The following is a 55,617-nucleotide window of genomic DNA, read 5'->3' on the forward strand; positions in this document are numbered from 1 at the left end:
ATTGCCGCCTACAACAACACCCCGCGCAAATGCCTTGACTTCAGAACCCCGGCAGAGGCCTTCTCCTCTCAACTGTTGCACTTCGAGTGTGAATCCACCGGACCCATTGCCCCAAAGAGAAGTTGCGGCACGAGGTCGGTAACCCCGAATCTTCGCCAAACCCAATCCGATGGTAATGGGTCCTGGATCGGCGCTGCGCTTGTCCAGGACGACGATCGCGTATGCCGCCTCTGCGGAGCGCCATCCTTCCCCAATCAGATTCCGTATCGTATGGTCGCAGCAAATATTCAGGGGTTCCGCCCCGCCATGCCCGATCCCATCGGGCCATCCGGAAACCTTTATGTCCGAACCCGCCTGGTCGCTGCACTCCCGCCTGAAAGAGGACACTATCGACATCGGCGATTTGCCGCTGTGCAAGGTCTTGGTCATCAAGGACGCGCATTATCCCTGGCTGCTGCTGGTGCCGCGACGCGCCGACGCGGTGGAGATCATCGACCTCGACGAGGTGCAGCAGGCGCAATTGATGACGGAGATCTCCCGCGTCTCGCGCGCGCTGAAGGAGATCACCCAATGCGACAAGCTCAACATCGCGGCACTCGGTAACCTCGTGCCGCAGCTTCACGTCCACATCATCGCGCGCCGCACCAGTGACGCCGCCTGGCCGCGGCCGGTCTGGGGCGTGATGCAGCCCTTGGCGCACGACGCCACCGAGGTGCAGAGTTTCATCAGCGCGCTTCGCCGCAAGATCTGGTTGGGTTGAAAGAACAAGAAATGTCAGCATTCGACTCGTTTCCACTGGGACAACCCGCCTTCGTCACCAACATTCTCGACCGCGCCGCGCATCTGCGCCGCGACGACGAAAAGCTGTTCGCGATGGAGCAGAAGCCGTCGTCGCGCGCCTATGTGGTCTATCGCGACTCACTGCTGGTGAAGCGCGAGGGCGACAAAGTGCGCGCGCTGCTCGGAATCGACGAGGCGTTGAAATGCGGCGCCAATCCCGGCACGATCTTCTTAGGCTTGCGCGGCGGCGCCGCGATGTTCGGGATGGGCCTGTCGCAGGCCGCGTCCGAGAAGCTGATCGGGCGCGAGGACTACGCCCTCAGCGAGCTGCGCGGCATGGCGATGCAGGGCGCGGTGCCGCCGCAGGAGCTGTCGGCGATCGCGATGGCGAAGTCGATGGTGAGCTGGCATCAGCGCCACGGCTATTGCGCCAATTGCGGCACGCGTACCGCGATGAAGGAAGGCGGCTGGAAGCGGGAGTGCCCGAGTTGCAAGGCCGAGCATTTCCCGCGCACCGACCCTGTCGTGATCATGCACGTCGCCGCCGGCGACAAATGCCTGCTCGGCCGCCAGAAGCAGTTTCCGCCGGGCATGTATTCCTGCCTCGCCGGCTTCGTCGAGGCCGCCGAAACCATCGAGGACGCGGTGCGCCGCGAGATTTTCGAAGAATCCGGCATTCGCTGCACCGAGGTGCAATATTACATGACCCAGCCCTGGCCCTATCCGTCGTCGCTGATGATCGGGTGCAGCGCGCGGGCGGTGAGCGAGGACATCGTCGTCGATCACTCCGAGTTGGAGGATGCGCGCTGGTTCACGCGCGAGGAGGCGGCCTTGATGCTGACGCGGACGCATCCTGACGGGCTCGCCGGCCCGCATCCGTTTGCGATTGCGCATCACCTGCTCGGCCGCTGGGTGCACGACAAGAGCTGAGACGGAGATGGCTGCACCAGGGATCGCGCCGCGCATCCTCTGCATCGGCATTCCCGTGCGCGACCTGACCTTTCGTGTCGAAACCGTGCCCGCGCGCGGCAGCAAGGCGAATGCCAGGCATCTCGCGGAGATTTGCGGCGGCAACGCACTCAATGCCGCGATCGCTATCGCTCGGCTTGGTGGCCGCGTCGCGTTCGCAGGTCCGATGGGCGATGCGCAGGAGACGTCGAGCGGCTTCATTCTCGACCGCATGACATCCGAAAATATCGACACAAGCCATATCGTGCGCATACCTGATGCGAGCACGCCCGTCTCTGCCATCATCATTGACGCGACGGGCGAGCGAACGCTCACGATCTATCGCGATCCGGCCCTGTGGACAGTCGAGCTGCCCGACGCCGACAAGCTGCTCGCCGATTGCCGGGCGGTTCTCGTCGAAAGCCGCTGCGCCGCGTTCGCAACTTCGCTCTGCACCGAGGCACGCCGGCGCGGCATTGCCGTCATCGTCGGCGTCGACCGCGCGATGTCGTTGCAGGACAGCCTGCTCACGGCCGCCTCACATCTGCTGTTCGCCAGTGACCAGTTGCAGGAGACAGCCGGCATCCCCGATGACGGCGCGGCATTGAAGCGCCTGGCCGCGCTCACGCCCGCCTTCCTCGCCGCCACCCGCGGTCCGTATGGCACGATCTGGCTGAACGAGACCGGCGCATTGGAGCAGACGCCGGCCTTCCCGGTTCAGGCCGTCGATACGCTCGGCGCCGGCGACGTCTTCCATGGCGCCTTCACGCTTCGCTTCGCCGAAGGTGGCGGCGTGCGGCAGGCGCTGCGATTCGCCGCGGCCGCCGCGGCGCTGAAATGCACCCGTCCTGGTGGCGGCCTGGCCGCCCCGCAACGCGTTGAAGTTGAAGAGCTTTTGAGCACGTCGCCGGCGGCGACGTTGGAGCGGGCGCCAAGATTATAGACTTGCTATAGAAAGATTTTCTCTATATCAGGGAAAACGTCCCTTGAAATGGAACAAAGTTCTTCAAATGACCGATCTCGCCGTCCCACTCCCCGAGACCAGCCGCCGCCTCGACGCCATCGACCGCAAGATTCTGATGGTGCTGCAGGACGATGCCTCCCTCTCCGTCGCCGAGATTGGCGACCGCGTCGGCCTGTCCTCGACCCCCTGCTGGAAGCGCATCCAGCGCTTGGAGGCCGACGGCGTGATTACCAAGCGGGTGGCGCTGGTCGACCAGAACAAGATCGGGCTCGGCATCTCCGTGTTCGTGTCGGTCGAGAGCTCCGACCATTCCGACGCCTGGCTCAAGAGGTTCGCCGACGCCGTCAGCGCCATGCCTGAGGTGATGGAGTTCTATCGCATGGCCGGCGACGTCGATTACATGCTGCGCGTCGTCGTCGCGGACATGCAGGCCTATGACGTGTTCTACAAGAAACTGATCAGCGCCGTGCCGCTGAAGAACGTCACCTCGCGCTTCGCGATGGAGAAGATCAAGTCGGTCACCGCGCTGCCGATCCCGGCTGTGGTTGCGGCTTAAGGCTCACCACACGCAAACTGTCATCGCCCGGCTTGACCGGGCGATCCAGTATTCCAGAGACGATGATGGGGTTCGGATAAGCCGCGTACTGGATGCCCCGGTCAAGCCGGGGCATGACAGCAGGTGAGACTAGCCTCGCGCCTCAAATCTTCTGATTGTACTCGCCGACTTCGGGATGGGTGCGCAGCACGCTGTTCACCATCTCGAACATGTCGTGCATGCGCTGCTCGGAGACCGGGCTCTCGACCACGACAACGAGCTCGGGCTTGTTGGAGGAGGCACGCACCAGGCCCCAGCTGCCGTCCTCGACCGTGACGCGGACGCCGTTGACGGTGACGAGATCGCGGATCGACTGGCCGCCGATCTTGGCGCCCTTGGCCTGCAAGGCCTCGAAGTGCTTCACCACCTTGTCGATGACGCCGTATTTGGTCTCGTCGGCGCAATGCGGCGACATCGTCGGCGACGACCAGGTCTTCGGCAGCGCGTTCTTGAGATCGGCCATCGACTTGCCGGGGGCGCGGTCAAGCATATCGCAGATCGCCAGCGCCGAGACGAGACCGTCGTCATAGCCGCGTCCATACGGCTTGTTGAAGAAGAAGTGGCCGGACTTCTCGAAGCCGGCGAGCGCACCCGTCTCATGGGTGCGGCGCTTCATGTAGGAATGGCCGGTCTTCCAGTAGGTGGTTTTTGCACCCTGCTTCTGCAGCACCGGATCGGTGATGAACAGGCCGGTCGACTTCACGTCGACGATGAACTGCGCGTCCTTGTGGATCGCGGACATGTCGCGCGCCAGCATCACGCCGACCTTGTCGGCAAAGATCTCCTCGCCGGTGTTGTCGACGACGCCGCAGCGATCGCCGTCGCCGTCGAAGCCGAGACCCACATCGGCCTTGTGCTGCAGCACCGCGTCGCGGATCGCGTGCAGCATCTCCATGTCTTCGGGGTTCGGATTGTATTTCGGGAAGGTGTGGTCGAGCTCGGTGTCGAGCGGGATCACCTCGCAGCCGATCGCCTCCAGCACCTGCGGCGCGAATGCGCCGGCGGTACCGTTGCCGCAGGCCGCGACAACCTTGAGCTTGCGCTTGAGCTTCGGGCGGCTGGTGAGATCGGCGATGTAGCGCGCCGGATAATTCTCGTGGAATTGATAGGAGCCGCCGGCCTTGTTCTTGAACTCGGCGCCCAGCACGATCTCCTTCAGCCGCGTCATCTCGTCGGGACCGAAGGTCAGCGGGCGGTTGGCGCCCATCTTCACGCCGGTCCAGCCATTGTCGTTGTGCGAGGCCGTGACCATGGCGCAGCAGGGCACGTCGAGGTCGAACTGCGCGAAATAGGCCATCGGCGTCACCGCGAGCCCGATGTCGTGCACCTTGCAGCCTGCTGCCATCAGGCCGGAGATCAGCGCATATTTGATCGAGGCCGAATAGCCGCGGAAATCATGACCGGTGACGATCTCCTGGCTGACGCCGAGTTCTGCGATCAGCGCGCCCAGCCCCATGCCGAGCGCCTGGATTCCCATCAGGTTGATTTCCTTCTGGAACAGCCAGCGCGCGTCGTATTCGCGAAAGCCCGTGGCCTTCACCATCGGCTCGGATTCGAAGGCATAGGTGTTGGGCAGCAACACGGATTTCGGCTTGGGGAACATTGAGACGGTCTCGTGAAAAAAGAGCCAGGATTTGATGCAGCCTTAGCGAATGCCGGGCTGCAGCGGAAGGCGGGAATGGCAGCTTATGGATGATAATTGCGGCAGTTTGGTAACGGGGAAATCTGTCCGCGAGAGCGATCGAAATAGAGATTTTCTTGAAATATGTGTCGCCGTCGCCTTTGGGAGGACCTTTACTGCTCCAGCACCATCTGACCGTTGGCGTATTCGAAGCGCCTGAGGCGGGAGAGGAAGGAGAGACCGAGCAGGTTCTCGGACAGTGCTTCGTCGGGCAGCACCATGGCATCGACGTCGCGCACGATTAGGCCGCCGACATCGAGCATGGCGATGCGAGTGCGCGCGGCCTTGATGGTGCCGTTGGCGGTGGAGACGGTGGCGTTGTAATCGCTGCGCGAGGGACGCAGGCCGAAGCGGGCGGCCGAGGTCTCGTTCAGCGCGACCACGGAGGCGCCGGTGTCGACCATGAAGCCGATGCGCTGGCCTTCGATCCGGCCCTCGGTTTGGAAGTGGCCGCGGCCGTCGCGGGGGATGTTGAGGCTGCGGCCGCCGGCCGCCGCGGTGGACGCGACTGCGACCGTACGCGGCACCGACGTCGCCGAGGCGGAGCTCATCCTGTCCGCCATCTGCGCCATGAAGGTGCCGAGGCCGATCATGATCGCCGCGAAGATCATTATGTTACGCATCACACCACTCGAAGCCGAAGCTCGATTTCACCACGCGGAAGGCCGCTCCGCGAGCGACGCTGCGGCCAGAGCGGTGCTATTTTGACGAAAAGGATGAGCGGACGGTTAATGCGCCGGTGTCGCGGATACGACATATCCTCATCCTGAGGTGCCCGCGAAGCGCGGGTCTCGAAGGGCCCGGCCACCAGCGGGGCCGTCATCCTTCGAGACGCTTGCTACGCAAGCTCGTCAGGATGAGGAATTGGCAACGGCGCCTGGGACTAGAACGGGCTCACCGAGAAATACCGCAGCCACAGATCGGTGTAGCGGCCCTTCTCCCAGACGCGGAACATCGCCCAGTTCAGGGCCTGGCGCAGCACGTCGTTGCCCTTGCGTACGGCGATGCCAATGCCCTCGCCGAAGAAACGGCTCTCGACGAAGGGGCCGCCGGAGAAGGCGCAGCAATCGCCGGAATCCGTGCCGTTGATCCAGAACGCGAGCGCGATGGCGTCGCCGAAGATGAAATCGACCTCGCCCTTGCGCAAGGCGCCGCGCATAGCGTCGTCGTTGGGATAAGGGTGCAGCTCGGCGTCGGTGAACAGGGCCTTGAGATAGGCCTCATGCGCGGAGCCGGCGATGACGCCGACCTTCTTGCCTTCGAGATATTCGGGCCGGATCTCCGGCATCACCGCGTCCTTGCGCGAAGCAAAGCGCGCAGGCACGCGGTAATAGGGATCGGTGAAGTCGACCCGGGCGCGGAGCTGCGGACTCACCGCCATCGAGGCGATGATGGCATCGCCCCGGTTGGAGGCGAGCGCATCGACCAGCGTCTCGAAGCGCCGCATCTGCACCGTGCAAGTGACCTTGATCTCCTCGCACAGCGCGCGCGCGAAGTCGACGTTGAAGCCGGCCGGATTACCGTCGGCGCCGGTGTAGTTGAACGGCGGATAGTCGGTCTCGGTCAGGAAACGGATCACGGTCAGGCGCGACAGGTCCGGCCGCTCCGGCCGCCGCCGCGGGTCCCAGAAACCCGGCACCGCCTGCGGGGCGGCTTGCGGCGCGACCTGAGGTGAGGCTTGCGGCGCCGTTGGGGGCTGCTTGGCCGGGGCCTGCGCCTGCGCGGACGGCGCAGCAGCGAGCGCGCAGACGCCGACGATCAGCCCGGTCAGCAAGCCACGGGCGGATTTGGACGATTTCGCCTGTTGCGATGGAGCCATCGGCTGAAATGAACGATTTTCGTTGGGATCGGAGGGCCTTATAGCCCATCCGGCCGGGAACGCGAGCGCGGATTGCGGTCAATAGGGAAGCCTACAGATACCGCTTCAACTCCCCTGCGGCTTCTTCCGGCGTGCGCTTCAGGTTGAACGGCGAGACGAAGCGGCCGTCGCGATCCATCAGATAGATCAGCGCCGTGTGGTCCATGGTGTAGTCGCCGTCCTTGGTCGGGACCTTCTTGGCATAGACCCGGTAGGAGGTGATCACCTTGGCGGTCTCGGCAGGATCGCCGCTCAGCCCTTCGAGGTGCGGGTCGAAGCTCGACAGATAATCCTTCATCGCGGCCGGCGTATCGCGCTCGGGATCGACCGAGATGAAGACGGCATTGACCTTGTCGGCGTCCTTGCCCATCGCGCGCAGCACTTCCGAGATCTCGAACAGCGAGGTTGGGCAGACGTCGGGACAATGGGTGTAGCCGAAGAAGATCAGGGTCGGCTTGCCCTTGAGGTTCTTGTCGGTGACGGTCTTGCCGTTCTGGTCGGTGAGCTGGAACGGGCCGCCGATCGCGGCCGGCTGCGCCACCTTGCCGACCCCGCCCATGGCCCAGAATACGATCAGCAGCCCGAGGACGAGGCTTGCGGCGAAGGCGGTCGCGATCACCAGCGGACGGGCGGTAGGGCTCATGAGCGGAAAACTTCCTGTCGCGTGTCAGAAGCAGGCGGCAAGACCGGTCCTGATCATTTCGAAGAACACCTGGCTGCCGTAGTGGAACCAGAGCGCGAGCGCGCCGAGCACGACCAGGCCGCCGACGCCAGCACCTGCCAACAGCAGCACGACCGGCGTCCGGCCGGCAGTGGGCGAATTGTCCGATACAGGATGGGTAGGGTGCAGTGGTTGAGCCATGACAACGATCGGGGTGAAGGGTTCCCTGCCTTTCAAATAGGCGCTGGGACCGGGCCGGGCAAGCGCGGCGGGCGGGCTGGAGAACTTGTGATACGGAGGTTCTCCGTCATGCCGGGCTTGCGCGGCCGAAGCCGCTTCGGCGAGGCGAAGGCCCGGGCATCCACGGACTTTCCAGCCGGGCCCAAGAACGTGGATGGCCGGGACAAGCCCGGCCATGACGACAGATTAGTGAAAGGCGAATGACTGCCGCGGCCTACCGCGACGATGGCTTGTTGGCCGAGGCCTGCGCGTCGAGGTAGCAAGGCTTGTACATAGCCTGGAGCTGCCGGCCCTTCAGGAAGAGCATATGCGGGGTGAGGCCGCCGCGCTGATTGATCCAGCGCTTCACCTGCGAGGGATACATCGCATAGAGCATCTGGGTCGCTTCGGTATTGGTGACGGCGCGGCCGTTGCTGCCGAAATCCCACGCGGCGTGGAAGCCCAGTGTGGCGTGCGACGTCACGCAGATGCGGTCAGGCGGGATGGCGCCGAGGACGATGGTGCAGGCAGAGGCGCAGAGACCGTCGATGATGACGGTATCGCCCGACTGTCGCAGGTCCTGGTATTTGTCGACGTAGGTTCCGATCCGGCCGCCGCGGTCATCCGCGATCCGAACCACCGCGTGAGAAGCGCCCATGCTCGCGATCAGGAGAACCGCCGCAAGCAACCCCGTCAGAAACTTCATTGGCCCCCGCCCCAGTCGAATTCGAATCTGTGTGTCAGGTGGTGATGCCCTGCTAGGGTCCGTCGTAACCGCGGTTTTGTCTAGGCATGCCGGCTCGCTCAAAACAAATTCAAATCCAGTGTTGCGCCGGCGCTGCACTCAGCCGGTCTTTTTCCCGAAGTGGAACAAGTTAACGATGTCTTACGCGCCGTCCTCTTGATCTCAGTTGCAACCGCCGGCTTCAATCCGGGCAACTACAGGGAGGAACCTGTGGAGGGCGAAACACATGGAGGGGGAAACATATGGCCGAACAGATGGCTGAAGAGACTGACGTCATCGTTGTCGGCGCAGGACTGTCGGGCCTGGTGGCCGCAACCGAGATCGCGGACGCCGGCAAGCGCGTAATCGTGGTCGACCAGGAGGGCGAGCAGTCGCTCGGCGGCCAGGCGTTCTGGTCGTTCGGCGGATTATTCCTGGTCGATTCGCCGGAGCAGCGCCGGCTCGGCATCAAGGACTCCTTCGACCTCGCGATGCAGGACTGGCTCGGCACCGCCGGCTTCGACCGCGACGAGGATTTCTGGCCGCGGCAATGGGCCGACGCCTATGTGGCGTTCGCGGCCGGCGAGAAGCGTGCATGGCTGCGAGCGATGGGCCATCGCATTTTCCCCGTGGTCGGATGGGCCGAGCGCGGTGGTTATGACGCGATGGGCCACGGCAATTCGGTGCCGCGCTTTCATGTCACCTGGGGCACCGGGCCCGGCATCGTCGAGCCGTTCGAGCGCCGGGCGCGCGAGGCGGTCAGAAGCGGCCGGCTGAGCTTTCGGTTCCGCCATCGCGTCGATGCGCTCTCGATCACCAACGGTACGGTGGATGGCGTCGGCGGCGCCATTCTCGCCCCCGACAATGTCGAGCGCGGCAAGAGTTCGTCGCGCAATGTTGTCGGCGAGTTTGCGTTGAAGGCCCAAGCCGTGATCGTGGCGTCCGGCGGCATCGGCGGCAATCACGAGCTGGTGCGGCAGAACTGGCCGAAGCGACTCGGCGCGCCGCCGAAATTCATGATCTCCGGCGTGCCCGAGCATGTCGACGGCCGCATGATCGGCATCACCGAGAAAGCAGGCGCGCGGCTGATCAACCGCGACCGCATGTGGCATTATGTCGAAGGCATCCAGAACTGGTCACCGATCTGGCCGCGCCACGGCATCCGCATCCTGCCCGGCCCCTCCTCGATGTGGTTCGACGCCACCGGCACGCGCCTGCCGGCGCCGTTGTTTCCCGGCTCCGACACGCTCGGCCAGCTCCAATACATCATGTCCACCGGCTACGATTATTCCTGGTTCATCCTGACCCAGAGCATCATCAAGAAGGAGTTTGCGCTGTCGGGCTCGGAGCAGAATCCCGACCTCACCGGCAAGAGCTGGCGTATGACCATCAAGCGCGCCACCAACAAGGGCGCGCCGGCGCCGGTGGAAGCGTTCAAAAGCCATGGTGTCGACTTCATCGTGCGCGACAAGATCGAGGATCTCGTTGCGGCCATGAACAAGCTGGCCGGCAGCGACCTCCTCAAGCTCGAGCACATCAGGATGCAGATCGAGGCGCGCGACCGAGAGATCGCCAACCCTTACGTCAAGGATGCGCAGGTGATGAACATTCACAATGCGCGGCGCTATATCGGCGACAGACTGATCCGCACCGCCTCCCCTCACCGCATCCTCGATCCCGCGCAAGGGCCGCTGATCGCGGTCAAGCTCAACATCCTCACCCGCAAGACGCTCGGCGGTTTCGAGACCGACCTCTCTTCGCGCGTGTTCGGCGAGGAGGGCAGCGTCATCCCCGGCCTCTATGCAGCCGGCGAAGCCGCCGGCTTCGGCGGCGGCGGCGTGCACGGCTATCGTTCGCTGGAAGGCACGTTCCTCGGCGGCTGCCTGTTCTCGGGCCGCAATGCGGGCCGGGCCGCGGCGAAGGCCGTGGGCTAGATGATGCGGCCGCGGCTGCGCATCGGGGCGTTTGTTGCGGCATTAGCCGCTGCCTCGGCTGCGTCCGCGGATACGATCGATATTGACGGTGTGAAGCGGTCCTACACTGTGCAACTGCCGTCGAAGCGGCTCGTGCCGCTCGTCGTCGTGCTGCACGGCAAGACGCAGCGCGGAGCCGACATGATGACGCGGACAGCGTGGCCGCAGGTCGCAAAGCGCGAAGGGTTTGCGGTGGTCTTTCCTGATGGCCTCAACCACGCATGGGCCGATGCGAGGACCAAGGCGGGACCGGCGCTCCGTGGCCCGCCCGCGGGTACCGACGACGTCGCCTTCATCGCAAAGCTCGTCGAGAAGCTGGTGGCGAACGGCACCGCCGATCCTCGCCGCGTCTATGTCACCGGCATCTCCAATGGCGGCGCCATGGCAATGACGCTGGTCTGCGCCCGAGCCGATCTGTTTGCTGCCGGCGCGAGCGTGAGCATGAACCTCACTGATGAGACCGCTGTCACGTGCCATCCGTCGCGGCCGTTGCCGATGCTGCTGATGAACGGCACGGCCGATCCGCTGGTCCCCTACGAAGGCGGCCGCGGATCGAGCTATTATGCCGCAGACAGTTTTTGGTCCACCGACGAGACGCTTGCGTTCTGGCGCAAGCTCAACGGCTGCGAGACCGATAATGCCGACATGACCGATTTGCCCGACAGGGCGCCAGCAGACCAGTCCACGGTGACGCGGATCTCCTCGCGCTGTCCTGAAGGGCACGACGTCGTGCTTTATCGCATCAATCAAGGCGGTCATCGCATGCCCGGATTTTCTCCGGATGCCCGCTTCCCGAAGGTCGCCGCCAGCTTGCTCGGGTCGCAGAACGGCGACATCGACGCAGCCGAAACGATCTGGACGTTCTTCGGCCAGTTTCCCTGAAGTGCAACTCAGGCATCGCCGATGACGCATGCGTGCCTGGCAACGCATGCGTGCCCGGCAACGCATGCGTGCCTGGGGTGGCACAGGGCAAGCCGCTGCGCTAGACAGGGCCGCCATTCAAAGGAGACCCCCAATGAGCATTCAGCGTCTTGAAACCGGCCCGCGCATGAGCCAGGTCGTCGTGCACGGTAACACAGTCTATCTCGCCGGTGTCGTCGCCAACAACGCCGCCGGCGAAAGCGTGACGAAGCAGACCCAGGACATTCTGGCGACTATCGACAGCCATCTCGCCAAGGCCGGCACCGACAAGTCCAAACTTCTTTCGGCCACGATCTACATCACCGACATGAAGACGTTTGGCGAGATGAACGCGGTGTGGGACGCCTGGGTCTCGCCCGGCAACACGCCGGCACGCGCCACCGTCGAAGCCAAGCTCGCGGCGGCACAATACACCGTCGAAATCATGGTCACGGCGGCCAAGTAAGTTCGCGACAAACATTTGCGCGCGCTTGTCGGCGCATGATCCGATCGGGAAACCGCTTCACACTTTCCCGCATCATGCGCATGACCTCCGAGGTAATCGATCAGCGCGCGCAAACCTTCGATAATCATGTCAGCCGAACGACACGGCGCCATCGAAGGAGACGACAATGACCGATCCCATCACCATCGCTCGCCGCTACATCGATCTCTGGAACGAACGTGCAGCTGACCGCCGGCGCGAACTGCTGAGCCAGAACTGGACGGCGGATGCGAGCTATGTCGATCCCCTGATGAAGGGCGACGGCCATGACGGCGTCGATGCGCTGATCGCAGGCGTGCAGCAGCGCTTCCCCGATTTCAAATTCAAGCTGATCGGCGAGCCCAACGGCTACGGCGACCATGTCCGCTTCAGTTGGGGCCTTGGTCCTGACGGCATCGACAGCCCGATCAAGGGTACGGATTTCGCCGTGCTGAAGGACGGCCGTATCAGGAGCATCACGGGATTTCTGGACCAGGTGCCCGCCGGCACGTGAGCGCGCGCTGCTCGTTGCTGCGCCCTCTCCCCCGGTAAGGGAGAGGGCACACTTTCGTTCGTCGCACAGGCGCTAGTTATTCGCGCTCGCGGAATCGTCCATCGCCTTGAAGGCTTCCTCCAGCTGCAGCGAGATCGGCACGTTCAGCCGTTCGCCGGTCGGAAGCCGTGCGGTGAACCATTTGTTGTAGAGCGGAACGAGGTCGTGGTTGGAGCCGAGCTTGCGGAAAGTGCGATCGACCACCGCCGCCAGTTGCGGTTCGCCCTTGCGGAACATGATGCCGTAGGGGTCGTAGGACAGGTAATCGCCGGTGACGCGGAACTTGTCCTGTGCCTTGTGACGCACGATCAGGCTGGACAGCAGGATGTCGTCGGTCGCGAACGCATCGGCCTTGCCGTCGACGAGCATCTGGTATGACTGTTCGTGATCGGCACCGACAACGATGGTCAGTCCCAACGATGACTTCTTGTCGGCCGCCTGGATCGCCTGCTCGTTGGTGGTGCCCTTCGTCACCACGACGGTCTTGCCCTTCAGATCAGTCAGTGACTGGACGCTGGACGCCTTCGGCACCATCAGCTTGGTGCCGGCGACGAACATCAGCGGCGAGAAGGCGACGCGCTTGCCGCGCTCGGCATTGGCCGTGGTCGAGCCGCATTCCAGGTCGATCTTGTTCTGGAGCACGGCGTCGATGCGGTCATCGGAGGTGACCTTGACGTAGGCGATCTTCAGATTGGGATCGTCGACCTCGACGCCGATCTCCTCGACAATAGCCTCGCAAAGCTCGAGGCTGTAGCCGATCGGCCGGTTGGCCTGGTCGAGGAAGGAGAACGGCGGCGAGCTCTCGCGATAGCCGAGGCGCACGGTGTGCGCGGTCTTGATCGCCGACAGCGTCGGGCTAAGCCCTTCGCTGCCACCGGTCTGGGCGGAGGCACCCGTGGCCAGCAGGCACGCTGCCAGCAACAGGCCGCCCGATATCGCCATTGAAAGGCGCATGATGCACTCCGATCAATGGCCGGCCATCGCAGGCACTTCGCCGGGGATCATGTCCCCCGGCACGGCATCGCCAGGTTCAAGCTCGTGCTCGGGCCCGAGCTCGCCTTCCCACTTGGCCACGACCGAGGTCGCGAGCGTGTTGCCGATCACGTTGGTGGCGCTGCGGCCCATGTCGAGGAAGGTGTCGATGCCCATGATCATCAACAGCCCCGCCTCGGGGATGCCGAACTGCGAGAGCGTCGAGGCGATCACCACGAGGGAGGCGCGCGGCACGCCGGCCACGCCCTTCGAGGTGATCATCAGCGTTGCCAGCATCGCGAGCTGGGTGCCGAGCGGCATGTCGATGTGATAGCTCTGCGCGATGAAGACGCTCGCGAAGGTGCAGTACATCATCGTGCCGTCGAGATTGAAGGAATAGCCGAGCGGCAGCACGAAGCTCGATATCCGCGACGAGGCGCCGAACTTGTTCAACCCCTCCAGAGTTTTCGGATACGCCGCTTCCGAGCTCGCGGTGGAGAACGCGATCATCAGCGGTTCGCGGATCAGCTTCAGCAGATGGGCGTAGCGCGGCCCGATCACGATGAAGCCCACGACCACCAGGATGCCCCACAGGAGCGCGAGCGAGAGATAGAAGCCACCCATGAAGACGATGAGCTTCCAGAGCACTAGCAGGCCGTTCTTGGCAACCGTCGCGGTGATGGCGGCCCAGACCGCGAACGGCGCGAACAGCATCACATAGCCCGTCACCTTGAGCATGATGTGGCCGATGTCGTCGATCAGCGCCAGGATCGGCTTGGAGCGCTCGGGCATCGAGCCCATCGCCACCGAGAAGAACACGGCGAAGATCACGATCTGCAGGATCTCGTTCTGCGCCATCGCATCCGCGATCGAGGTCGGGATCAGATGGGTCAGGAATTTTTCGATCGAGAAGGCGGAAACCGGCAGGCCGGTCGACTGCGCCTTGTCAGGCAGCGTACCCGGGAAATTCGCGCCGGGCTGGAGCAGATTGACCATCACGAGGCCGAGCATCAGCGAGACGAAAGAGGCGCTGACGAACCAGCCCATGGTCTTGGCGAAGATGCGGCCGAGCTTGGAGCCCGAGCCCATATGAGCAATGCCGCCGACCAGGGTCGCAAATACCAGCGGCGCGATTATCATCTTGATCAGGCGCAGGAAAATCACGGCGATCAGGTTGATGGACGAGGCCCAGTCGCCCCGCGTGTCGGGCAGGAAATTGTAGATCGCCGCGCCCATGATGATGCCGAGCACCATCGCCACCAGAATGAATTGCGTAAACCTGTTCGACATTGAACACCCCCGCTACACCGACCGCTTCATGATGTCGCAGATATGACGACTGCGCAACACGCTTGGCGTGCGATCGTCGGGCGGATGTTCCCGTTGCGAAACTGGCGCCCGCGATCTAGCCTTCATGCAGCGCACAACGAAAGCGGCTTGCACGTTTTTCTTGCGGCCGCTGCATCAATAATCGTCAAACGACCGAGGGGAAACATCATGAGCGGCAGCATCAATCGTCAGATTCTTTTGGTGGAAAAGCCCAGCGGCAAGCTCGGTCCCGAGCACTTCAAGCTGGTCGAAGGTGCGGTGCCCGAGCCGAAGGACGGCGAGGCCTTGCTGCGCGTGCGTTACATCTCGCTCGACGCCGCCAACCGCGCCTGGATGCACGGCGCGACCTATCGTTCAGCGGTGGAGGCCAACAGCGTGATGGCCGGCGGCGCCATCGCCGAGGTCATCAGCTCGAAGGCGCCGGAGCTTGCGCCGGGCGACATCGTGTTCGGCGACACCGGCTGGCAGGAGTTGGCGACAGTGCCCGCCAAGCATCTCACCAAGATGCCGAAGCTCGAGCCGATGACGCATCTGCTCAGCGTGTTCGGCATTGCCGGCCTCACCGCCTATTTCGGCCTGCTGGAGATCGGCAAGCCCAGAGAGGGCGAGACGGTCGTGGTCTCCGCGGCCGCGGGCTCGGTCGGCTCGATCGTCGGGCAAATCGCGAAGATCAAGGGATGCCGGGTCATCGGCATCGCCGGCGGCGCCGACAAGTGCAGCTGGCTGACCTCCGAACTCGGCTTCGATGCCGCCGTCGACTACAAGGACGGCGCGGTGTTCAAGGCGTTGCGCGCGGCGGCTCCGAAGGGCATCGATGTCTATTTCGACAATGTCGGCGGCGACATTCTCGAAGCCTGCCTGCCGCAGATGAACAATTACGGCCGCATCGCCTGCTGCGGTGCGATCTCGCAATATGACGGCGCGCCCTCGGCACACGGCCCGCGCGGCGTGCCCGGCCTGATCGTGGTGAAGCGGCTCGTCATGCAAGGCTTCATCGTGATGGACTACATGAAAGAGAGTCAGCGAGCGCTCGCCGACCTCCAGGCCTGGGTCACATCCGGCAAGCTGAAGGTGCAGGAGGACATCATCGACGGCCTCGAGAACACGCCGAAGGCGCTGGTCGGATTGCTGGCGGGCGAGAACCGCGGCAAGCGGATGATCAAGCTCTGACGACGTAGTTACGTCGCAATTGCAAAGCCAATATCTACTTGCGGTAGAGGTCGCGGCGGCCAATGATGTCGCGCGCGGCATCACCCGCGACGATTGTTTGCATCACATTTGAAAAAATTGTCGGCGTTGCCGACAGGGCAGGAATACTCGGATGTTCAACACGTTGAAACATGCGTCGGCACGCGGGGCGTTGCTGGCGGCGGCTCTCTTCGCAACTGCAGCAGGCGCATTCGCACAAGCGCCGACCGAGGCGCAAAAGAGCGCGATCCGCTCCGCATGCCGCTCGGATTTCATGGCGCACTGCGCGAGCGTCACGCCCGGCGGCGTGGAAGCCTATCAATGCCTGCAGAAGAACATGTCCAGCCTGTCCTCGGGATGCCAAACCGCGGTCCGCGCCGTCGAGCCTGCTGCGGCGCCGAAGACCGAGGCTGCACCCAAAGAGGCTCCACCCAAGGCGGAGGCCGCGCCTGCCGCGCCGAAGGCTGAAACCGCCCCCGCCGCAAAGCCGGCATCTGGAGCAGCGCCGAAGGACGCGGCAGCCAAACAGCCGAGCAGCGCGCAGGTCGCTGCCGTCAAGAGCGCGTGCCGCGCCGATTATCCCAAGGTGTGCGCCAGCGTGCCGCCAGGCGGCGCGCCTGCGCTCGAATGCCTCGAGAAGAACAAGGCAAAGGTTTCGCCGGCCTGCGAGAAGGCCGTGAGCGCCGCGGCCGGCGGCGGTGGCACGGCAGCAACGGCGGCACCTCCGGGCGCGGCTCCCGCGGCGGCGGCAGCACCGGCAGCCGCGCCCGCCGTGATCGCGTTGCGCCCGCTGCGGCCGCGCGAAGAGCTGTTCATCGTCCGCTCCGCCTGCGGTGCCGACATCCGCACGCTGTGCGCCGGCGTAGCGCCTGGCGGCGGCCGCATCGTGCAGTGCATCGCCAGCAACGCCGCGTCGCTGTCACCTGCCTGCAAGGACGTGCTGGCGCCGTTCGCGGCACGCTAGAGAAGCGTGCCATCCGGCGGTCCGCTGCACCACCGTGCTCGTGGGCGGCGTACGGGTGAAGCGCTGCGTCTGACGGGGCGGATGGCCAAGCCGCCACGGTTTGGCTATGCTTCGCAAGGTCACTGCTTCGGACACGCGCCAAACGCGCGTCCGGACGTGAGCTGTGGTGTGCCGCGCGGCTTGCCGATAATTCCGCTGGCGCGGGTGGCCGGAGCACATTAGTCTACCCCTAGATAGTAAGTATACTGTCAATTAGGGAGGCAGACGTTGCGGATCGCCGTGATTGGCGGGGGGCCCGGTGGGCTCTACTTCGCCTATCTCTGGAAGAAGCGTCACCCCGAGGATCAAGTCGACCTGTTCGAACAGAACCCGGCCGACGCGACCTGGGGCTTTGGCGTGGTGTTTTCTGATCAGGCCCTGGAATTCCTGCGCGCCGACGACCCCGAGACGGTCGACGCGATCTCGCCGCACATGGAGAGCTGGGAGAACATCACGCTGAACCTGAGCGGCGACAGCGTGGCCATCGACGGCGTCGGCTTCTCCTCGATCGGCCGGCTCGAGCTCTTGCGATTCCTGCAGCAGCGCGCGATCAATGCCGGCGTCACCCCGCGCTTCGACACGCCGATTCATGCGATCGATCAGCTCAACGGGCACGATCTGATCGTCGCTGCCGACGGGCTGAACTCGCTGGTACGCCGCGCCTTCGAGGGCGATTTCGGCACCTCGCTGTCCTACTCCTCGAACAAGTTCGTCTGGTACGGCACCTCGAAGCGCTTCGAGACGCTGTCGCAGACCTTCGTCAAGACCGACCGCGGTGCCTTCAACGCCCATCACTACCGCTACTCGCCGACCATGAGCACCTTCCTGGTCGAATGCGACCATGCGACGTGGCAGGCCTACGGTTTCGCCTACAAGGACGTGGAGCAGTCCAAAGGTGTCTGCGAGGAGGTGTTCGCCGACACGCTCGGCGGCCGCTCGCTGGTTTCCAACAAATCGGTCTGGCGCAACTTCCCCTGGGTCTGGAACGAGCACTGGTCGTTCAAGAACATGGTGCTGCTCGGTGACGCCCTGCACTCGGCGCATTTTTCGATCGGCTCCGGCACGCGGCTCGCGATCGAGGACGCCATTGCACTGGTCAAGGCGCTGGAATCGGACGCCCATCTCTCGACCGCCCTGCATCGCTACCAGGCCGCGCGAAAGCCGGTGGTGCAGAAGCTCGTCAATGCCGCGCGGACCAGCGCTTTCTGGTACGAGCACTTTGCTCAGCACATGCAGCAGGGCCTGATGGACTTTGCCTATAGCTACATCACCCGCTCCGGCCGCATCGACGACTCCCGCCTGCGCGCGATGTCGCCGGGCTTCATGGCGCGCTACGAAGCCGCCAAGAACGGTGGGGACGAGGCATGAGCCGGCAGATTCACGACCAGGTGCCCGCCGACTGCGCGGGCGCGCGCGAGATCGGCTTTTCCGTTCCGCAGGTCTACAATGCCAGCCGCGTGCTGTTCGACAATGTCAGCAAAGGCCACGGTGACAAGCTCGCGCTCATCGGCCCCGCGAGCACGCGCACCTACGCGGAGCTCTGCGCGGAAGCCGGGCGCTGGGGCAACGGCTTTGCCTCGCTTGGCCTCAAGCGCGGCGATCGCGTGCTGTTGTTCCTCGATGACACTCCGGCCTACCCGGCCGCGTTCTTCGGCGCGGTGCGCGCCGGCTTCGTGCCATTGCTGATCAACACGCTGACACCGCCGGATCTGCTGCAATTCTATCTCGCCGATTCCGGCGCGACTGTTGCGGTGGCGGACGCCGAGTTCTGTGCACGTTTCAACGCCGAGGCCTGCAAGGACACGGCCCTGCATACCCTGGTCGTCGTCAATGGCCCGGCGAGCGATCACGCCGCGCCGAACGCCGTTTCCGCCGCCGGCTGGCTCCCCCAGTTTCCGACTGAGCTCGCGGAAGCCGACACGCATCGCAACGAGATGGCGTTCTGGATGTATTCGTCCGGATCGACCGGCCGCCCCAAGGGCATCGTGCATCTCCAGCACGACATGGCCTATAGCGAAGTCGCCTTTGCGCAGAACGTCTTGAAGCTGACGCCGGATGACATCTGCTTCTCGGTGCCAAAAATCTTCTTCGCCTATGGCTTCGGCAACGCGATCACCTTCCCGTTCTCGGCGGGCGCGACGACACTGCTGTTGCCCGGCCAGCCGAAGCCCGTGGCAATCTTTTCGGCGATCGAGCAGTACAGGCCGACGGTCTTCTTCGGCCTGCCGACGCTTTATACATCGCTGACCAAGGCCGAGGGTGCGAACAAGACCGACTTCTCCTCACTGCGCATGGCGCTCTCGGCCGCCGAGGTGCTCTCGGCCGACGTCTTCAACGGCTGGAAGACGCTCACCGGTCTCGAGATCGTGGAAGGCCTCGGCTCGACCGAGGTGCTGCACATCTATCTCTCCAACCGCCCCGAGCGGAAGAAGCTCGGCGCCGCCGGCCTGCGCGTGCCCGGCTACGAGGTCGCGCTGCGCGACAAGGACGGCCGCGATGTCGCCGACGACGAGGAAGGCATCTTGTGGGTGCGCGGCGATTCCAACACGCCGCTGTACTGGAACCGGCCGGACAAATCCGCCGAGACCATCCGCGAAGGCGGCTGGATCTACACCGGCGACCGCTTCGTCCGCGATGGCGATGGCTTTCACTTCTTCCGCGGCCGCGCCGACGATCTCATCAAGATCTCCGGCCAATGGGTCTACCCGCTCGAGGTTGAGCTTTGCCTCGCCGACCACCCGGACATCCGCGAATGCGCGGTGTTCGCCGCCGAGCTGCCGGACCGGCGCATGACGCTTAAGGCAGTGGTGGTGATGAACACCCGCGCGGCGGATCAAAGCGAAACGACCCGGCGGCTGCAGGATTACGTGAAGGGCAAACTGCTTCCTTACAAATATCCGCGCGAGGTGATCTTCATCGACGAGCTGCCGAAGACCGGCACGGGGAAGATCGACCGGCAGGCGTTGCTGAGGATGTGAGCCACCGCTGCCATCGCCCGCGAAGGCGGGCGATGACAACCAGGATTAAGGTGCCTTCCCCAGATGCTCCATCGCGTCCTCCGCCCGGAGCGGCACCCGCGACGCCTCGTTGTTGAGATCGACGAGCTGCGCCAGGAGCCCCATAAGCGCCTTGCGGTCCGCTGGCTTGAGCGGCTCGAGCATCCGCGCCTGGGCGCGTTCGACGGCGGGAATGATGTCGCGCAGGATCGCCGCGCCTGATTTGGTCAAATAGAGCAGCTTGATCCGCTTGTCTTCCGGCGCCGGCCTGCGCTCGACGAAATCCTTGGCCTGAAGCCGCTCGATCACGCTGCCGAGCGTGGAGCGATCGAAGGCGATCACCGCGGACAGCCGCGTCGCGTCGATGCCGGGGTGGGTGTGGATCGCGATCAGCGCCGCGTATTGCACCGGCGTGAGGTCGAACGCCTTGCACTCCTCCATGAAGATCGAGACCGCGATCTGCTGCATGCGCCGGAACAGATAGCCCGGCGCCGCATAGACCGCGTCTATCGTGATTGGAGGGGCAGGCTTACTCGGCATCGGGCTGCTTCTCCGGCGCTGCGTTGACGAACGCCGGCAGGGCCTTGGCCGCAGCTTCCGCTTCAAGCAGGCGCGGATAGGCGGAGACGTCGACGCCGAAGCGGCGCGCATTGGCGAGCTGCGGCACAAGACAGAGATCGGCGAGCGTCGGCACATCCCCGAAGCAGAACGGGCCCGGCTCGTTTCTGATCAGCGTCTCGCACGCCGCGAGCCCCTCGCGGTTGACCCAGGCCGCCCAGTCCTGAACCTTCTCCTCGGCAAGGCCGAGCTCGCGCAGCCGCGCCAGCACCTTCAAGTTCTGCACGGGGTGAGTGTCGCAGGCGATCGCCAGCGCGAACGCCCTCACCTTGGCGCGCTGCAACGCATCCCTCGGCAACAGGGGCGGGTTGGGATGGGTCTCGTCGAGCCATTCGATGATGGCGACCGATTGGGTCAGCACTGCGCCCGCATCGTTCTCCAGCGCCGGCACCAGGCCTTGCGGATTGATGGCGAGATAGGCTGGCGCACATTGCTCGCCCTTGCGAAGATGATGCGGCAGGTGCTCGGCACCGCGGCCTTTGAGGTTCAGCGCGATGCGTACCCGGTAGGCGGCGCTGGAGCGGAAATAGCCGTGCAGCTTCATCGGAACCCTCCCGTTTCGTTCTTGTTCGCACGTTGACGCTACCCAGATCGTAAGTATACTGTCAATCAACAAAGCGACGGGAGCCGCACCATGGAAGCCGTGACCAAGACGCCGGAACGCGAGGCGTTCTACAAGAAGATCGACGGCGAGAATCTCACCGCGCTCTGGACGGTCATGAGCGATTTGATCACGCCGGAGCCGAAGAGCGCCTGCCGGCCGCATCTGTGGAAGTTCGACATCATCCGCGACTACATGACCGAAGCCGGCAAGCTGATCACGGCGAAAGAGGCCGAGCGGCGCGTGCTGGTTCTGGAAAACCCCGGCCTGCGCGGACAGTCGAAAATCACCACGTCGCTCTATGCCGGCGTGCAGATGGTGGTGCCCGGCGACGTCGCGCCCGCGCACCGGCACAGCCAATCGGCACTGCGCTTCGTGCTCGAAGGCAAGGGCGCCCACACCGCCGTGGACGGCGAGCGCACCGCGATGGAGCCCGGCGACTTCATCATCACGCCGTCGATGACCTGGCACGATCATTCCAACGAGACCGACCAGCCGATGTTCTGGCTCGACGGTCTCGACATTCCGCTGGTGCAGTTCTTCGACTGCTCTTTCGCGGAAGGCTCCAACGAGGATCAGCAGAAGATTACAAGGCCGGCCGGCGACAGCTTTGCACGCTACGGCCACAATCTGCTGCCGGTCGACGTGAAGCGGAGCTCGAAGACTTCCCCGATCTTCAGCTATCCCTATGCCTACACGCGCGAGGCACTGGAGAAGGCTCGCGCGAGCCAGGAGTGGGATGCCTGTCACGGGCTGAAGCTGAAATTCAGCAACCCCGAGACCGGCGACTTCGCGATGCCGACCATCGGCACGTTCATCCAGCTGCTGCCGAAGGGCTTCAAGACCGCGCGCTATCGCGCGACGGACGCGACGGTGTTCTGTCCGATCGAGGGCCACGGCCGTACCCGCATCGGGGATGCGACGTTCGAATGGGGCCCGCGCGATTTGTTCGTGGTGCCGAGCTGGCAATGGGTCACGCACGAGGCTGATATGGATGCGGTGCTGTTCAGCTTCTCGGATCGCCCCGTGCAGCAGAAGCTGGATTTGTTCCGGGAGGATCGCGGGAATGGGTGAGGTACGCTGCTGGTAGCATCGTCATTGCGAGCGCAGCGAAGCAATCCAGAATCTTTCCGCGGCGACAGTCTGGATTGCTTCGCTGCGCTCGCAATGACGGAGTAAACCTCACCGCCAGTGCAACAGCCGCGTCTCCAGCCAGTTGATCACCCTCCCCACCATCAACCCAAACACCGACAAAATCACCACGCCCGCGAGCAGCTGATCCGTCTGCATCAAATTGCCAGCCTGCAGCACGAACGCGCCGATGCCGTACTGCGCGCCGATCATCTCGGCGCTGACGACGAGCAGCAGCGCCACCGACGAGGTGATACGGAAGCCGGCGAGGATCGCGGGCAGCGCGCCCGGCCAGACCACCTTGCGCACGATGGTGGCGAACGGCACGTTGAAGCTCTGCGCCATGCGGATGAGGTTGCGCGGCACCGCGTCGACGCCGCTATAGACCGAGATCGCGGTCGAGAAGAACACCCCGAGCGCAATGGTCGCGATCTTCGGCTCTTCACCGATGCCGAGCCAGAGGATCAACAGCGGCAGCAGCGCGATCTTCGGGATCGGGAACAGCGCCGAGATGAAGGTGATGCCGACGCTGCGCGCCAGACGCGACAGGCCGATGGCAAAGCCAACGGCGACACCGGCTGCCGTGCCGAGCAGCCAGCCGACACCGATGCGCAGGAGCGACGCGGAAAGGTGCTGCCACAGCGCACCCGAGATCGCGAGCTGGTAGATCGCCCGCGCGATCGCCGATGGCGGTGGCAGGAATAGCGGATTGACCAGGCCGGTGCTGCCGGCGGCCTGCCAGATCGCAATGACCAGCGCGAGCGCGATCCAGCCGCCGAAACGGCTGCTCGCCGGCACGAAGCCGGCGCCGCGAAAGCGGACGCGCCGGACCGCTTCATCCTTCGTCGATGTTCCCGCCGGAGCGCGATCAAGCATGCTGGACCTTGCGCTCGGCATCGATCGCCTCGTTGCGGATCAGCGACCAGATCTGGTTCTGAAGCGCGAGCAGCTTTTCACGGGCTGCAATGTCACCGCGCTCAGTGCGCGTCATCGGCACGCTCACGACCTCGCGAATACGGCCAGGGCGCCGCGACAGCACCACGATGCGGTCGGCAAGCCTCGCCGCCTCTTCGAGATTATGCGTGACATACACGGCGCCCATGCCGCCATCGGCGAGCAGCCGGACGAAATCCTCCATCAGCAGTTCGCGGGTCTGCGAATCCAACGCCGACAATGGCTCGTCCATCAGGAGAATGGCCGGCCTGACCGCGAGCGCGCGCGAAATGCCGACGCGCTGGCGCATGCCGCCGGAAAGCTGCTTTGGATAGGTTTTGCGAAAATCGGTCAGGCCGGTGCGGCGCAAGGCGTCCTCGACCAGCGCGCGGCGCTGCACGGCCGAGAGCTGGGTGTGCAGCAGCGGGAATTCGACGTTCTCCTCCACATTCGCCCAGGGCAGCAGCGCAAAGTCCTGGAACACGAAGGTGAGCGGATTGAGGCTGTCCGCCGGCGGCGATCCACGCAGCTCGGGCGCGCCGGAGGTCGGCAGCAACAGCCCGCCGAGGATCGACAGCAACGTGCTCTTGCCGCAGCCCGACGGCCCCACGATCGCCACCACCTCGCCCGCGCTGACGGTGAACGAGACGTTGTCGAGCACGGCGAGATCGCCGAAGCGATGGGTGATGTGGTTGGCGATCAGGTCCATGGACTGCGTTCTACTCTCAATCCGCCTTCACGAATTCCTTGGCGATGATCGCATTCGCGTCGAAGCCCTTGTCGGCAAAACCCTGCTCCTGGAGCCATTTGATCTGGTTGTCGACGTTCTTCACATCCAGCTTGCCGTCGGGATCGATATAGGCGCAGTTGCCGACCACCTGCTCGACCGGGAGGTTCGTATATTTGGCGATGATCTCCAGCAGCGGCTTTGTCTTGTCATTGATCGGCGCGACACCGTCCTTCATCGCGGCGAGGATGACGTCGTGATATTCGCGGTCGGCCTTTGCCAAGGCGCCGAGCAGCTTCGTCACCAGCACCTTGTTGGTCAGCGTCTTCGGCGAGGCGAACACCGCGCCCAATTGCCAGGGTGTCTCGTCGCCGACCCAGCCGAGAAACTTCGCACCACCGTCGTCCATCAGCTTTCGCGCGGTGGAGATCGGCAGCAGCGCTGCATCCACGGTCTCGCCCTTCAGCGCGGCCGCCGCATTCGACAGCGATTGCAGCGGCACAATCTTCACGTCGGCGAGCTTGAAACCGTATTTGTCGGCAAGCAGGCCGAGCGAATAGTGAAAGGAGGAGCCAACCTGCGTCATCGCCACGCGCTTGCCCGCGAGGTCCTTCGGCGTCTTCAGACCGCTCGCATAGGCGTTGTTGCTGGCGAAATAGCCGATCAGGGGATAACCAGCCTTCTCGCGGCTCATGCCGCCGATCACCTTGAGCACGCCCTTGCCGGCGAGATTGTAAAGACCTGCGGTGAAGGCGGTGACGCCGAAATCGATGTCGCCCGAGGTCGTCGCCACCGCGATCGGCTGCGCCGCGTCGAAGAATTTCAGCTCGACCTCGAGGCCGGCCTCGCGGAAATAGCCCTTGTCCTGCGCGATGAACACCGGCGCGGAGGAGGATAGCCTGAGCACGCCGATCCTGGCCTTCAGCGCGTCCTCGGCTCGGGCCGTGCCCATTGCTGTGATCGCCATCAGGCCAGCTAGCGCGAGCCGCACAATCCCGATCATTTCGTTTCCTCCGCCGTCGATATCTTGCAGTCGGTTACAGGCCTTCAGGCACGGGCTGGTCCCGTCCGATAAAGGCGCCCTGTTGTTTCAACGTTTCCTGCAGCTTTTCAACGGGGATGTCACGCGGGATCCGGTTTCCGGAGAGCGCCAGCGCTGCCGCGGAACCGGCCGCCTCCCCCATCACGAAACAGGCACCGGAGACCCGGGCCGCCGATTGGCCCTCATGGGTCATCGAGGCGCAGCGGCCGGCGACCAGCAGATTATCGACGCCTTCGGGCACCAGCATGCGGTAAGGCAGCTCGTTATAGCCGCGCGATTCCGGGATCGGCGGGAAGGTGAAGACGACGTCGCCGGGGACATGGGCCTCGATCGGCCAGCCATTGACCCCGATGGAATCCTCGAACGAAGCGCAGCCGAGCACGTCCTCGCCGCTGAGCTGATAGCCGCCCGTGATGCGGCGGGTTTCGCGGATGCCGAGCTGCGGCGGCAGGTCGACGATGTAGGATTTTTCAAAGCCCGGCACGGTGCGCAGGAATTCGAACGCAGCCAGCGCCTGCTTGCGGCCCTCGATCTCGCCGCGGGTGAGATCATCAGGCTCGATGCCGTTGATGGCATGGCCGTCCTCGCGCGCCACTTGCGTAAAATTCACCCGCCATTCGATGCCGGACTTCTGCGGCCGCACGATCGCGCTCTTGCGCGGGAATGTGTGGGTGCCGGCGGCGGTGGCCTGCTCCATCAATTGCGGAATGGTCCGCCAGGCTTCGCCTGCCCTCTCCGGGTCGATGTTGTTGAGACGGAGCATCATCGAGGGATACATCGGATGACCGTGCTCGTCGCCGAATTCGAACGGCGCGCCGGCCCAAACCGCGAGATCGCCGTCGCCGGAGCAATCGATGAAGATCTCCGATCGCACCGCCTGCCGGCCGGCCTTGGTCTCGACCATCAGCGCATCGATGCGGCTGTTAGCGCCCATCACCACACCGGCACCAAGCGCGTGGAAAAGGATGTGCACCTTGTGACTGGCGAGCAGTTGGTCGGCCGCGATCTTGTAGGCGGCGGTGTCGTAGGCCTGGGCGAAGACCTTGCCGAGAATCAGATGCGGCGCGTTGAGGCCGTTCAAGCGATCGATCCGCGCCAGCAACTCCGACGCCATGCCCTGCACCAGCCGGTGGGCCTCGCCGTGGACATTGCCGTGCAGGCCGCAGAAATTGGTGACGCCTGCGGCGGTGCCCATGCCGCCAAGGAAGCCGTACCGCTCGATCAGCAGCGTCTTCCGTCCCGCGCGTGCGCTTGAGGCCGCCGCCACGATGCCGGCCGGACCGCCGCCGAGGACGACGACTTCATATTCGCCGTAAAGCGGCACCTGGCGCGCCGGTTCTTCGATCGTCATGGCCTGCATGGCGCGTCCTGTCCCTGAAATCCTTTGCTTGGGCCGGACTATGAATTAACCCGGATCGAGCTACAATCCGCCAAAATAGGCGATCACCTTTCTCGAATCGCGAAAGGCCGAAGATGGACATCCTGGTAAACCTTCAGGCGTTCCTCGCGACCGCCGACGCCACCGGCTTCTCCGCGGCCGCGCGAAAACTCGGCGTCTCGACGTCGGTGGTCGCCAAGCGCGTCACGCAGCTGGAGGCGCGGATCGGCACGCCACTGTTTCATCGCTCGACCCGGCAATTGCGGCTGACCGAGGCCGGCCAGCGCTACGTGCATCGCGCCCGCGGCGTCGTCACCGACGCCGCCGATCTGCTGTCGCGCATGGGCGAGAAGGGCCACGATCTCGTCGATCATCTGCGCATCAAGGCCCCGACCTCGCTGACGGTCGCGCGGCTTGCGGACGTCTTCACCGCCTTCCAGACCCAGAACCCGCGGCTCAAGCTCGAGATCGTGCTGTTCGACCGTCCGGTCGATCCCGTCACCGAAGGCTTTGACATCGCCATCGGCGCCTTCCCGCATTCCTTTGGCGGTGTCGTCGACGAACCCTTGTGCCCGCTGAAGCGGCTGCTCTGCGCCTCGCCTGCCTATTTGAAGAAACACGGCACGCCAAAACATCCGCGTGATCTGGTCGATCATCGCTGCCTCAGCTTTCTACCGACCGGCCCCGAATGGATCTTTGACGGGCCGCGCGGCCGCATCAGCGTCCAGGTCAGTCCGCTGCTGTCCTGCAACGAGGGCCAAGTGCTGGCGCGCAGCGCCATCGCCGGCAACGGCATTGTGTTGATATCGGACTATCTCGTCGCGGGCGCCTTGCGCGACGGCGCGCTCAAGCCGGTGCTGCGCGAGTTTCCGATTCCGGAATTGTGGGTGAAGGCTGCGATCCCTGAACGGCGGCGCAATGCCGCCGCGGTACAGGCGCTGCTCACTTTGCTGAAAAGGTCACTCGCGACGTCGCTGTAAAAGCCCGTAGCCCGGATGGAGCGAAGCGTAATCCGGGCTACTCGCGTTCAGCTTTTAGCACCTGCCCAATTCGCGGCGCGCTTTTCCGCGAACGACGCCAGCCCCTCGGCGGCTTCCGCGCTCTGTCGCTTCAGCGAATGCAGATGCACGAGCCGCTTGTAAGCCGCATCGTCCACCGCCATGCCGCCGAACGAACTTTCCAGCGCGAGCCGCTTGGTCTCGGCCATCGCCTCCGATCCGTTGGCAAGCAACTGCTCGACCACCTTGGCGCCGGCGGCGTCGAGATCGGCGAGCGGCACCACCTCGTGGACGAGGCCGATACGACGGGCGTCCTCGGCGCCGAAACGTTCACCTGTCAGCGCGTAGCGGCGGACTTGCCGTACACCAATGGCATCGCAGAGCTGCGGGATGATGATGGCCGCGGTCAGGCCCCAGCGCACTTCGGTGATCGAGAACAGCGCGTTGTCGGCCGCGATCACGACGTCGCAGGCCGCGATCACGCCGGTGCCGCCGCCAAAGCAGCCGCCCTGCACCAGCGCGACCGTCGGGATAGCCAGCGTATTGAGCCGCTGCACGGCCTCGAACGTCGCCCGCGACGCGGCCTCGTTCGCCTCGCTCGATTGCGGCCGCACGCCGTTGATCCATTTGAGGTCGGCGCCAGCCTGGAAATGCTTGCCATTGCCCTTGAGCACGACGACGCGAAGGTTGGGCTTGCTGCCGAGATCGTCCATGGCCGCGAGCACGCCTGCGATCAACGCGCCGTCATAGGCATTGTTAACCTCCGGCCGGTTCAACGTGACGGTCGCAACCCCACGCGCATCCAGGGTCCACAGGACGGGGCTGTCGGTCATCGGTGTTCCTCCGCTCGTTTGTTTGGCGCGCACTATGACCGAGGCTCCGCGCCCTGATCCATATCTTTCGAGCGTAGGGCAGCCGCGTCCATCGCATGGCGGCTTGTGTCATGCTGCCGCGGGGCGGCATCAAGGGATCAGGGACGGACATCACATGCGCATCTGCATTTTCGGCGCGGGCGCCGTCGGCAGCCATCTTGCAGTTCGGTTGGCCCGCGCCGGCCACGAGGTCTCGTGCGTGATGCGGGGCGCGCACCTGGAGGCGGTCCGGGCCAACGGCCTCAAGCTGCGCGTCGGCGATTCCGAGGTCTCCGCCAAGGTGAACGCCTCCGGCGATCCGGCCCAGCTCGGCCCGCAGGACGTCGTGATCAGCACCTTGAAGGCGACCGCGTTGACCGGGCTGGTCTCCAGTCTCAAGCCGCTGCTGCAGGACAACACCGCGATCGTGTTCGCGCAGAACGGCATTCCCTGGTGGTACCGGATCGGCCTGCCGCCGCGGCACCCGACCCCGCCGGACATTTCCTTCCTCGACCCGGGCGGACGCCTGCGCGCCTGCATTCCGAAAGAGCGGATCGTCGGCGGCGTAGTCTTCTCCTCCAACGAGGTGATCGCGCCCGGCGTGGTGCAGAACCTGACGCCGGACCGCAACCGCCTGCTGATCGGCGAATGTGACGACCGCAATTGCGAGCGCATCACGACGCTCCGCGGTGTCTTCAGCGACGCACGGCTGGAATCGCCGCCGGTCGCCGAGATCCGCGAGGCGATCTGGTCAAAGCTGCTGACCAACATGTCACTGTCGGTGCTGTGCCTGCTCACCGGCCAGACCGCGCGCGGCGTGCGCGATGACCCCGCCTTTGCGGATGTCATTCCGCGGATGCTGAACGAGGCCAACGAGATCGCTCAGCATTTTATCCCCGAGGTCAAGCGCGTATCACGCAGCGGCCCCGCCCCCAACCACAAGCCGTCGCTGCTGCAGGATTACGAGCTCGGCCGCGCCATGGAGATCGACGTCCTGGTAAAGGCGCCCCAAGCCTTCGCGCGCACCGCCGGCCTGTCGACGCCGACGCTCGACTTGATCGCCGCGCTCGCGATCCAGAAGGCGCGCGACAAGGGGCTATATTCGGCGTGAGATTTCAGGCGAGGCTGTCGATCCAGGCCGCGAGCGTATCAAGCACCTCTGTCAGCGCCTCTTCATTGGTGCGGCCGGACTTTTTCAGCACCGCGAAGGAGTGATCGCCGCCTTCGATCTCATGCAGCGTCGCCTTCGGGGCAAGAGCGGCGATGACCGGCTTGAGGAGGCCGAGATCGGCGAGCCCGTCGCGGGTGCCTTGCAGGAACAGCATCGGGATCTCGACATGGGCGAGATGCTCGGCGCGCTCCGTCGACGGCTTCTTGTCGGCGTGCAGGGGAAAACCGAGGAAGGCGAGCCCTTTGACATCAGGCAGCGGAGCCTTGGACTGCGCCTGCGAGGTCATGCGCCCGCCGAAGGATTTTCCACCCGCAACGAGCATCACACCCGGGCAGAGCCGCGCGGCTTCCTCGACTGCCACGCGGATCGTGGCGTGGGCGACCGCAGGCTGGTCGGGACGGCCCTGCTTGTTTTCCATGTAAGGAAAATTGAAGCGGAAGGTCGCGATGTCGCGAGCAGCGAGCCCCTCCGCAATCTTGTCCATCGATGCATGCCGCATCCCTGCACCGGCACCATGCGCCAGGACGTAGCAGGCGCGCGCCTTGTCCGGCTGCGTCAGGATCGCGGAGACCGTGCCGATGCGCGCGATGTCGAGCTTGAGCTCTTTGGTTTTGACGGTTTGGATTTTGACAGCCACAATCAACCATCCCGATAGACGCTGCTCCGGCCGCCTTGGTAGCGTCACCGGCACAGCCTGAAAACACAATAATTGCCGCCAAAGGCTGGCCTAACCAGGCCGGCAAGCCGCATTGACCGAGGTGACCATGTCCTACCGCTCCTCCTGGATGACCGAAGAGCTCGAAATCTTCCGCGACCAGTTCCGGAAGTATCTTGCCAAGGATCTGGCCCCGCATGCCGAAAAATGGCGCGAGCAGAAGATGGTCGACCGCTTTGCCTGGCGCGGGCTCGGCGAGATGGGCGCGCTGCTGGCAAGCGTGCCGGAGGAATATGGCGGCCTGGGCGCCACCTTCGCCTATGATGCCGCCGTGCTCGACGACCTCGAAAGCACGGTGCCGGAGCTGACGACCGGCGTCTCCGTGCACAGCGCCATCGTCGCGCACTACATCCTCAATTACGGCTCGGAGGAGCAGAAGAAGCGCTGGCTGCCGAAGATGGCTTCAGGCGAGATGGTCGGCGCCATCGCCATGACCGAGCCCGGCACCGGCTCGGATTTGCAGGCCGTCAAGACCACCGCCAGGAAGCAGGGCAATTCCTACGTCATCAACGGACAGAAGACCTTCATCACCAACGGCCAGGCTGCCGACCTCGTCATCGTGGTTGCGCGCACCGGCGATGTCGGCGCCAAGGGCATTTCGCTGATCGTGGTCGAAACCTCAGGCGCGGATGGATACAAGCGCGGGCGCAACCTCGACAAGATCGGCCTGCATGCCTCCGACACGTCTGAGCTGTTCTTCGACAACGTCGCGGTGCCGCCGGACAATTTGCTCGGCGGCGAGGAAGGCCAGGGCTTCGTGCAGCTGATGCAGCAATTGCCGCAGGAGCGCCTCGCGCTCGCGGTCGGCGCGGTCGCGGCTATGGAGCGCGCGATAAAACTCACCGTCGACTACACCAAGGAGCGCAAGGCCTTCGGCAAGCCGCTGATGGATTTCCAGAACACCGCCTTCAAGCTCGCCGAGCGCAAGACCGAAGCGATGATCGCGCGCGTCTTCGTCGACTGGTGCATCGAGCGGCTGGTCGCAAAGGACCTCGACACCGTCACGGCGTCGATGGCGAAATATTGGTGCTCGGAGAAGCAGGTCGAGACCGCCGACGAATGCCTGCAGCTGTTCGGCGGCTACGGCTATATGCAGGAATATCCGATCTCGCGCATCTTCATCGATTCCCGCATCCAGAAGATCTATGGCGGGACGAACGAGATCATGAAGCTGTTGATCGCGAGGTCGTTGTAATCAAGCCGGCGTGAACGGCCTGCCGCTCAATTCGGATGCCACCACCGGCCGCCGATCACGACGCCTTCGGAGACGATCTTGCGGTCGCCGATCAGGTGCTCGCCGACGACGTCCTCATAGTCGAACTGGCCTTCCCTCACCGAGATCAGCGTGGCGTCGCCGACGCTGCCCGGCTTGAGGCTGCCGAGCTCGGGGCGCCGCAGCGCCATCGCGGCGTTGACGGTCGAGGTTGCGATGACGTCGGACAGCGGCATGCCCATGCACAGGAATTTCGACAGGGTCGTCACCTGATCGAAGGCCGGGCCGTCGATGCAGAGCTGATGAATGTCGGACGAGATGGTGTCGGGATAGAAGCCGTTGGCGAGCATCGCACGCGCGGTCTTGAATGCGAACGAGCCCTTGCCGTGGCCGATGTCGAACAGCACGCCGCGCTCGCGGGCGTCGAGCACCGCCCGCTTCACCGTGCCCTGCGCGGTCGCAGGCGTGTTGGGGAAGGGACGGAACGCATGGGTGAGCACGTCGCCGGGGCGCAGGCGCGCCAGCACCTCCTCGTAGCTCGGCGGCGGATGATCGATATGCGCCATCAGGGGCATGCCGACCTCGTTCGCGACCTCGAGCGCGATGTCGAGCGGCACGACGCCCGACGTGCCCGAGGAATGCAGCCCCACGCGCACCTTGATGCCGACGATGAGATCGCGGTTGGCGTCGGCCACCTTGGCCGCCTCGATCGGATTCATCAGCCGCAGCTCCTCGCTCTCGCCGACCATGATCCGGTGCGAGAAGCCGAAAATGCCGGCATGCGAGACATGCAGATAAGCGAGGATACGAACCTGGCTCGGCTCGATCACATGCTTGCGGAAGCCCGCGAAATTGCCCGGCCCCGCACTGCCGGTATCGACCGCGGTGGTGACGCCGGAAAGACGGCAGAACTCCTCGGCGTCGATGCCGAGCGACGTGCCGCCCCAATAGACATGGGTGTGGAGATCGATCAGTCCCGGCGTCACGATGTAGCGAGAGACGTCGCGCACCTCGGTGCCCGGATCCGCCTTGAGCCCACTGCCGATCGCCGCGACCTTGCCGCCGGAAAAGGCGACATCGGTCACGGCGTCGAGCTTCTGGGACGGGTCGACCACACGGCCGCCGCGCAGGATCAAATCGAAAGGCATTGTCGTCTCCGGATATGGCAGCGAGGCGGGGCGGCAGTCAGCCCGGGCCAGGAGGAAGCTTCGCGCTTCTAGCAATTTTTGCGCCGACGAGCGTATCAAACGCGACGATTGCTCACTGAAAAACTGGCGATCCCGGGAAGACTCGAACTTCCGACCTACGGTTTAGGAAACCGTCGCTCTATCCGGCTGAGCTACGGGACCGCGGAACCCGCAGAGCGGGTTACCGGGGCTTCATATCAAAGCGGAAGGGGGATCGGAAGCCCTCCGCGTTGCTCAATGCGGAGGGCTGCCGGTCATCTCATGCCCGGATATTGTTGTCCTTGACCACCTTGCCCCAAATGGCGACCTGCTTGTCGAAGAAGGTCTTGAAGGCGGGAGCGTCCTCGAGCAGCAGCGTCATCTGCTGCGTTTCCTTGAGCTGGGCGGCGGTCGCGGGCTCGCTCAGGATCTCCTTGGACGCCGTCGCGAGGCCTGCGACGATGTCCGGCGGCGTGCCGGTGGGCGCGAAGATGCCCCACCAGGCCAGCGTCTCGAAATCCGGAAAGCCCGCCTCGATCGCGGTCGGCGTATCCGGCAGGCCCGGCAGCCGCTCGCGGCCGAGCTGCAGGATCGGACGCAGCATGTTGGTGCCGAGCTGGGCTGCGACCAGCGCCGCAGATCCCGCGATCAGGTCGACATGGCCGCCGAGCACGTCGTTCATTGCGGGGCCTCCGCCGCGATAGGGCACGTGCATGATCTCGACGCCGGCCTTGTTGCCGAGCACGGTCATGGCGAGATGGCCGAGCGTGCCGATGCCGACGGAGGCATATTTCACCGCGCCGGGCGTCGCCTTGCAGGCCGCCACCACGTCGGCAAAGCTCTTGTAGGGGCGGCCTGCACCGGCAGCGATCACGTAAGGCGCGGTGCCGACCAGCAACACCGGCATTAGCTCGCGCTCGACATCGACGGGCGGCTTGTCGAGGATGGAGGGGATCACCGCATGGGAATCGAAGGTGACCAGGAACGTCGAGCCGTCAGGCGGGCTCTTGGCGACCTGCGCCGCGCCGAGCGCGCCTGCCGCGCCCGACTTGTTCTCGACAATGACGATGCGGTTGAGCTTGGTTTGCAGATGGCTCTGGAGCAGCCGCGCCATCGCATCGGTGGATCCGCCCGGCGGAAACGGCACCACCAGTGTGATTTTTGAAGCCTGCGCCAACGCCGGCGTCATCGCGAGAATAGCCGGCGCTGCCAGCAGCGTCCGTCGTGTGATCGTCATGGTATCCCTCCCCTGTTTTCTCGCGCCCGGCTTTTGCTCTTTGGCGCTTTAAGTGGTCCCGAAACCGGATCCCGCTTTTCTGTATTCTGGCCGCGGCGGACTGAAGATGTCCAGCACGCGGGCGCCGTCGGGGCCGGCGCGCATGGTGTGCGGCACATTACCCGGCGTGCGCCAGAAGTCGCCTTTCTTCACGGCAATCTCCTCATCACCCTGGACGCGGATGGCGGAGCCGTCGAGCAGCACGCCCCACTGCTCCTCGGGATGATGGTGCAGCGTGCCTTGCGCATGCGGCGCCAGCGTCACCACCGACAGCATCGCCTGCTCGCCGGAGAAGATGCGCGTGGTCACCCCTGCCGCGAGCTCGCGAAACAACCCGTCGCCGTTATCGTCGAGATTGTGGAATTCGTCCTGCTGGCTCACGCCGCCCTCCTCTTCATTCTCGCTGATCAGGATTTGCCATACGAGCCTTGATAACGGCCCTCGCGGATCGCCTTCAGCGTCTCCTCCTCGCGCGCGACCTGGGCTCGCACGGCGTCGAGCAGCGCCGCGGCACCGGCGGCGGCAAACGACACCACGCCGTCCTCGTCTCCGACGACGATGTCGCCGGGCGAGATCACGCTGCCGCCGATCGAAACAGGCACGTTGATCTCGCCGGGGCCGTTCTTGTAAGGGCCGCGGTGGATCACCGCGCGGGCATAGCAGGGAAAGTCATCGGCAGCGAACGCCGCGACGTCGCGGATCGCGCCGTCGATGACGTAGCCTTCGGCTTTGCGCCATTGCGCGATGTTCTTCATGATCTCACCGACCAGCGCGCGGGTCTCGTCGCCGCCGCCATCGACCACGATGACGTCGCCGGGGCCCACCAGCTCGAGCGCGCGGTGGATGGCGAGATTGTCACCGGGACGGGTGCGGACCGTGAAGGCCGTGCCCACCAGCTTGGCACCGCGATGATAGGGTTTGAGCCCCACGGCGCCCGGCAGCCGGCCGAGATTGTCCGAAATGACCGGGGTCGGCGCACCGCGAAAGCCCTCGATGATCGCGGCCGGCGGCTTCGGCACAGCGTTCGCGGCGATGGTGATGGTCATAATCTCGGTCCTTCCCATGAATTCTCTTAATCGGCGTCCGCCCGCGCCTTCGCCGGCCAAATCCGGAACGCGCGCCCCTCCTTCATCCACGCCGCGCGCTCGTCGCGCAACAGCGTGCGGCGAACTTTACCGGAATCGTCGCGTGGTGGGACGGTGACGATCTCGAAGCTCTCCGGGTGCTTGTAGCGGCTGAGCCTGTCTTTGAGGAAATCCGCCATTCCGTCGGCGATGGCTTGGCCGTCCGCATCGCTCTCCGGCTCGATGATGGCGTGCACGCGCTGGCCCAATTCCGGATCGGGCAATCCCACCACCACGCAGGAGCGCACGCCCGGACAGGCGGAGACGGCAGCTTCGACCTCGGCGGGATAGATGTTGGCGCCGCCGCGCAGCACCATGTCGGCGAGGCGGTCACCGAGATAAAGGTAGCCTTCCGCATCCAGCCTGCCGATATCGCCCAGCGATTCCCAGCCGTCGGCGCGGCGCTTCGGCTCGGCGCCGAGATAGTGATAGGTGGCGTCATTGCCGTCATTGTTGAGGAAGTAAATCTCGCCGGTCTCACCCGGCGCAACGTCGTTGCCGTCCTCGCCGATGATGCGCAAGCGCGCCGTCTCGCCGATCTTGCCGACCGAGCCCTGGTGCGTCAGCCATTCCTTGCCGGAGATGATGCAGGAGCCCTGTCGCTCGGTGCCGCCATAGAGCTCCCAGATCCGCTCAGGCCCGAGCCAGGCGATCCAGTTCTCCTTCAGCCAGGGTGGCATCGGAGCGGCCATGTGGAAGACGGTTTGCAGGCTCGACACATCGTAGGCGTTGCGCACGTGCTCCGGGAGCGCCCAGATCCGGTGCATCATGGTCGGCACGAAATTGACCCATTGCACGCGCTCGCGCGCAATTTGCCGCAGCGCCTCCTCGGCGTCGAACTTGACGAGGCCGGTGAGCTGGCCGCCGGTGAACAGCGCGTAGTGCGACACGATGAACGGCGCATTGTGATAGAGCGGACCGGGATTGAGCAACGAGACCCCGAAGGGGATGTTGAGCGGCGGCGCGGCGACCGTGTCGATCACCGCCGGCTGGTGATCGAGGATCACCTTCGGGCGGCCGGTCGATCCGCCGCTGGTCATGGCTTTCCAATAGCGCGCCACCGGTGCGGTGAGCGGCTCGTCCGAAAACCCTTCCGGCACGAAATCCGCGGGCAGACGGTTCGGCGCGTTCCAGTCGGCTTCGCCGCCGACCACCAGCGCCGGCTTCAGGATGTCGAGCACCGCGGCGGCTTCGCCGCGCGGCAGCCGCCATGACAACGAGGTCGGCGTCGCTCCGCATTTCCACACTGCAAACGAGGTCTCGAAAAACGCATTGCAGTTGGGCAAACCGATCGCGACAAAGTCGCCGGGCTTGACACCCTTGGCCATGAACGCCCGCGCGCGCCGGTTGGCGCCGCGTTCGAGCGCGTCCCATGTCAGCGTATCCTGCCCGTGACGGACGGCGATCGTGCCTTGCGGTTTGCGTTCGGCGTACCAGCGCGGCACATCGGACAGGGGCAGCAGCATGAGGCGTTTCCACTTCGTATTCTTGGCGTCGCCGATGAGGCGAGCGCAGGATGAAGTGACGCTGTGACTCCTGCGCCACGTCAAGCAAAAAATGTCAGCATCACAGCCATGAAATTCCCGGGTTCCATGGGTGACAAGCAGGCCATAAAGGGGCAAAAATCAGCCCGACTCAGTTCGGGTTGAGTTTTGCAAGGAATGCTCTCGTAGAATGTCGGACGTAGTTGCATCGCGTCGTGCGGCGCTTGTCGTTGCTGCAGCAGGATTTTTCCTGCTGGCGCCGTCGCATGCCCAGGCACAATGGTGGAAGCGCGCGCCTGTTGACTTCGAGGCCTGCGCCGACGCCGCCGAGAAAGCTACGACCAAATCCGAGAAGACGGCTGCGCTTGCCGACTGCAACGCCAAATTCGCCGGCCGGCGCAAGGCGGGCGGCGGCTATTCCTATTACGATTTCCTCCAGGACCGCAGCTTCGACATCGCCGGGCCCAATCCGACGCCGGAGGAGCAGAAGAAGATCGACGAATCCTACACCGCCTATCTCGCCAATCAGCGCCGCAGCAATGAAGCCGCGCAGGCCACCGCGCGCCAGCAGCGCGAGCAGCAGGAACAACAGGTGCAGCAGCTCCAGCGGGTCGCGTTGCGAACCGAGGTCGAGCGCGTGCCCGTGCCGGTCGAGCGGCCGAAAGTCCAGCAGGCCGCCATCGGCGACGCGCGGCCGCGGCCGAAGGGCACACCCTGCACCAAGGGCTCGTTCTCCTGCGAATGGCCGCGGCTGTCGGATGGATTGAACGACATCAAGAAGCTGTTCAGCCCGACGCCGAGCAAGCCCGCGAAGAAGGGCTGAGCTGCGTCGCCGTCATTGCGAGCGCAGCGAAGCAATCCAGCATCTCTCCGCGGAGGCAGTCTGGATTGCTTCGCTACGCTCGCAATGACGAACTGGGCGGGGATCCGTCTCCTAGCCTCAGTTCGTGTGCTTCTTCTTGCTGCGCTTCGGTTGAGCAACCGGCGCATTCACCGGCGCCGTTGTTGTCGGTGAACTACCCAACTGCGAACGACTCTCCTTCAGGCGCGCGTCATAGCCGGGCGAATTCGTGACGGTCGGCGGCCTTGCCTGAGCAAACGTGGAAGCTGCACATAAGGCGGCGAGCACGACCCCGATCGTCAAACAACGTTTCATCGCACGTCTCCCGTCAGCCGGCGTGAACTCATGCAGCGCCGCGAACCTGCTGCGGCGTCAGCCGCGGCGGACCCTTGCCCGCGGCCTCAGCCTCGTTGATCAGCGCAACAATGCGGCGCGACAGCGGCACGTCGACACTGTTCTGTTCGGCGAGGGCGATGATCGCGCCCTGGAGATAGTCGATCTCGGTCTTGCGGCCCTGCTTCAAATCCTGCCACATCGAGGAACGCGCCTCGGGATCGATCTTCATGGTCCTTCCCAGGATCAGGTCGAAAATCGGATCAGGCAGTCTCAGCAAGGCGGGCGTCCAGGACGACGGGATCGGCGTCGCCGAGACCGGTGTGATGCCGGCGGCCCTCATTGCAGCCAGCCCCTCCGCCATCTGATCGGCGAACAACCTTCGCCATTCGCGGTTCCCCAATTGCGCAGCGAGGGGCATGTCGGACAAGGCGCTGAGCGCGTTGTTCAAATTGATGATCAGCTTGCCCCATTGCACGCCGGTGATGTCGCGGCTCGCGCGCATCGTGAGCCCCGGCACCGACAGAGCTGCGGCCGCGTTCGTGTCATCTTGGCCAACATGAATGTCGCCAGAGGTCGAGCGGTGGAAGCGGCCCTCGCCCATCCCGACCACGTTGAAAGGCACCATGCCGGCGAGCACGCGGCGATCGCCGAGGCGATCGCGCAGCACCGCGACGTTGCCGACGCCGTTTTGCAGCGAGACGATGACAGCGTCCTGCGGCGCATGCTGCGCGATCTGCTTGGCGACAGCTGCCGTGTCGGCGCTCTTCACCGTGACCAGCACGATGCCGGCGCTGTGCAAGATCGCGGGATCTTCCGATAGCGCGAGTTGGCCCGGATCGAGCTTCTTCTCGGAGCCGTCGAAATCGGTCAGAAGCAGACCGAACCGCTCGATCTCGGCCTTCACCCGCGGTCGCACCAGGAACGCGACGCGGCGACCGGCAGCCGCCAGGGTGCCGCCGACAAAACATCCGATGGCGCCCGCGCCGGCCACCACGATCGGTCGATCCGTCATCATCTTGGCTTGCCCCCTCAACGATCCGCCCTCGATAGCAGAGGCTGTGTCTGCTGCCCATTCCCGGAGTTGCGGCGCAATCGCCTTGTAACCGTCATGACGGCCTCATATGTTTTCGAACGGGGCTTGTTACCGGCAACAAAGCGCCAAGGGAGAACGCCATGGGTTTGCTCGACGTCCTCAACGGCATGCAGAACGGCCCGCGCGGGCCAAGCACGCCGAGTTCACAATCCTCATCCAGTGGCGGCATGTCGCCCATGACCATGGCGCTGCTTGGCCTGCTCGCCTGGAAGGCATTCAAGCATATGAGCGGCAACCAGAGCGGCAGCGCGCCGCAGCCGTCCCCGGCACCGACGCCGACGCATCTCCCCCCGCCGGTGAATGCAGGCGCTGGTGGTGGCCTCGGCGACCTGTTGAAGGGCGGCCTTGGCGGCCTGCTCGCGGGCGGCGCGGCCGGCAGCGTGCTCAGCGGCGGGCTCGGCGATCTCCTCAACCAGCTTCAGCACAGCGGTCATGGCGATACTGCCAATACCTGGGTCGGCAAGGGCGAGAACAAGGCGATCGCTCCAGGCGATCTCGCCAATGCGCTCGGCGCCGACCAGATCGAGAGCCTGTCCGCCCAAAGCGGCCTGTCGCGTGACGAGCTGCTCTCGGGCCTCAGCCAGTATCTGCCGCAGGTGGTCGACCATCTGACGCCGGACGGACGGCTGCCGACCGAGCAAGAGATCGCGGGCAGAGTCTGATTGGTTTAGTCAAACGAGGGGAGCACGGACATGAGCATGGGTGGCTTGTTGTGGATCATCGTCGTCGGCTTCATCGCCGGCCTCATCGCGCGTTGGCTGGCGCCGGGACCGAACAATCCGAGCGGCTTCATCCTCACCACCATCCTCGGCATCGCCGGCGCGTTTCTCGCGACCTTCATCGGTCAGGCCATCGGTCATTACGGTCCCGACCAGGGTGCAGGATTCATCATGGCCACCATCGGCGCCGTGGTGGTGCTGTTCATCTGGCACCGGCTGGTGGCGAGCGGCGTGATCAAGGGGTGACGCTTCAAAACGCCGAAAGCGGCACACCGCCACCTCATCGTCATGCCCGGGCTTGACCCGGGCATCCACGTCTTTTGATCCGCGCGGCGACACGTGGATGGCCGGGTCAAGCCCGGCCATGACGTGGAGAGAGCGGAGGCCGGGTCAAGCCCGGCGACGACGTGGAGAGAGCGGAGGCCGGGTCAAGCCCGGCGACGACGTGGAGAGAATGTGCCGCGCGATCACGTCACCAAATGCATCCCCGCATCCATGCGCACGACTTCGCCGGTCATGTTGCTGGAGGCCGGCATCGCCAGGAAACAGACGAGCTGCGCGATGTCTTCCGCCGATGACGCGACCTTCAGCGGCACCTTCGCCGCGACGCTGTCGCGCACCTGCTTGGCGCCCGCCTCGCCGCGGCCCTTGGTGAACCAGGGTGTATCGATATAGCCCGGGCATACCGTGTTGACGCGGATCAGCGGCGCCAGCGCGCGCGACAGCGACAGCGTCATGGTGTTGAGCGCGCCCTTGCTCGCGGCGTATGCGATCGACGATCCGACGCCGCTGATGCCGGCGACCGAGGAGATGTTGACCACGGCGGACGGCCGCCCAGAAGCTTTGGCGCCGGCCTCGAGCAGGCTGCGCGCCGCGCGCACCATCTGGAACGGGCCGATGGTGTTGACGCCGTACAGGCGCTGGAAATCTTCCGCCGACAATCCGTCGAGATCGGCATGGACGACATGCTTGGTGGTGCCGGCATTGTTGACGAGCACGTCGAGCCGGCCCCAGCCGCCAGCTGCCGCGACGATCTTGCGGCAATCGTCATCCTTCGAGACGTCGCCCTGCGCGACCAGAACTTCCGGTGAGCCCGCCTTGCGGCAATGCTCCGCGGTCGCCTCCGCTTCCTTCTGGCTCGAGGAATAGTTGATGACGAGCCGCGCCCCGCTCCGTGCGAGAATTTCCGCGGTCGCAGCGCCCAGGCCGGAGGCGGACCCCGTCACGATTGCGCACAAACTGTCCTTTGCCATCCGGATTTCCTTCCCCTTGATTGAGTATCGACGTTCTGTTTAGCGAGTTTGCCGCGCCCTGCAAATCGAGCAAACTCCGCTAAGCGGAATTAGCTCATCGCCCATGCCCGCGCCGCAGGTTGACCTGCGATCAGCGCTTGTCAGGGCCATGGCTTTTTTGGATCATCGGGCGCAAGAAGAACCTGCGCGCCCGCCCCACTGGGGCCGGATGCGCCAATGGCAAAACACGGGGAACGCTGTGGCGGAGAGTGACAATATCGTCGTCGAGACCGCGGAGAAAATCTTCGCCGATCTCGCCGATCCGCAGACCGTCAACAACGAGAAGGATTCGTGGCAGGCGCCGCTGTGGCAGGCGCTGAGCGAGGCCGGCCTGCCGCTGGCCTGGGTGCCCGACGATCTCGGCGGCTCCGGCGCGAGTCTGGCCGACGGCTTTGCGCTGCTGAACGCGGCCGGCCGTTTCGCAGTCGCGGTTCCCCTGGCCGAGACCATGCTGGCCGGCTGGCTGCTGGCGCAGGCGAAGATCGCTTCCCCGGAGGGGGAGATGACGGTGCTGCCGGCGTCGCCCAAGGATCGCATCACCCGCGATGCCGATGGTGCGCTCTCCGGCCGCGCCCGCGGCGTGCCCTTCGCAAAGGCGGCAAAGCACTTCGCGGTGCTGGCCCACGGCAAGGACGGAGTCGCGGTCGCGCTGGTGGATGCGAGCAAGGGCCGGATCGAGACCGGACTCAATGTCGGCTATGACCACAGCGACACCGTCACGCTCGACAAGGTCCAGCCCCTCACCATCAAGCCCGCGCCGAGCGGCTTTGACCAGACCACAATGATGCTGATGGGCGGCGTCGCGCGCAGCCTTCAGATCGCGGGCGCGCTGGAATCGATGCTCGACATCTCCGTGCGCTATTCCAACGAGCGCGTCGCCTTCGAGAAGAAGATCTCCAAATTCCAGGCGGTGCAGCACAATCTCGCCCGCCTCGCCGGCGAGTCGGCTGCTGCGCTTGCGGCTGCGACTTCCGCGGCCGACGCCATCGCCAACGCAAAGTCGTTCGATGACGCGGTCTATCTCGAAGCCGCCTCCGCAAAGATCCGCTGCGCGGAAGCTGCGGAAAAGGGCGGCGCCATTGCGCACCAGGTCCATGGCGCGATCGGCTTCACCCTGGAGCACATCCTGCACCGCTATTCGCTGCGGGCGCTTGCCTGGCGCGACGATTTCGGTTCGGAAAGCCACTGGGCCGTCGAGCTCGGCAAGCTCATTGCCAACCGCGGCGCCGACGAATTGTGGCCGCTCGTGGCTTCGCGCTGATCAGGGACGAGACAACAATGACCGCTGCCCTCCGTTTCGATCCGATCCGCCTGCCCGAGAAATGCGAGCAATTGCGCAAGGAAGTACGCGCCTTCCTCGCGGAGGAAATCGCCGCCGGTACCTTCGATCCGCACAAGCCCAACCGCGAAGACACCGACGCGCCGGAATTCTCCCGCCGGGTCGGCGCCAAGGGTTGGCTCGGCATGACATGGCCGAAAAAATATGGCGGCCAGGAGCGCTCGTTCCTCGAACGTTACGTGGTGACGGAGGAGATGCGCGTCGCCAACGCGCCGACGCGGCGCTTCTTCGTCGCCGACCGCCAGAGCGGACCGGTGCTGATCAAATACGCGCCTGAGCACATCAAAATGGACATCCTGCCGCGCATCTGCCGCGGCGAGATCTGCTTCGCGATCGGCATGAGCGAACCGAACTCCGGCTCGGACCTGTTTGCCGCGAAGACCCGCGCGACCAAGACCGACGGCGGCTATCTCATCAATGGCACCAAGATCTGGACCTCGTCGGCGCATATCGCCGACTACATGATCGCGATCTTCCGGACGTCGCAGCCGACCAAGGAAAACCGACGTCACGGCCTGACCCAGTTCCTGGTCAAGATGAAGCAGCCGGGCATCCAGGTGAACCCGATCGGCCAGATCACCGGCCAGTACGAGTTCAACGAGGTCGTGTTCACCGATTTCTTCGTGCCTGACGATCATGTGCTCGGCGAAGTGGACGGCGCCTGGAAGCAGGCGACCAGCGAGCTCGCTTATGAGCGTTCGGGCCCCGAGCGCTTCCTGGAGACCTATTACGTGCTGACCGAGCTGGTTCGCGCCGTTGGTCCCAATCCGGATACCCGCAGCGCCGAAGGCATCGGCCGGCTGGTGGCGCAGCTCCACACCATGCGGCGCATGTCGGTCTCGGTCGCGGGCATGCTGCAAGCCGGCAAGGAGCCGGTCGTCGAAGCCTCCATCGTCAAGGACATCGGCACGGTGTGGGAACAGCAGCTGCCGCACCGCGTGCGCGATCTCGCCGCCTTCGTCGAGGAGACCGCGACCAACCGCGAGACGCTGGAGCGGCAGCTCGACTTCGCCATCAAAACCGCGCCGAAACTCACCATCCAGGGCGGCACCACCGAGGTGCTGCGCGGCATCATCGCCCGCGGGCTTGGTTTGCGCTAATCATTCGAGGACATCATGAGCACCTATAAAGATATCGGCGTCGAAAAAGTTGGTCACGTCGGCACCATCGAGATCCGCCGCCCGCCGCTCAACTTCTTCGACATTTCGCTGATCAACCAGATCGCGGACGCACTCGACGAGTTCGATCGCGACATCGAGATTCGCGCCTCGGTGCTATCGGCCCAGGGCAAGGCGTTTTGCGCCGGCGCCAATTTCCAGGACCCGGCACGACAGGCGCAAGAGGCGCGCGAAGCCGATAAGACGGCCAAGGGCGATCCGGCCGATAGCCTCGGGGCGATCAATCATCTCTACATCCAGGCCGTGCGCATCTTCCGCGCCAAGAAGCCGATCGTCGCGGCCGTGCAGGGCGCCGCCATCGGCGGCGGACTGGGCCTCGCGGTCTCGGCGGACTTCCGGGTCACCTGCCCCGAAGCGCGCTTCTCCGCGAACTTTACAAAGCTCGGCTTTCATCCCGGCTTCGGCCTGACTGTGACGCTGCCCGAGCTGATCGGAAAGAACAACGCCGAGCTGATGTTCTACACCAGCCGCCGCGTCACCGGTGAGGAGGCCTTCAAATGGGGCCTCGCCAACGAGCTGGTGCCGCAGGACCAGGTCAAGGCGGCCGCACTGAAGCTCGCCGGTGAAATCGCCGAATGCTCCCCGCTCGGCCTCGTCTCCACCCGCGCCACGATGCGCGCTGGCCTCGCCGATCGCGTGATGGCCGCGACCAATCACGAGCTCGAGGAGCAGACCCGACTGCGCGCCACGGAAGACTTCAAGGAAGGCGTGAAGGCCACGGAAGAGCGGCGGGTCGCGAATTTCAGGGGGCGGTAGGTCCTTTCTTCCTTCTCCCCTTGTGGGAGAAGGTGGCGCGAAGCGCCGGATGAGGGGTTGTCTCCGCAAGCCATTCTCTTGCGCTTGTGGAGAGAGACCCCTCACCCGTCTCGCCGCTTCGCGGCGAGCCACCCTCTCCCACAAGGGGAGAGGGATGATCTCCGCCCCACCACCAGCGCGTCCACGATCGTCACGCCCTGCCCTTCCGCGTGCACCAGCACCGGGTTGAGCTCGATCTCCGCGATCTCCTCTGCATGTTGCGCGGCAAGCACGGAAATGTCCGCGATCAACTGCGACACCGCCGCAACATCCGCCATCGCCGCCCCGCGAAATCCCGTCAGCAGCGGCGCGGCTTTCAAGCGCGCCAGCATCGTGCCGGCTTCTTCTGCGCTGACCGGCGCCGGGCGGTAGACGACGTCGCGGAACAATTCGGTCGTGATGCCGCCAAGGCCCACCATCACCATCGGCCCGAACGTCGCGTCTGTCATGGTGCCGACGATGATCTCGACACCCTGCTTCGCCATCGGGCAGACCAGCACGCCCTGAATGGCCGCCTCAGGCCTGTGCTGGCGCACATTGTTGAGCAGCGCCTCGAACGCCAGAAACGCTTCGCCCTTTGTGGTGATATTGACGCGCACGCCGCCGACCTCGCTCTTGTGCGCGATGTCCGGCGACTGGATCTTCAGCACCACCGGAAAGCCGACGCGGGCGACGGCATCATCGAGCTCGCCCTTGTCCTTCATCAGCACTTCATCCGGCAGCGCGATGCCGGCGGCGCGGAGCAATGTCTTGCTGTCGGCTTCCGAGAGCGCAGGCGATTTCAGCTGTGCTGAGATGTCCCGCGCGGGGACTTGCGCCCCATCCGCGGGCCTCTGCAGCTCGAAGGTGGCATAATCGACGAGCTGCCGCATCGCGACGCCGACATAAGTGAGGCCGGAGAGCACCACGACGCCGGATTTGGCAAGCTCGCGCCGCGCGAAATCGGACGGTACCGTGTAGGAATAGAACACCACCGGCTTGTGCTGCGCGGCCAGCACCGGCGTCAGCTCGGCTTCCTTGAAGGGCTTCCGGACGTCGCTCGACAGCGACAGCACGATCAGGATTGCGTCGATCTCGTCCGACGCGGTGAGCACATCGACGCTCTTTTGCAAGCCGCCCGAGGTCACGCCCTGCGCCGTGACGTCGATCGGGTTGCGCGCGGTGCCGTAGGACGGCATCAGCGCGCTGATCTCCGCCTGGACTTTTTCGGAGAGCTCCGGCACCTGCAAGCCTTGCAGCGCCACGGCATCGGCGCCCCAGATGCCGGCGCCGCCGGAGACGGTGACCACGGCGACGCGATCGCCTTTCGGCAACGGATTGCTCGCAAGCACAGCTGCGATCGTCAGCGCCTCGTCGAGATCGTTGGAGACGATGAAGCCATATTTGGCGAACACCGCGTCGTAGGCCGCCGACCATCCGGCCATGCTCGCGGTGTGCGAGGCGGCCGCGCGCATCCCGGCGCCGGAGCGGCCGACCTTCGTGACGATGACAGGCTTTTTCAGTTCGGCGGCGCGCCGCGCTGCCGCGAGAAACTTGTCGACGTCGCGAATGCCTTCGATGAACAGCAGGATCACGTCCGTTGAAGCGTCCTGCACCATGTAATCCAGAAACTCGCCGGCCCCGAGATCGGATTCGTTGCCGGCACTGACGACATAGCTCACGGCAATGCCGAGCGCACTGGCGCGGTGATAATACGCAAAGCCGATGCCGCCGCTCTGCGCCACGATGCCGATCCGCTTCGTCGTGGCGACCAGCGGCACCACGCTCGGCTTGACGTCCACGGCGGGACTGAACGTCGCCGCCACGCGCTGCTTCTGGCTGAAAAAGCCTTCGGCATTCGGACCGGAAATCCGCATGCCGGTGCGCCTCGCCAGCCCCGCGATCGCGTCCTGCATCGCCGCGCTCTCCCCGCCCTCCTCGGCGAAGCCGGAGGAGATGATAACAGCGTTCTTCACGCCGGCGGCGGCGCATTGTTCGAGCGCGGCGAGCACCGCGCGGGCGGGGATGAGGATGATTGCGAGATCGACCGGCGCGCCGATGTCGGTGATCGATTTGTAGCAAATGAGGCCGTCGATCTCGGCGTAGTTCGGGTTCACCGGATAGATTTTTCCGGGATACTCGTTCTTGCGCAACATCGACAGCAGGCGCCCCGGAATCTTCTCGTGATCGCGCGAAGCACCGATCAGCGCGATGCTGGCGGGTGCAAAGAAGCTGTCGAGCGGATGCGGCATGTGCAGATTCCAATTGTCGGTCTGGCGCTACCCCCGTCATGGCCGGGCCTGTCTCGCCTGCGCGGCCGAAGCCGCTTCGGCCGCGCAGGCGGGACAGGCCTGGCCATGACGACACAACGAGAACTAGCGCAAGTGGTCAAGCAGCGAGCCGAAATGTCACGCCGCTCAGCAGAAACTCATTGCCCGCCACCGCGAGCCCCTTGGCCTTGGCGGCATGCAGCACCTGGGCCACATCTGTCACCTGAAACTCCAGCGCGCTCATGATTTCGCTGGCGCCCTTCACGAACCGGAAGGTCGCGTTGGTCAGCTTCAGTTCGACATCGCCACTCGGCGCCACGCCGATGAGCTTGCCCCAATGCTCGGCCAGCCCTTGCGGGTCCGGGCTCTGTATTTCCACGCTCGTCAACGCCTGCGTCACGTCCTTGCGGATGAATTTATGCCAGTCTGGCCCCGCTGGCGGATAAGGCCCCAAAATGTCGTCGCTGCCTTCGGTGTGGTTGAACTCGATGAAGGCGGCGCGACAGTCGCGGGGATGGAGCTGCACGCCGTGATAGGGCGCGTGGTCGATCACGTTGGCGGTGCGCACGCCCAGAGCGTTGGCGTTACGGCCGCGCTCGTCGGGATCGTTGCAGCAGAAGATCGCCATGTAGCCGCCGCGGCCGCCGCTCTTCTCGATGAAGCGGCCGGCCGTGGTGCCCTCCTTGAACGGCGCGACCACCTCCAGCAGGATCGTGTCGACCGGCAGCAGCGCGTTCTCCAGGCCGTATTTCGCGACGTTGCCGTCGCGGTAGCAGACAGCGAGGCCCATGATGTCAGCGATATCCGCGATCACGGGCGCGAGCTGCGGCGCGACCAGGCAGATCTGCCGCAACCGCATATAGGGCGCCATCGTCATGCGCCCTTGAAGGTCGGCTTGCGCTTCTCGACGAACGCCTTTGCGGCCTCCTTGTGATCCTCGGTATCGCTGCAGCGGGTGTGATGGATCGCCTCGCCGTCGAAGCAATCCTCCAGCGCGAGATGCTCGGCATTGTTGATGTTGCGCTTGATGAAGCCAAGCGCGATCGACGGGCCCTGCGCCAGCGACAGTGCGAGCTCGTGCGCGGCCGTATCGATCTCGGCGTCGGGAACAACCTTGGTCACCATGCCGATCGCATGTGCTTCCTTCGCGGTCAGCACCGGCGAGGTCAGATAGAGCTCGCGCGCCCGCGCACTGCCGAGCAGCTGGGTGAGGAAATAGGTGCCGCCGTAATCGCCGGAGAAGCCGACTTTTGCGAAGGCGGTGGTGATCTTGCAGGATTCGGAAGCGACGCGGAGGTCACACGACAGCGCCATCGACAGACCCGCGCCGGCGGCAGCTCCATCGAGCTGTGCCACCACGGGCTTTGGCATCTGGTGCAGGATACGCGACACTTCCATGCCGCGGCGCAGGTTCGCCATTTTCACTTCGAACGGCAGCGGCGCCCGGCCCTCCGCCATCGACTTGACGTCGCCGCCGACGCAGAAGGAGCCGCCCGCGCCCTTGAACAAGACCGCGCGCACCTCCGGATCATCCGCCGCGCGCCGTGCCGCCACGACCAGCCCGGCCACCATGTCCGGGTTGAGCGCGTTCTTGCGCTCGGGCCGGTTCATGGTGATGGTGAGCAGCCCGCCTTCGAGCTTCTGGAGGACCATGTCGTTGCTCATGGGACGTCTCCCTTGTTGTTGTTTGCTTCGGTCTATCGACGCTCGTCATTGCGAGCGAAGCGAAGCAATCCAGAGATGTTTCCGCGGAGACAGTCTGGATTGCTTCGTCGCTTCGTTCCTCGCAATGACGGTGTTTATTTCTTCACCAACGGGCAGCGCGACTGCTCCAGCGACTGGAACGCCTCGCTGCCGGGCACGGTGGCGAGCAGCTTGTAGTCGTCCCAGCGGCCCTTGGATTCCGACGGCTTCTTGACCTCGAACAGGTACATGTCGTGCAGCATGCGGCCGTCCTCGCGGATCTTGCCGTTCTTGGCGAAGAAGTCGTTGATCGGCGTCTCCTTCATCACTTTCATCACCGTCGCAGCGTCGGTCGTGCCGGCTGCCTTCACCGCTTTCAGATAGTGAGTCACGGACGAATAGACACCAGCTTGCGCCGAGGTCGGCGGCCGCTTCATACGCTCCTGGAAGCGCTTCGAGAACGCGCGGGTGTCATCGTTGAGATCCCAGTAGAAGGCTTCCGCCAGCAACAGGCCCTGCGCGGTCTCGAGTCCGATGGAGTCGATATCGGTCACGAAGGCGAGCAGCGGCGAGACCTTCTGGCCGCCCTTGGTGATGCCGAACTCGGCCGCCTGCTTGATGGCGTTGACGGTGTCGCCGCCGGCATTCGCAAGCCCGATCACCTTGGCTTTCGAGGCTTGGGCCTGGAGCAGGAACGACGAGAAATCCGACGTGTTGAGCGGATGGCGCACGCTGCCGAGCACCTTGCCGCCGGTCTTGGTCACGACGGCGCTGGTGTCCTTTTCCAGATCCTGGCCGAAGGCGTAGTCGGCGGTGAGGAAGTACCAAGTGTCGAGGCCCGACTTCACGGCCGCAAGGCCGGTCACATTGGCCTGACCGTAGGTGTCGAACACGTAGTGAATGGTATAGGGACCGCAGGCCTCGTTGGTGAGGCGGATCGAGCCCGGGCCGTTGAACATGATGATCTTGTTGCGCGCTTTCGCGATCTCGCCGGCGGCGAGCGCGGTCGCGGAGGCCGCGACGTCATAGATCATTTCGACGCCCTGATTGTCGAGCATGTCGCGGGCGATATTGGCGGAGAGATCGGCCTTGTTCTGATGGTCGGCAGCCAGCACCTGGATCTTGCGGCCGAGCACCTCACCGCCAAAGTCCTCCACGGCCATCTTGGCCGCGGTCTCGCTGCCGGGGCCGGTGATGTCGGCATAAAGGCTCGACATGTCGAGGATGCCGCCGATCTTCAGTGGCGGCTTGTCCTGGGCCTGCACGGCGCTCGCGCTCAGCGCCAACGCAGCGGCAAAAATGCCCGACAAAACATGCTTCATCGAAAAGACCTCCCTTATCGCGCCGTACTCTGATGGCGGCTTGGTTATTGCTGTTACCGCAATCATGCCGCATGCGCGACAGCGCAGCAAGCGCACGGGACGATGCAGATGAACGATCAACACGCGCTTTCCGCAAAGCGGAATGACGAGATGCGGAAGAGTGCCTCCGCCGTCATTGCGAGCGCAGCGAAGCAATCCAGGATCTTTCCTCGGAGGGACTCTGGATTGCTTCCCTGCGCTCGCAATGACGGAGTATGAACAAACAGTCTTCGCGCCCCACCGCGCTTGAGTTATGGTTGGAGCGCAACGCAACCTTTCCGGGCAACGTGACGCGACTGCTTCATCTCATCGTCGCATGTCTTCTGGTCGCGGCTCGCGGTGCGTCCGCCACGCCGTGCCAGTTCGAGTCCCAGGGCGAAGGCCGCGTCACCGCGATCGATGCGCGCAGTCTGCGTCTCGATGACGGCCGGGAAATCCGCTTGACCGGCATCGAGCCGACCGCAACCACGAAGCAGGCGCTGACGACGCTGCTCGTCGGTCGCGACGTTATTTTGCGCAGCGCCGACGACACGCCCGACCGCTATGGCCGCCAGGGCGCGCTGGTCTTTGTCGGCGAGAGCGACATCTCCGTGCAGGCGACGCTCCTCGCCGAGGGCGACGCCATCGTCTCCGCCGAGATCGCCGATAAGGACTGCGCGGCCGCCCTGATGGCGGCGGAGGCCGAGGCAAGGCGCCAAAAAAAGGGCAGCTGGGCTGACCTGTCGGCCATAAAAAACGCGGAAAGTCCGGACGATATTTTGGCGGGGATCGGGCGTTTTGTGGTGGTCGAGGGCAAAGTCCTGTCGGTCCGGCAAGCTGGGGCAATGACCTACCTCAACTTCGGACGAAACTGGACACGCGGCTTCGCCGTGACTATTTCAAAGCGCATGATACCCGCGTTCGAAAGCGCCGGGATCGCCCTTAAGTCTATGGAAAATAAGCGTATTCGTGTCAGGGGCTGGGCTGAGGGGAATACGGGGCCGCGTATCGATGTACGCCTCGTGGGACAAATCGAGTTGCTGGGCGCAAACGAGCCGACAGGGGTAAGGCCCTAAAAAGGGCCAGGCACGGGTTAAGCGACGTGAATGGGGTGCTAGGACGGCACGGACGAGGTGAACGCCGCCGCCTGCGGGCAGCGCCGGCTGCGCTATGCCTCGTGCTGGGTTCAGCCCTCGCCGGTTGCGGCGATATGGGCCGGTTCCAGACCGCGGCGGCGCCCCCGACCGTCGCAATGCCCAAGCCGAAGCCGGCCGTCGCGCAGACCCCCGCCACCGAAAAGGAGCACGAGCGCATCCTGGCGAGCTACGGCGGCACATATGACGACCCCAGGCTCGAATCGCTCGTCACCAAGACCGTCGACCGCCTGGTCGCAGCGTCCGACCGCCCCGATCAGGGTTACAGGGTCACGATCCTCAATTCCGGCGCGGTGAACGCCTTCGCGCTGCCGAACGGCCAGCTCTATGTCACGCGCGGTCTTCTTGCGCTGGCGAGCGATACGTCGGAATTGTCCTCCGTGCTCAGCCACGAGATGGCGCATGTGCTGTCCAAGCACGCCGCGATGCGCGAGGACCAGGCCCGCCAGGCCGCGATCGTCACCCGCGTCGTCACCGACATGAGCAACGATCCCGATCTCACCGCGCTGGCGCTCGCCAAGACCAAGCTGACCATGGCGAGCTTTTCGCGCAATCAGGAGTTCGAGGCCGACGGCGTCGGCGTCGGCATCTCCGCCAAGGCCCATTTCGATCCTTATGGTGCTGCACGCTTTCTCTCGGCGATGGAGCGCAATGCCGAGCTGAAGGTCGGCAAGACCTCGCTCGATCCGCGGGCGCAGGATTTCACCTCGTCGCATCCGGCAACGCCCGAGCGCGTGCAGAACGCGCAGACCATCGCGCGGCAATACGCAGCGCCAGAGGGCGGCGAACGCGACCGCGAGACCTATCTCGCCGCGATCGACAATCTCGTCTACGGCGAAGACCCCAGCGAAGGTTTTGTCCGTGGCCGGCGCTTCCTGCATCCGAAGCTCGGTTTCACCTTCCAGGCGCCGGACAATTTTACGCTCGACAACACCGCGCAGGCCGTGATCGGCGTGCGCGACGGCGGCTCGCAGGCGATGCGCTTCGACGTCGTGCGGGTGCCGGCCGAACAGTCGCTGGGCGATTACCTGAATTCCGGCTGGATGGAGGGCGTCGAGAAGGCCTCCACCGAGGACATCACCATCAACGGTTTTCCGGCTGCGTCCGCCACCGCCAAGGGCGACCAGTGGCAGTTCAAGGTCTATGCGCTGCGCTTCGGCAGCGACGTCTACCGCTTCATCTTCGCGGCACGGCAGAAGTCGACCGAGAGCGAGCGCAATGCGCGCGAGACCGTCGGTTCATTCCGCCGCCTGACGCTCGACGAGATCCAGGCCGCGCGCCCGCTGCGCATCAAGGTCATCACCGTACAGCCTGGCGACACCGTGGAATCGCTCTCCCACCGCATGGCCGGCGTCGACCACCCGGCCGAGCGTTTTCGCGTGCTCAACGGGCTCGATCGCAACGCGCAGGTGAAGGTGCGCGATCGTGTGAAGGTCGTGGCGGATTGACGCGCGGTGGTTCCGCAAACTCCGCTGTCGTCCCGGCGTCGGCCGGGACCCATAACCCCAGGGAGCAATTTGGCGGGCGCTGGTCGTTCGGGATTAAGAACACCCGCGTTCGATAGATCACGCGGTATGGGTCCCGGCCCCCGTGCGCAATTGCGCACTAGGCCGGGACGACATTCGCTTGTAGCTGCAGCTCACGCCCTAACCGCCCGCGTCCATATCGCCGGCCTCGCGCTGGCCGCTGAGCCAGAGCGCGAGCAAGGTCCAGAACGCGCCTGACAGCAGGTACGCACCCGAGGCGATGACGCCGAGATTGGTCGCCAGCAACAGAGCGACCAGCGGTGCAAAGCCTGCGCCGAACAGCCAGGCCATGTCGGAGGTCAGCGCCGAGGCCGTGTAGCGATACGCCTGCTTGAAGTTCGAGGCGATCGCACCCGAGGACTGGCCGAACGAGAGGCCGAGCAGGATGAAGCCGATCACCATGTAGATGGTCTCGCCGAACGCGCCGGCATCGAGCAGCTGCGGGGCAAAGCCGCTGTAGATCGCGATCGCGATCGCCGATCCCATCAGCAGCGACTTGCGGCCGACGCGATCGGCGATGACGCCGGAGAGCACGATCGCGCCGACGCCGAACACGGCGGCGACGATCTCGATGATCAGGAAGCGCACCGGGCTTTCGCGGGTGAACAGGAACACCCAGGACAGCGGAAACACCGTGACCATGTGGAACAGCGCGAAGCTCGCCAGCGGCGCAAACGCACCGAGCATGATGTTCTGGCCTTCGCGCGCCACGGTCTCGGAGATGCGCGAGGGTTGCAATTCGCGGGTCTCGAACAGCGAGGCATATTCTTCCGTCGTCACCATGCGCAGGCGCGCGAACAGCGCCACGACGTTGATGGCGAAGGCGACGAAGAACGGATAGCGCCAGCCCCAATCGAAGAAATCGTCGGCCGACAGATTCCCGGCGAAATAGGCGAACAGCCCGCTCGCCACGATCAGACCAAGCGGCGCACCAAGCTGCGGCACCATCGCGTACCAGCCGCGCTTGGAAGGCGGCGCGTTCAGCGCCAGCAGCGAGGCCATGCCGTCCCAGGCGCCGCCCCAGGCCAGACCCTGTGCGATGCGCGCCAGCGCCAGCAGCCAGATCGCGGCAGCGCCGATCTCGTGATAGCCGGGCAGGAACGCGATCGCGACGGTGGCGGTGCCGAGCAGGAACAGCGCCGAGATCAGCTTGGCCGTCTTGCCGTACTCGCGGTCGACCGTCATGAAAATGACGGTGCCGATCGGCCGCGCCATGAAGGCCAGCGCGAAGATCATGAAGGAATAGAGGGTGCCGGTCAGTTCGCTCGTGAACGGGAAGACCAGGCGCGGGAACACGATCACCGAGGCGATCGCGAAAACGAAGAAGTCGAAGAATTCCGAGGTGCGGCCGATGATGACGCCGATGGCGATCTCGCCGGGACTGGCCTGGTCGTGGCCGTGCTCGCCCGAGTGGTCTGCCATTGCGGGGGTCTGTGCCATCGCCATTCGCGCGCCCTTAACGTTCTGAAACCAAAGCCGACTGCCCGGCGAGGCGCCAGGCAATCGAATCCTGTCTGGCGCAACATCCCGCACTGCAACATTGGACAAATTGTCCAATGTTGGGATTGCTGCGCCGCAGCTACCCCTTGGCCCCGCAAAAGAAACTCATTCTCATAAGGCTCGGCCCGTGTCCCGTTTCAAGATCCTGGCGATGCTACCCTTGGCGGTTATGCTAAGTGGCTGCAACTACGTCGTGCTGGCGCCGGCCGGCGATATCGCGGCGCAGCAGCGCGACCTTGTCATCATCTCCACCGTCCTGATGCTCCTGATTGTCGTCCCCGTGATGGCCCTGACGGTGCTGTTCGCCTGGCGCTACCGGCAGTCCAACACCGACGCCCGCTACGAGCCGGAATGGGACCACTCGACCAGCCTCGAGCTGGTGATCTGGTCGGCGCCGCTTCTGATCATTGTTTGCCTTGGCGCGCTGACCTGGATGGGCACGCACCTGCTCGACCCCTATCGCACGCTCGGCCGCATCCATGCCGACCGCGCAGTCGACCAGTCCAAGGCCCCGCTCGAGGTCGACGTCGTCGCGCTCGACTGGAAGTGGCTCTTTATCTATCCGGATTACGGCATCGCCACCGTCAACGATCTGGCAGCTCCCGTCGATCGTCCGATCAACTTCCGCATCACCGCGTCCTCGGTGATGAACTCGTTCTACATCCCCGCGCTGGCCGGCCAGATCTACGCAATGCCGGGCATGGAGACCAAGCTCCACGCCGTCGTGAACCACGCCGGCAGCTATCGGGGCTTTTCGGCGAACTACAGCGGGGCCGGCTTCTCCGGCATGCACTTCAACTTCCAGGGTCTCGACGACAAGGGCTTTGACGCCTGGATCGCCAGCGCCAAGTCCGGCGGCGGCTCGCTCGGCCGCGCCGAATATCTCCAGCTCGAAAAGCCCAGCCAGAACGAGCCGGTGCGGCGCTACGGTACCGTGGATTCCGATCTCTACCGCCTGATCCTCAACATGTGCGTCGAGACCGGCAAGATGTGCCAGAGCGAGATGATGGCGATCGACGCCAAGGGCGGCCTCGGCCATGAGGGCCTGAACAACACCCTGCCGCTGGCCTACGACAAGTACGCCCGCCGCGGCACCGCGCTTGGGCCGGAGCCGACTTTCGTCGCCGGCACCTGCACGCCCGATGCGCCGCAGGGCAGGACCACCGCTTCCATCACGGCACCTGTCGACACCGCGCCGCTGCTCGGCGCCGGCCTGAAGCGGCCGAGTTTCACGCCGCTGAAGTCCTCGTCCTTCTTCCTCGGACAACGTCCGAAGTCAGATTCGTAAAGAGATCCCGCATGTCTCCTGATCTTCTCAAGCTCATCTTCGGCCGGCTCACCTTCGAATCGCTGCCGCTGCACGAGCCGATCGTCGTCGGCACGTTTGCCGTGGTGGCGACCGGCGGCCTCATCATGCTCGCCGGCCTGACCTATTTCCGCGTCTGGGGTTATCTCTGGAGCGAGTGGTTCACCAGCGTCGACCACAAGCGCATCGGCATCATGTACATGATCCTCGGCATCGTGATGCTGCTGCGCGGCTTCGCCGACGCGCTGATGATGCGGTTGCAGCAGGCGCTCGCCTTCGGCGGCTCGGAGGGCTATCTCAACGCCCATCACTACGACCAGGTCTTCACCGCCCACGGCGTGATCATGATCTTCTTCGTGGCGATGCCGCTGGTCACCGGCCTGATGAACTTCGTCGTGCCGCTCCAGATCGGCGCGCGCGACGTGTCGTTCCCGTTCCTGAACAATTTCAGCTTCTGGATGACGGTCGGCGGCGCGGTGCTGGTGATGGCCTCGCTGTTCATCGGCGAATTCGCCCGCACCGGCTGGCTCGCTTATCCGCCGCTGTCGAACATCGGCTACAGTCCGGATGTCGGCGTCGACTATTACATATGGGGGCTACAGGTCGCGGGCGTCGGAACGACACTGTCCGGCATCAACCTGATCTGCACCATCGTCAAGCTGCGGTGCCCCGGCATGACCATGATGCGGATGCCGGTGTTCACCTGGACCGCGCTCTGCACCAACGTGCTGATCGTCGCTTCCTTCCCGGTTCTGACCGTCGTGCTCGCGCTGCTCTCGCTCGATCGCTACGTCGGCACCAACTTCTTCACGAACGATTTCGGCGGCAGCCCGATGATGTACGTGAACCTGATCTGGATCTGGGGTCATCCCGAGGTCTACATCCTGGTTCTCCCCGCCTTCGGCATCTTCTCGGAAGTGACCTCGACCTTCTCGGGCAAGCGGCTGTTCGGCTACACCTCGATGGTCTACGCCACGGTGGTCATCACCATCCTGTCGTACCTGGTCTGG

The 55,617-nt window shown here is 64.6% G+C and carries 55 protein-coding genes and 1 tRNA gene (1 of these 56 only partly in view); 26 read left to right on the forward strand and 30 right to left on the reverse strand.

Going from position 1 to position 55,617, the window contains the following annotated elements; genetic code table 11:
• Positions 1-340 precede the first annotated feature (340 nt).
• The 4 genes from IVB36_RS26470 (at position 341) to IVB36_RS26485 (ending at position 3,248) form a co-directional block, all read left to right on the forward strand.
• Positions 341-760 carry an HIT family protein gene (locus IVB36_RS26470; RefSeq protein ID WP_018453010.1) on the forward strand — a complete coding sequence of 140 codons (420 nt, stop codon included), beginning with the start codon at positions 341-343 and terminating at the stop codon, positions 758-760.
• A gap of 11 nt (positions 761-771) precedes the next feature.
• Entirely contained in the window at positions 772-1,710 is a 939-nt protein-coding gene (nudC, locus tag IVB36_RS26475) for an NAD(+) diphosphatase (RefSeq protein ID WP_018453009.1), read from the forward strand.
• Positions 1,711-1,717: 7 nt separating this feature from the next.
• On the forward strand, positions 1,718-2,671 hold the full coding sequence (locus IVB36_RS26480; RefSeq protein ID WP_018453008.1) for a sugar kinase: 954 nt from the start codon (positions 1,718-1,720) through the stop codon (positions 2,669-2,671).
• Between the two features lie 67 nt (positions 2,672-2,738).
• Positions 2,739-3,248: an Lrp/AsnC family transcriptional regulator gene (locus IVB36_RS26485; protein WP_018453007.1), complete on the forward strand. Its 510-nt coding sequence runs from the start codon at positions 2,739-2,741 to the stop codon at positions 3,246-3,248.
• Positions 3,249-3,390: 142 nt separating this feature from the next.
• Here IVB36_RS26485 and IVB36_RS26490 read toward each other — a convergent pair whose 3' ends face one another.
• From IVB36_RS26490 to IVB36_RS26515, 6 genes are all read right to left on the reverse strand, one after another.
• Complete coding sequence (locus tag IVB36_RS26490) at positions 3,391-4,890, reverse strand: phosphomannomutase/phosphoglucomutase (RefSeq protein WP_018453006.1); 1,500 nt, start codon at positions 4,888-4,890, stop codon at positions 3,391-3,393.
• A 191-nt stretch (positions 4,891-5,081) separates the two neighbouring features.
• Positions 5,082-5,591 carry a TIGR02281 family clan AA aspartic protease gene (locus IVB36_RS26495; RefSeq protein ID WP_026232438.1) on the reverse strand — a complete coding sequence of 170 codons (510 nt, stop codon included), beginning with the start codon at positions 5,589-5,591 and terminating at the stop codon, positions 5,082-5,084.
• A gap of 260 nt (positions 5,592-5,851) precedes the next feature.
• The gene (locus IVB36_RS26500; RefSeq protein WP_018453004.1) at positions 5,852-6,787 is read right to left on the reverse strand and encodes a transporter substrate-binding domain-containing protein; all 936 of its coding nucleotides are present in this window, start codon (positions 6,785-6,787) and stop codon (positions 5,852-5,854) included.
• Between the two features lie 91 nt (positions 6,788-6,878).
• Positions 6,879-7,469 carry an SCO family protein gene (locus tag IVB36_RS26505; protein ID WP_018453003.1) on the reverse strand — a complete coding sequence of 197 codons (591 nt, stop codon included), beginning with the start codon at positions 7,467-7,469 and terminating at the stop codon, positions 6,879-6,881.
• Positions 7,470-7,493: 24 nt separating this feature from the next.
• Complete coding sequence (locus IVB36_RS26510; protein WP_026232437.1) at positions 7,494-7,688, reverse strand: hypothetical protein; 195 nt, start codon at positions 7,686-7,688, stop codon at positions 7,494-7,496.
• A gap of 253 nt (positions 7,689-7,941) precedes the next feature.
• Positions 7,942-8,412, reverse strand: coding sequence for a hypothetical protein (locus IVB36_RS26515; protein ID WP_018453000.1), 471 nt, complete (start codon positions 8,410-8,412; stop codon positions 7,942-7,944).
• A 293-nt stretch (positions 8,413-8,705) separates the two neighbouring features.
• On the opposite strand from IVB36_RS26515, the gene IVB36_RS26520 reads away from it, so the two are divergent.
• The 4 genes from IVB36_RS26520 to IVB36_RS26535 all read left to right on the forward strand — a co-directional run bounded on the left by IVB36_RS26520 (position 8,706) and on the right by IVB36_RS26535 (position 12,301).
• Positions 8,706-10,364: an FAD-binding dehydrogenase gene (locus IVB36_RS26520; RefSeq protein ID WP_026232436.1), complete on the forward strand. Its 1,659-nt coding sequence runs from the start codon at positions 8,706-8,708 to the stop codon at positions 10,362-10,364.
• Entirely contained in the window at positions 10,365-11,285 is a 921-nt protein-coding gene (locus IVB36_RS26525) for a PHB depolymerase family esterase (RefSeq protein ID WP_204512766.1), read from the forward strand.
• Positions 11,286-11,418: 133 nt separating this feature from the next.
• Positions 11,419-11,769, forward strand: a complete 351-nt coding sequence (locus IVB36_RS26530; protein WP_007599359.1) for a RidA family protein — start codon at positions 11,419-11,421, stop codon at positions 11,767-11,769.
• Positions 11,770-11,935: 166 nt separating this feature from the next.
• Positions 11,936-12,301 (forward strand): nuclear transport factor 2 family protein, encoded by a 366-nt coding sequence (locus IVB36_RS26535; RefSeq protein WP_018452997.1) that lies wholly within the window; start codon positions 11,936-11,938, stop codon positions 12,299-12,301.
• 72 nt (positions 12,302-12,373) lie between these two features.
• On the opposite strand, the gene IVB36_RS26540 is transcribed toward IVB36_RS26535, so the two are convergent.
• Entirely contained in the window at positions 12,374-13,294 is a 921-nt protein-coding gene (locus tag IVB36_RS26540; protein ID WP_026232434.1) for an amino acid ABC transporter substrate-binding protein, read from the reverse strand.
• Between the two features lie 12 nt (positions 13,295-13,306).
• Complete coding sequence (locus IVB36_RS26545) at positions 13,307-14,602, reverse strand: dicarboxylate/amino acid:cation symporter (protein WP_027569994.1); 1,296 nt, start codon at positions 14,600-14,602, stop codon at positions 13,307-13,309.
• A gap of 207 nt (positions 14,603-14,809) precedes the next feature.
• On the opposite strand from IVB36_RS26545, the gene IVB36_RS26550 reads away from it, so the two are divergent.
• From IVB36_RS26550 to IVB36_RS26565, 4 genes are all read left to right on the forward strand, one after another.
• Positions 14,810-15,811 carry an NADP-dependent oxidoreductase gene (locus IVB36_RS26550; protein WP_018452994.1) on the forward strand — a complete coding sequence of 334 codons (1,002 nt, stop codon included), beginning with the start codon at positions 14,810-14,812 and terminating at the stop codon, positions 15,809-15,811.
• Positions 15,812-15,962: 151 nt separating this feature from the next.
• Positions 15,963-16,793 carry a cysteine rich repeat-containing protein gene (locus tag IVB36_RS26555; RefSeq protein WP_247299211.1) on the forward strand — a complete coding sequence of 277 codons (831 nt, stop codon included), beginning with the start codon at positions 15,963-15,965 and terminating at the stop codon, positions 16,791-16,793.
• 267 nt (positions 16,794-17,060) lie between these two features.
• Positions 17,061-18,200, forward strand: a complete 1,140-nt coding sequence (locus IVB36_RS26560) for an FAD-dependent monooxygenase (RefSeq protein WP_018452992.1) — start codon at positions 17,061-17,063, stop codon at positions 18,198-18,200.
• The gene (locus IVB36_RS26565; RefSeq protein ID WP_247393554.1) at positions 18,197-19,810 is read left to right on the forward strand and encodes a benzoate-CoA ligase family protein; all 1,614 of its coding nucleotides are present in this window, start codon (positions 18,197-18,199) and stop codon (positions 19,808-19,810) included. Before IVB36_RS26560 ends, IVB36_RS26565 begins: the two co-directional genes overlap by 4 nt.
• A gap of 45 nt (positions 19,811-19,855) precedes the next feature.
• Here the strand turns inward: IVB36_RS26565 and IVB36_RS26570 are convergent, their stop codons facing one another.
• Complete coding sequence (locus tag IVB36_RS26570; protein ID WP_018452990.1) at positions 19,856-20,368, reverse strand: MarR family transcriptional regulator; 513 nt, start codon at positions 20,366-20,368, stop codon at positions 19,856-19,858.
• A complete protein-coding gene (maiA, locus tag IVB36_RS26575) occupies positions 20,358-20,990 on the reverse strand; it encodes a maleylacetoacetate isomerase (RefSeq protein ID WP_018452989.1) in 633 nt (210 codons plus the stop codon). The genes IVB36_RS26570 and maiA overlap by 11 nt, the downstream gene beginning before the upstream one ends.
• Before the next feature lie 90 nt (positions 20,991-21,080).
• Here maiA and gtdA point away from each other — a divergent pair, with 90 nt between their 5' ends.
• The gene (gene gtdA, locus IVB36_RS26580; RefSeq protein WP_247393557.1) at positions 21,081-22,121 is read left to right on the forward strand and encodes a gentisate 1,2-dioxygenase; all 1,041 of its coding nucleotides are present in this window, start codon (positions 21,081-21,083) and stop codon (positions 22,119-22,121) included.
• Between the two features lie 108 nt (positions 22,122-22,229).
• Here the strand turns inward: gtdA and IVB36_RS26585 are convergent, their stop codons facing one another.
• From IVB36_RS26585 to IVB36_RS26600, 4 genes are read right to left on the reverse strand one after another with little or no spacing between them, the layout of a single operon-like run.
• Positions 22,230-23,054 (reverse strand): ABC transporter permease, encoded by an 825-nt coding sequence (locus IVB36_RS26585; RefSeq protein WP_018452987.1) that lies wholly within the window; start codon positions 23,052-23,054, stop codon positions 22,230-22,232.
• Complete coding sequence (locus IVB36_RS26590; protein ID WP_247393560.1) at positions 23,047-23,820, reverse strand: ABC transporter ATP-binding protein; 774 nt, start codon at positions 23,818-23,820, stop codon at positions 23,047-23,049. Before IVB36_RS26590 ends, IVB36_RS26585 begins: the two co-directional genes overlap by 8 nt.
• A 16-nt stretch (positions 23,821-23,836) precedes the next feature.
• A complete protein-coding gene (locus tag IVB36_RS26595) occupies positions 23,837-24,841 on the reverse strand; it encodes an ABC transporter substrate-binding protein (RefSeq protein WP_018452985.1) in 1,005 nt (334 codons plus the stop codon).
• A 34-nt stretch (positions 24,842-24,875) separates the two neighbouring features.
• Complete coding sequence (locus IVB36_RS26600; RefSeq protein WP_018452984.1) at positions 24,876-26,240, reverse strand: FAD-dependent oxidoreductase; 1,365 nt, start codon at positions 26,238-26,240, stop codon at positions 24,876-24,878.
• A 113-nt stretch (positions 26,241-26,353) separates the two neighbouring features.
• On the opposite strand from IVB36_RS26600, the gene IVB36_RS26605 reads away from it, so the two are divergent.
• Positions 26,354-27,238 carry a LysR family transcriptional regulator gene (locus tag IVB36_RS26605; RefSeq protein ID WP_018452983.1) on the forward strand — a complete coding sequence of 295 codons (885 nt, stop codon included), beginning with the start codon at positions 26,354-26,356 and terminating at the stop codon, positions 27,236-27,238.
• A 47-nt stretch (positions 27,239-27,285) separates the two neighbouring features.
• Here IVB36_RS26605 and IVB36_RS26610 read toward each other — a convergent pair whose 3' ends face one another.
• A complete protein-coding gene (locus IVB36_RS26610; protein WP_085351611.1) occupies positions 27,286-28,089 on the reverse strand; it encodes an enoyl-CoA hydratase-related protein in 804 nt (267 codons plus the stop codon).
• 154 nt (positions 28,090-28,243) lie between these two features.
• On the opposite strand from IVB36_RS26610, the gene IVB36_RS26615 reads away from it, so the two are divergent.
• A complete protein-coding gene (locus tag IVB36_RS26615; protein ID WP_018452981.1) occupies positions 28,244-29,218 on the forward strand; it encodes a ketopantoate reductase family protein in 975 nt (324 codons plus the stop codon).
• Between the two features lie 4 nt (positions 29,219-29,222).
• Here IVB36_RS26615 and IVB36_RS26620 read toward each other — a convergent pair whose 3' ends face one another.
• Positions 29,223-29,915: an alpha/beta family hydrolase gene (locus IVB36_RS26620; RefSeq protein ID WP_231189766.1), complete on the reverse strand. Its 693-nt coding sequence runs from the start codon at positions 29,913-29,915 to the stop codon at positions 29,223-29,225.
• A 127-nt stretch (positions 29,916-30,042) separates the two neighbouring features.
• On the opposite strand from IVB36_RS26620, the gene IVB36_RS26625 reads away from it, so the two are divergent.
• Positions 30,043-31,188, forward strand: a complete 1,146-nt coding sequence (locus IVB36_RS26625) for an acyl-CoA dehydrogenase family protein (RefSeq protein ID WP_018452979.1) — start codon at positions 30,043-30,045, stop codon at positions 31,186-31,188.
• Positions 31,189-31,214: 26 nt separating this feature from the next.
• Here the strand turns inward: IVB36_RS26625 and IVB36_RS26630 are convergent, their stop codons facing one another.
• The 6 genes from IVB36_RS26630 to IVB36_RS26655 all read right to left on the reverse strand — a co-directional run bounded on the left by IVB36_RS26630 (position 31,215) and on the right by IVB36_RS26655 (position 36,238).
• A complete protein-coding gene (locus IVB36_RS26630) occupies positions 31,215-32,354 on the reverse strand; it encodes an amidohydrolase/deacetylase family metallohydrolase (RefSeq protein ID WP_018452978.1) in 1,140 nt (379 codons plus the stop codon).
• 124 nt (positions 32,355-32,478) lie between these two features.
• Positions 32,479-32,555: transfer RNA gene (locus IVB36_RS26635), tRNA-Arg, on the reverse strand.
• 97 nt (positions 32,556-32,652) lie between these two features.
• On the reverse strand, positions 32,653-33,609 hold the full coding sequence (locus tag IVB36_RS26640) for a tripartite tricarboxylate transporter substrate-binding protein (protein WP_018452977.1): 957 nt from the start codon (positions 33,607-33,609) through the stop codon (positions 32,653-32,655).
• Positions 33,610-33,657: 48 nt separating this feature from the next.
• Positions 33,658-34,029 carry a cupin domain-containing protein gene (locus IVB36_RS26645; RefSeq protein WP_018452976.1) on the reverse strand — a complete coding sequence of 124 codons (372 nt, stop codon included), beginning with the start codon at positions 34,027-34,029 and terminating at the stop codon, positions 33,658-33,660.
• A 26-nt stretch (positions 34,030-34,055) separates the two neighbouring features.
• Entirely contained in the window at positions 34,056-34,694 is a 639-nt protein-coding gene (locus IVB36_RS26650; RefSeq protein ID WP_204514026.1) for an RraA family protein, read from the reverse strand.
• Positions 34,695-34,720: 26 nt separating this feature from the next.
• Positions 34,721-36,238, reverse strand: a complete 1,518-nt coding sequence (locus IVB36_RS26655) for an AMP-binding protein (protein ID WP_247299205.1) — start codon at positions 36,236-36,238, stop codon at positions 34,721-34,723.
• Between the two features lie 208 nt (positions 36,239-36,446).
• Between IVB36_RS26655 and IVB36_RS26660 the strand changes: the two genes are divergently transcribed.
• On the forward strand, positions 36,447-37,079 hold the full coding sequence (locus IVB36_RS26660; RefSeq protein WP_018452973.1) for a hypothetical protein: 633 nt from the start codon (positions 36,447-36,449) through the stop codon (positions 37,077-37,079).
• A gap of 117 nt (positions 37,080-37,196) precedes the next feature.
• Here the strand turns inward: IVB36_RS26660 and IVB36_RS26665 are convergent, their stop codons facing one another.
• Together IVB36_RS26665 and IVB36_RS26670 are read right to left on the reverse strand one after the other, a co-directional pair.
• Complete coding sequence (locus tag IVB36_RS26665) at positions 37,197-37,412, reverse strand: hypothetical protein (protein ID WP_083926313.1); 216 nt, start codon at positions 37,410-37,412, stop codon at positions 37,197-37,199.
• 28 nt (positions 37,413-37,440) lie between these two features.
• Complete coding sequence (locus IVB36_RS26670) at positions 37,441-38,448, reverse strand: 2-dehydropantoate 2-reductase (protein WP_247299203.1); 1,008 nt, start codon at positions 38,446-38,448, stop codon at positions 37,441-37,443.
• Between the two features lie 158 nt (positions 38,449-38,606).
• On the opposite strand from IVB36_RS26670, the gene IVB36_RS26675 reads away from it, so the two are divergent.
• Entirely contained in the window at positions 38,607-39,188 is a 582-nt protein-coding gene (locus tag IVB36_RS26675; RefSeq protein ID WP_026232432.1) for a YidB family protein, read from the forward strand.
• A gap of 30 nt (positions 39,189-39,218) precedes the next feature.
• Positions 39,219-39,491, forward strand: a complete 273-nt coding sequence (locus IVB36_RS26680) for a GlsB/YeaQ/YmgE family stress response membrane protein (protein ID WP_083926312.1) — start codon at positions 39,219-39,221, stop codon at positions 39,489-39,491.
• A gap of 221 nt (positions 39,492-39,712) precedes the next feature.
• Here the strand turns inward: IVB36_RS26680 and IVB36_RS26685 are convergent, their stop codons facing one another.
• Positions 39,713-40,498: an SDR family oxidoreductase gene (locus IVB36_RS26685; RefSeq protein WP_018452969.1), complete on the reverse strand. Its 786-nt coding sequence runs from the start codon at positions 40,496-40,498 to the stop codon at positions 39,713-39,715.
• 238 nt (positions 40,499-40,736) lie between these two features.
• Between IVB36_RS26685 and IVB36_RS26690 the strand changes: the two genes are divergently transcribed.
• The 3 genes from IVB36_RS26690 to IVB36_RS26700 are packed head-to-tail and all read left to right on the forward strand — an operon-like array spanning position 40,737 to position 43,810.
• On the forward strand, positions 40,737-41,798 hold the full coding sequence (locus tag IVB36_RS26690; RefSeq protein WP_247393563.1) for an acyl-CoA dehydrogenase family protein: 1,062 nt from the start codon (positions 40,737-40,739) through the stop codon (positions 41,796-41,798).
• Between the two features lie 17 nt (positions 41,799-41,815).
• Positions 41,816-42,976, forward strand: coding sequence for an acyl-CoA dehydrogenase family protein (locus IVB36_RS26695; RefSeq protein ID WP_008133127.1), 1,161 nt, complete (start codon positions 41,816-41,818; stop codon positions 42,974-42,976).
• A gap of 15 nt (positions 42,977-42,991) precedes the next feature.
• Positions 42,992-43,810: an enoyl-CoA hydratase/isomerase family protein gene (locus IVB36_RS26700; RefSeq protein ID WP_018452966.1), complete on the forward strand. Its 819-nt coding sequence runs from the start codon at positions 42,992-42,994 to the stop codon at positions 43,808-43,810.
• A gap of 101 nt (positions 43,811-43,911) precedes the next feature.
• On the opposite strand, the gene IVB36_RS26705 is transcribed toward IVB36_RS26700, so the two are convergent.
• The 4 genes from IVB36_RS26705 to IVB36_RS26720 all read right to left on the reverse strand — a co-directional run bounded on the left by IVB36_RS26705 (position 43,912) and on the right by IVB36_RS26720 (position 49,103).
• Positions 43,912-46,080 carry an acetate--CoA ligase family protein gene (locus tag IVB36_RS26705; protein ID WP_247369125.1) on the reverse strand — a complete coding sequence of 723 codons (2,169 nt, stop codon included), beginning with the start codon at positions 46,078-46,080 and terminating at the stop codon, positions 43,912-43,914.
• A gap of 136 nt (positions 46,081-46,216) precedes the next feature.
• A complete protein-coding gene (locus tag IVB36_RS26710) occupies positions 46,217-46,969 on the reverse strand; it encodes a hypothetical protein (RefSeq protein WP_026232430.1) in 753 nt (250 codons plus the stop codon).
• Between the two features lie 2 nt (positions 46,970-46,971).
• Positions 46,972-47,763 carry an enoyl-CoA hydratase gene (locus IVB36_RS26715; RefSeq protein ID WP_085351625.1) on the reverse strand — a complete coding sequence of 264 codons (792 nt, stop codon included), beginning with the start codon at positions 47,761-47,763 and terminating at the stop codon, positions 46,972-46,974.
• Positions 47,764-47,897: 134 nt separating this feature from the next.
• Positions 47,898-49,103: an ABC transporter substrate-binding protein gene (locus IVB36_RS26720; RefSeq protein ID WP_018452962.1), complete on the reverse strand. Its 1,206-nt coding sequence runs from the start codon at positions 49,101-49,103 to the stop codon at positions 47,898-47,900.
• Positions 49,104-49,357: 254 nt separating this feature from the next.
• Between IVB36_RS26720 and IVB36_RS26725 the strand changes: the two genes are divergently transcribed.
• Complete coding sequence (locus tag IVB36_RS26725) at positions 49,358-50,197, forward strand: thermonuclease family protein (protein WP_247393566.1); 840 nt, start codon at positions 49,358-49,360, stop codon at positions 50,195-50,197.
• 134 nt (positions 50,198-50,331) lie between these two features.
• Positions 50,332-51,723 carry a M48 family metalloprotease gene (locus tag IVB36_RS26730; RefSeq protein WP_018452960.1) on the forward strand — a complete coding sequence of 464 codons (1,392 nt, stop codon included), beginning with the start codon at positions 50,332-50,334 and terminating at the stop codon, positions 51,721-51,723.
• 198 nt (positions 51,724-51,921) lie between these two features.
• Here the strand turns inward: IVB36_RS26730 and IVB36_RS26735 are convergent, their stop codons facing one another.
• Entirely contained in the window at positions 51,922-53,247 is a 1,326-nt protein-coding gene (locus tag IVB36_RS26735; protein ID WP_007604615.1) for an MFS transporter, read from the reverse strand.
• A gap of 181 nt (positions 53,248-53,428) precedes the next feature.
• Between IVB36_RS26735 and cyoA the strand changes: the two genes are divergently transcribed.
• Together cyoA and cyoB are read left to right on the forward strand one after the other, a co-directional pair.
• Complete coding sequence (gene cyoA / locus IVB36_RS26740) at positions 53,429-54,589, forward strand: ubiquinol oxidase subunit II (protein ID WP_026232429.1); 1,161 nt, start codon at positions 53,429-53,431, stop codon at positions 54,587-54,589.
• A gap of 11 nt (positions 54,590-54,600) precedes the next feature.
• Positions 54,601-55,617, forward strand: the 5' portion of a protein-coding gene (gene cyoB, locus IVB36_RS26745) for a cytochrome o ubiquinol oxidase subunit I (protein ID WP_018452957.1). 981 nt of this gene lie beyond the right edge of the window; only the first 1,017 of its 1,998 coding nucleotides appear in the window; its start codon is at positions 54,601-54,603; its stop codon lies beyond the right edge, outside the window.

The organism is Bradyrhizobium sp. 35 (genome assembly GCF_023073215.1).
GTDB classification, from domain to species: Bacteria; Pseudomonadota; Alphaproteobacteria; order Rhizobiales; family Xanthobacteraceae; genus Bradyrhizobium; species Bradyrhizobium canariense_D.

Bases quoted from the DNA above. Each gene is read 5' to 3' on its own strand.
- IVB36_RS26485 (WP_018453007.1), top strand. From the start codon at position 2,739: ATGACCGATCTCGCCGTCCCACTCCCCGAGACCAGCCGCCGCCTCGAC.
- IVB36_RS26615 (WP_018452981.1), top strand. From the start codon at position 28,244: ATGCGCATCTGCATTTTCGGCGCGGGCGCCGTCGGCAGCCATCTTGCA.
- IVB36_RS26550 (WP_018452994.1), top strand. From the start codon at position 14,810: ATGAGCGGCAGCATCAATCGTCAGATTCTTTTGGTGGAAAAGCCCAGC.
- maiA (WP_018452989.1), bottom strand. From the start codon at position 20,990: ATGAAGCTGCACGGCTATTTCCGCTCCAGCGCCGCCTACCGGGTACGC.
- IVB36_RS26500 (WP_018453004.1), bottom strand. From the start codon at position 6,787: ATGGCTCCATCGCAACAGGCGAAATCGTCCAAATCCGCCCGTGGCTTG.
- IVB36_RS26670 (WP_247299203.1), bottom strand. From the start codon at position 38,448: ATGATGACGGATCGACCGATCGTGGTGGCCGGCGCGGGCGCCATCGGA.
- IVB36_RS26585 (WP_018452987.1), bottom strand. From the start codon at position 23,054: ATGCTTGATCGCGCTCCGGCGGGAACATCGACGAAGGATGAAGCGGTC.
- IVB36_RS26685 (WP_018452969.1), bottom strand. From the start codon at position 40,498: ATGGCAAAGGACAGTTTGTGCGCAATCGTGACGGGGTCCGCCTCCGGC.
- IVB36_RS26540 (WP_026232434.1), bottom strand. From the start codon at position 13,294: ATGCGCCTTTCAATGGCGATATCGGGCGGCCTGTTGCTGGCAGCGTGC.
- IVB36_RS26625 (WP_018452979.1), top strand. From the start codon at position 30,043: ATGTCCTACCGCTCCTCCTGGATGACCGAAGAGCTCGAAATCTTCCGC.
- IVB36_RS26480 (WP_018453008.1), top strand. From the start codon at position 1,718: ATGGCTGCACCAGGGATCGCGCCGCGCATCCTCTGCATCGGCATTCCC.
- IVB36_RS26530 (WP_007599359.1), top strand. From the start codon at position 11,419: ATGAGCATTCAGCGTCTTGAAACCGGCCCGCGCATGAGCCAGGTCGTC.
- IVB36_RS26665 (WP_083926313.1), bottom strand. From the start codon at position 37,412: ATGAAACGTTGTTTGACGATCGGGGTCGTGCTCGCCGCCTTATGTGCA.
- IVB36_RS26520 (WP_026232436.1), top strand. From the start codon at position 8,706: ATGGCTGAAGAGACTGACGTCATCGTTGTCGGCGCAGGACTGTCGGGC.
- IVB36_RS26535 (WP_018452997.1), top strand. From the start codon at position 11,936: ATGACCGATCCCATCACCATCGCTCGCCGCTACATCGATCTCTGGAAC.
- IVB36_RS26735 (WP_007604615.1), bottom strand. From the start codon at position 53,247: ATGGCGATGGCACAGACCCCCGCAATGGCAGACCACTCGGGCGAGCAC.
- IVB36_RS26715 (WP_085351625.1), bottom strand. From the start codon at position 47,763: ATGAGCAACGACATGGTCCTCCAGAAGCTCGAAGGCGGGCTGCTCACC.
- IVB36_RS26655 (WP_247299205.1), bottom strand. From the start codon at position 36,238: ATGCTGCTGCCCCTGTCCGATGTGCCGCGCTGGTACGCCGAACGCAAA.
- IVB36_RS26515 (WP_018453000.1), bottom strand. From the start codon at position 8,412: ATGAAGTTTCTGACGGGGTTGCTTGCGGCGGTTCTCCTGATCGCGAGC.
- IVB36_RS26510 (WP_026232437.1), bottom strand. From the start codon at position 7,688: ATGGCTCAACCACTGCACCCTACCCATCCTGTATCGGACAATTCGCCC.
- IVB36_RS26675 (WP_026232432.1), top strand. From the start codon at position 38,607: ATGGGTTTGCTCGACGTCCTCAACGGCATGCAGAACGGCCCGCGCGGG.
- IVB36_RS26705 (WP_247369125.1), bottom strand. From the start codon at position 46,080: ATGCCGCATCCGCTCGACAGCTTCTTTGCACCCGCCAGCATCGCGCTG.
- IVB36_RS26695 (WP_008133127.1), top strand. From the start codon at position 41,816: ATGACCGCTGCCCTCCGTTTCGATCCGATCCGCCTGCCCGAGAAATGC.
- IVB36_RS26710 (WP_026232430.1), bottom strand. From the start codon at position 46,969: ATGGCGCCCTATATGCGGTTGCGGCAGATCTGCCTGGTCGCGCCGCAG.
- IVB36_RS26610 (WP_085351611.1), bottom strand. From the start codon at position 28,089: ATGACCGACAGCCCCGTCCTGTGGACCCTGGATGCGCGTGGGGTTGCG.
- IVB36_RS26725 (WP_247393566.1), top strand. From the start codon at position 49,358: ATGAACAAACAGTCTTCGCGCCCCACCGCGCTTGAGTTATGGTTGGAG.
- gtdA (WP_247393557.1), top strand. From the start codon at position 21,081: ATGGAAGCCGTGACCAAGACGCCGGAACGCGAGGCGTTCTACAAGAAG.
- IVB36_RS26650 (WP_204514026.1), bottom strand. From the start codon at position 34,694: ATGACCATCACCATCGCCGCGAACGCTGTGCCGAAGCCGCCGGCCGCG.
- IVB36_RS26590 (WP_247393560.1), bottom strand. From the start codon at position 23,820: ATGGACCTGATCGCCAACCACATCACCCATCGCTTCGGCGATCTCGCC.
- IVB36_RS26605 (WP_018452983.1), top strand. From the start codon at position 26,354: ATGGACATCCTGGTAAACCTTCAGGCGTTCCTCGCGACCGCCGACGCC.
- IVB36_RS26660 (WP_018452973.1), top strand. From the start codon at position 36,447: ATGTCGGACGTAGTTGCATCGCGTCGTGCGGCGCTTGTCGTTGCTGCA.
- nudC (WP_018453009.1), top strand. From the start codon at position 772: ATGTCAGCATTCGACTCGTTTCCACTGGGACAACCCGCCTTCGTCACC.
- IVB36_RS26490 (WP_018453006.1), bottom strand. From the start codon at position 4,890: ATGTTCCCCAAGCCGAAATCCGTGTTGCTGCCCAACACCTATGCCTTC.
- IVB36_RS26595 (WP_018452985.1), bottom strand. From the start codon at position 24,841: ATGATCGGGATTGTGCGGCTCGCGCTAGCTGGCCTGATGGCGATCACA.
- IVB36_RS26470 (WP_018453010.1), top strand. From the start codon at position 341: ATGTCCGAACCCGCCTGGTCGCTGCACTCCCGCCTGAAAGAGGACACT.
- IVB36_RS26570 (WP_018452990.1), bottom strand. From the start codon at position 20,368: ATGCCGAGTAAGCCTGCCCCTCCAATCACGATAGACGCGGTCTATGCG.
- IVB36_RS26630 (WP_018452978.1), bottom strand. From the start codon at position 32,354: ATGCCTTTCGATTTGATCCTGCGCGGCGGCCGTGTGGTCGACCCGTCC.
- IVB36_RS26555 (WP_247299211.1), top strand. From the start codon at position 15,963: ATGTTCAACACGTTGAAACATGCGTCGGCACGCGGGGCGTTGCTGGCG.
- IVB36_RS26680 (WP_083926312.1), top strand. From the start codon at position 39,219: ATGAGCATGGGTGGCTTGTTGTGGATCATCGTCGTCGGCTTCATCGCC.
- IVB36_RS26505 (WP_018453003.1), bottom strand. From the start codon at position 7,469: ATGAGCCCTACCGCCCGTCCGCTGGTGATCGCGACCGCCTTCGCCGCA.
- IVB36_RS26545 (WP_027569994.1), bottom strand. From the start codon at position 14,602: ATGTCGAACAGGTTTACGCAATTCATTCTGGTGGCGATGGTGCTCGGC.
- IVB36_RS26600 (WP_018452984.1), bottom strand. From the start codon at position 26,240: ATGCAGGCCATGACGATCGAAGAACCGGCGCGCCAGGTGCCGCTTTAC.
- IVB36_RS26640 (WP_018452977.1), bottom strand. From the start codon at position 33,609: ATGACGATCACACGACGGACGCTGCTGGCAGCGCCGGCTATTCTCGCG.
- IVB36_RS26730 (WP_018452960.1), top strand. From the start codon at position 50,332: ATGGGCCGGTTCCAGACCGCGGCGGCGCCCCCGACCGTCGCAATGCCC.
- IVB36_RS26495 (WP_026232438.1), bottom strand. From the start codon at position 5,591: ATGCGTAACATAATGATCTTCGCGGCGATCATGATCGGCCTCGGCACC.
- IVB36_RS26525 (WP_204512766.1), top strand. From the start codon at position 10,365: ATGATGCGGCCGCGGCTGCGCATCGGGGCGTTTGTTGCGGCATTAGCC.
- IVB36_RS26720 (WP_018452962.1), bottom strand. From the start codon at position 49,103: ATGAAGCATGTTTTGTCGGGCATTTTTGCCGCTGCGTTGGCGCTGAGC.
- IVB36_RS26700 (WP_018452966.1), top strand. From the start codon at position 42,992: ATGAGCACCTATAAAGATATCGGCGTCGAAAAAGTTGGTCACGTCGGC.
- IVB36_RS26565 (WP_247393554.1), top strand. From the start codon at position 18,197: ATGAGCCGGCAGATTCACGACCAGGTGCCCGCCGACTGCGCGGGCGCG.